Below are 44,949 nucleotides of genomic sequence, written 5' to 3' on the forward strand. Positions count from 1 at the left end.
CTCCTGCAACCCTTACTTATTCATCACTGAACTACAACATGATTGGTTGGGAAGGTGCTGGTGCAGTCAATGGTAAGAACATCGAAATCAATGGTTCAACTGTAACCTACCACAAAAATGATGGTTATAACTATGCTGATGATTACAATACGGAGGATAAGGTTGGAGTAACATGGGATACTTCTGACTCACCTTATCAATACAAGGGAGCTGCGCTGGGTGTCTTTAAAGAAGGGACAGCATTCTCGACTGATTTTACTCAATGGGATGGTTATGCAACTCCAGCAGGACAGACATACTGGTTTGCCTTAAACACTAAGGTTGTAGCGCCAGTTGTTGAAGTTCCAGCTACAGCAACCATTACTAAAACAACTGTGAAACCTGTCAAACCTGAACCTGTATCAGCTGAATTGGTCAAAGCGAAGAATCCAGTCAAGCCAACCTTGGCGCTTAAAACTCTTTCTGAAACCAAAAACCAGAAATTGTCTGCAAGCTATCACGGCTACAAGTTGCAGTATAAGCCAGTTGTCAGCAAATCTGTAGCAGATACAGATAAGACCAACACAAATGGTCAAACAGTAGTTAAAAACGCTACTCAGACCTATACATTGATCCATGACAATATCTATTCCAATGTGAAAAAGGGTGACAAGATTACCATCATCGATCCTCTTGAAGCTGGGGCTGTTCCTGATGTAACTGTGACGAAAGCAGCTGCAGAGAAAGCGGGATGGACTGTTTCATATGATGCAGGAAAGAACACTTATACCTTTACTGCAACCTACGAAGGGAAACGCTTAGAAGCTCCAGTGATTACCTGGAAGCCTGTCTATGACAAGGGCTTCTATGATAACACTTATAAAGTGTTAGTGAATAACTACGAGGTTTACTCTAATCCAGTCACAAACTACACACCACCAGCCCCAAAACCAGTTAAAGCTGTCTTGGATCGCTCTGGTAAGGATATCAATAGTGCGACAACATTTGACCGCAACGTGACCTTCCGCTTGATGACAGATTACAGCCCTTACGCTAAAACCATTGCTTCAGTGAAAGCACTTGGCAAGAAGTTTGCTATCCTGGATGATGTTCAAGACAAAGCCTTCACAGTTGACTACAGCAAGATCAAGATGACTGCTGCAGGTAAAGATGTAAAAGACTTGTTTGACATGTATCACGTCCTTTCAGACAAAGGACGTACAGATGCAATCAATAAAATCCTGAAGGAATTGAACTTGAACCCTAAAGGTGAGTTCTATCTTTGGACACCGAAGAACTCTCAGAGTTTCTACCAAAATTACGTGAAGCAAAATAAAAACGTGACGATTGATCTCCCAGCTAAGCTCCTGGTTAAAGCAGGGGAGAAAGTTGAAAATAGCTTTAAGCAAATCGACTTTGGCAATAGCTATCAATCAAACCTTGTCACTGTCTCGGTTCCCGATGTGAAGCCAGAGAAACATGCCCTGGATCAAAAGGATAATAAAAAGTATTGGATGGCCAAGAAGTACAGATTGGCCAATACATCCGCTATCTACTTGATGGCGTAACCGTGCCTACTAAACACGACAGCCTCTTCCAATATGATGGCAGTGACCAGTTGGATGTGGTTCATGATCGATTCACAGGCAAGTGGGAAGGTATTATCAAGGGGACAGAGTACACAGCTGCTAAAGACTTGGTTCTTCCTTATGACGTTATCCTGAAGGATGGTAAAGTTATCAAAGCTGGTGACAAGATTGTCAAAGGTACACCTTATGCCTTCTTGTTTAAAGTGAACCAGGATACGGATCCTAACTTCCTCAAGAAAATCGTGACCGTCAAATGGGACGAGAAAGCAGGCAAATGGTCTTACGTTATCAATCAAGACTTCCTAAACTCTCTAGGAGTTAAAGGAACCTTTGATGCAGACTTCTATCTAGAAGTCGAACGCATCGCAGCTGGGAAGGTTGAAAATACCTTTATCAATACAGTCAATTTACAGGAGATGACGGCGAAAGTGACAACCACAACGCCAGAACCTCCAAAACCAGAGCCTAAAGAACCAGGCAAGCCACAACCGCAGCCATCACTTCCAAATACAGGAACAGCAGCAAGCATGCTTCCAACTTGGGGAATGTTTTTGGGATTGTTGAGTCTTGCAGGAGCAGGGCTTCGTAAGCATAAAAAATAGAACATCTAGAAATTCCCCCTCATCTATGGTATAATGAAGCCATAAAAAAGAGGGGGAAGAGAGATGAGAAAGGACACGAAAATGGATGCACATGTGACTAGAAGTGGATATAGATACTACACTCCAACTCAAAAAAAATCAGAAGTCACTAAGCCTGAAGAAGAGAAGAAGTGGAAAAAAGGCCTCCGTTGGCTAGGAAAAGCCATCTGGTTAGGAATAAAGAATCTACCGAGTGTAATTGCGAGAGCTGCTGTTTTGATGGTTGCGACTCCACTCATGTTTCTCCTCTTTATCTTTAATCTGATTAAGAGCTTGATTGCGACAGCAATTGGTTGGTTTGTGTTTAAGGTGGTAGTTTCATTATTGGTTGTAAGCTATTGGGCGTTTTTTACAAAGGAAGGTACACTTCCAATTGAAGTAGAAACCTGGTATACTAACTGGGTCTTTCCTCAGGGTGTTCCAATCTATCACTGGTGGGAAACGACTATCATCGTTGTCTTAGCTGTAATTACAGCCCTCTCTCTAACCTTTCGTCCAACGGATGAAACATAGTATTGAATAAACAATGTAGGTGCTAAGGATTTTTTAGCACCTTTTTATAAAAAGAAAGTGAGAAAAAAATAATGGATGCAGTTGTAGATTTTATTAACAAAATTGGAAATATCGGTGGGATTATCGGTATTGGTTGGGCCGCTTGGGGTGCCTGGGACTTAGCAGTAGGAATCAAACGTGAATTGGATGACAAGAAGGATAAAGGGATCCAAAGTTTGATTTTAGGCGCTCTTCTTGGTGCCGTCCTAAAAGCACTTTTTACAGCTTTAGCAACAGGTCTTCAATCTCTTGGTTAGGATGAAGAAGAAAGAGGAGGTGGTTTTATGAACCAATCCACACTTGATCAACTAACCATGAGTCTGAAAGACTATAATGAGACAGCTTATCAGCTGATGGAGACAGTTTCAGGTTCGATGGAGAAGGTGGCAATTTTGCTTCTTCTCCTTTTTATGGGGATCAACCTCATGAATTGGCACCAACAACTTAAAAGCAATGGTGGGGAGCTGTCTTTTCAGCTTTGGATTGAAGAAATCCTCAAGTATGCTATTGCACTCTTTTTTATCCTCTATGTGGATGCGATTTTTGATGCCTTATCTTGGTTATTCAATGTTATTATCAAATTAGTGGCTAAAAATGCCACAAATCCATTCAGTTCAGAACTACCAGACTTAAAGGGGGTTAATGCCATTGCAAAAGCTATGCTCCAGTTTATTTATTGGGTTGTTGATTTTGTTGGTCAGATATCAACTAAGTTGTTGATCCTGTTACGCTCTTTTACCCTTTACACGTATAAGGGAATCGCTAAAATTATTGTCGCTTGTTACATGGTGGATAGCTTACGCCCAATCTGTCTCGGTTTCTTCAAGCTCTATGCTGCTGCTGTCCTTCAGGGATTGATTTTAGTGGTTGTGATCATGCTTTATCCAGCTATTGTAACCAATGATCTCTTGACAGTTGATAAGACTGGAGCCTGGACAAGTGCTTTAATTGCGATAGCTAAAGGAATTATATACATTGTCATGCTATTTGGCAGCCAACGCATGGCCAAGAATATCATGCAGGTGAACTAGGAAGGAATTTGCTAAAAAGGTACTGAAGAAAGGAACAGAATGACACGTTTAGGCAGTGAATTTTTAAAGGCTTTAGATAGCTACGAAAGGCCAGTTATAGGGTATATGACACTGAGACAGTTAGTGCTACTATTTGGGATAGCATTGACAGTAGTTGTCACTACCATCCTCTATTGGCTGAAGGCACCTGATATAATCCTTTATGGCGTTGATATTTTATTATTAGCGCCTTTTGTTATTTTCGGGTGTTATATTGATGAAAAAATTAAAGATGAGGTTCGTTTCCTTTTGACTAAGCAGGAACGCTCTTATCAGACAGATTATGACAGAAAGGAATATACAAGAAATGAATTTATTCGGCCGAAAGAAAACCCCGAAACTCTCTAAGGAAGAACGGGAACGGGCCAAACGTCTAAGACGTACCATGACGGCATCTACACAGAATAGCCTTAATTATCAATGGTTGATGCCTGATGGGCTCATGAAAATTACAAATGATCAATTTTCAAAGACCTATCGCCTAGGTGATACAAGCTATATTACTGCGACAGATGATGAGCGAATTGATATCATTGAAACAAGCGCTGATATTTTTAATTCGCTGGATATTGACAATGATATGCAGCTATTGATCCTAAATCGTCGGGTAGAAAGCAATAGCTTATCTTCTATCCGCTATGATTTAGTTGGAGATGGATATGACGATTATCGTAAAGAATACAATGCGATGATCAATGATCGTTTTTCTCAGGAACAAAATACCTTCAAAGTAGAAAAATATCTGACGATTACAACCCAAACAGACCAGGATCATCAAGCTAGAAGAATCCTCAATGATACAGCCAGCGTTATTGAAAGTCAATACAGTGGCTTAGGAATCTCCTTTAAGGAGTTAGAGGGATTAGATCGTCTTCTTATCTTCCGAAAAATCTTGAGGCGAGAAGGTTTTATTGATTTTAACTATGAAGACATCGCTATTTCTGGATTATCCACTAGGGACTTTGTAGCTCCAAACTATCTGAAGTTTGAAAAAGATCATATGAAAATTGATGATTGTTTCGCAAGGGTGATGTATGTTAGACAATATCCTACCTTCTTGAATGACAAACTGATTAAGAATATCCTGGATACAGGAATTGAACTGGCTATCAGTCTGCATGCGAAGCCCTATGATACTGCAGATGCCCTGAAGAAAATCAAAACAGTTAAGTCAAGTGTACGTAGGGAAATGATCAAAAGTCAGAAGGCTGCAGCAAAAGAAGGTTATGGAAGTGACCTGGCTGTTGGTGGGAAGGCTGTGGAGACATCTCGTGAAACAGAGAAATGGACTGAAGAACTCCAGGACAATGACCAAAAAATGTTTTCAGGTGTGATGACGATTTTCTTCATTGCTGACAGTCTGGAGGAGTTGAATATCTACACTGAGCAGGTTCAACGATCTGTCCGTAAGAATACGGTAGAACTGGATAAGTGTTACTTGTACCAGGAAGAATCCTTGAATACGATTCTACCGATTGGGATTCCATTTATCAACGTAAAACGCCGTTTTATGAGAGATATGACTACCAGTAACTTGGCCACACAAGTCCCATTTACCAACGTAGATCTTCGATCTAACAGTCCACGTGCAATTTATTATGGCCAGAATCAGCTATCTAAGAACGCTATCACAGTTGACCGTAAGAAAGACTTGAATACAGGTTCAGGTTGTATCTTTGGAACGTCAGGATCAGGGAAGTCTGTTCTTGCTAAAGGTGGAGAGATAATTCCTACAACTCTACGTTACCCTGAAGATAATATTATTATCGTCGATCCTGAAGATGAGTACACTGGTATTGGCCGAGAATTAGGTGCAGAAATCATCACAATCGCTCCTGGATCGCAACATCATTTTAACTTGTTGGATCTTCCTGATAAGGATAAACTGCAGGCAGAAGATAGTGACCCGATTGGCCAAAAATCAAACCTCTTATCAACCCTGTTTGAAAATATATTTTCTGAGGTATCAGACGATGAATTTGCGATGATTGACCGTGTAACGAGAAAGACCTATGAAGAATTGGAAAAACCAACATTTAAGGATTGGCAATCAGTTTTAGAACGTCAACCTGAAGATGTGGCCAAGGAGTTGGCGCTGAAGGCAGAACCTTATACTATTGGATCAAATGATATCTTTGCACACCCTACAAACGTCAATATGAATAGTCGCTTTATTATCTTCAATCTCAAGCAGTTGAGTGGTAAATTGAAGCCATTTGCCCTCCTGGTGATTCAGGACTTTATCTGGAACCAGGTAGTCAATAACCAAGGTAAAACCATTACATGGTTGTACTTTGATGAGTTGCAGCTCTACTTCAAGAATAAACTGCAAGCAACCTTCTTTACAGAGCTATACTCACGTATTCGTAAGTACGGGGCTATTCCAACAGGGATTACACAGAATCCAGAGACTGTTTTATCTACAGAAGAAGGTAGAAAGCTAGTCGCAAACTGTGAGTTTCTAGCCCTCCTGAAGTTGAAGCGGACAGACCTAGAAGCCCTGGAGCAGGTTATTCCTCTTACGCCTTCACTGGAGCGATTTGTCTTGCGGCCAAAAGCGAAAGGTACTGGTTTGATCGTGGCTGGGGATACGATTGTCCCATTTGAAAATCCTATCCCTAAAGATACCAAACTGTATCAATTGGTTGCGACAGATGGTTAAAAAAATAGAAAGAGAGGTAATTTCTTTTGTCTAAAAGTAATCGCAAACAATTAAAACAGGAACGCAAGCGGAGAATCAAAGAAGGAATAGCCCTCAATGCTGAAAAAAAACCTAAAGAAGCACGTTTAGACTCAAAAGTTGCATTTAAAGAAGCTAAGAAGAATTATCGCTTAGCGAACAAAGATTATAAACTACACAAAGGACCTCAAGCATCAGCTAGAGGTCTTTTCTTTAAGCAACAACGTGATCGAGCAAAGTTGGAAAAACAAATTGCAACAACGCTCTATAAACGAGCTAAAAAAGCTGATGACAGTTATATCCCTAACCGCCTAAAGAAACGTGCAAAACAAAGTGCTCGAATGAAAGCGAGACACGACGTTGAGAAGACAGTCAGAGATAATGAGATTCTTGGAGACTGGGTTCAGGCGAGGCAAAACATTCGTCAATTTAAGTACCAGGTAAACGCTTCTAAAAGAGCGTTAAATGCTGTAGGAAAGTTATCCAAGTATTCAATCAAGCACAGCTATGGACAGCTTAATAGAAGCTATAATTTCATCAGAGGGCGAGGGTATACTCGAACACCAAAAGAGTTCTCCTGGGAAGGAAAACTCAGCAAAAAGATGAAACAGGCCAGAAAGCGACTTGCACGTTCAAAGTTTGGGAAGGTGTCAAGAGGGACAGGAAAGGTTTTGAAGGTTGCGACAAAGCCCCTGCGTTCCATCTTATCCAATCCTTTAGCTGTCAAGTCCTATTTCTTAATGTTCCTCATCTTTGCAGTATTTGGGGCATTTATGGCCATGTTTGGAGGAAGTGGTCCTGTCCAACAAAATGAATTTGACCTGAACAAGTCCTGGCTGCAAATTAGTAAACGAGATCGAGAGAAGTCAAATGATAAGGTAGACTATTGGACAAACATCGATGACATGATCTTTTTCATGAACTTTCGCTACGGTAGTGAGTGGAAACCAGAAAGTAACTGGAATGAGGGGACTGGTGGTGAATGGGCTGGGATATTAGGTTTCAATCACTATTCGGATGCCTTGAATGATCTTTGGAATCATTTGAATGATGACCCTCACAACTTGAAAAAGATGGCTGACTTATATGGCCCCTCGTCAGATCTCAAGTGGACTAAGTTGAGTGATAGCGAGTTAGAAGAGTATAAAGATCTAGAGAATTTGACTAAAGAAGTTGGTCGATACCCCTCTTATCAAGAACTAGCTAATCCCTTTTACCAGGAAGACGACCCTTCTTATCAAGCTCCTTTAGTTATCCTGAAGCGGTTTGGTTATACCTCTAAGAGTGAAATCTATGAGAAAACACAACTAAAAGCTTCAACAGGACAAGCTCTAAGAGCTCCTATTGACGGTCAAGTCAGTGTGACAGATGATACTACTGTATCCATCAAAACAGATAAAGCCATCTTTACTTATGAAGAGGTAGGAAATATCCGTGTTTCTGACGGTGATCAGGTCAAAGCTGGAGACGAGGTTGGGAAGGTAACGGCAAATGGTTGCCAGGTCATTCAGTATCAAAAACTGGAGGAAAAAGAGACAAAGGATAAGAAAGAAAAGTGGACATCAGTCAATCCAGGCTTTTACTTTCAATCTGTCACGTACAATCAGACAACCTCAGTCATTACTACACTTGATGGTGATTTAGGACAAAAATCACGAGCGATAAAAGACTACTTGAAGCAAAAGGTACCAGGGCTGACAGATAATGGTTTGGCAGCCATGCTTGGAAACTTTGCAACTGAAAGTAATATCAATCCTAAACGTGCTGAAGGAGATTATCTTAGTCCGCCAGTAGGGGCTGATTCTTCTTCCTGGGATGATGAGTCCTGGTTAGCTATAGGAGGACCAGCGATTTATAACGGAAGATACCCAAATATTCTTCGACGAGGTTTAGGATTGGGACAGTGGACAGATACAGCGGATGGCTCCACGAGGCATACTCTATTATTGAATTATGCAAAATCAAAAGATAAAAAGTGGTACGATTTAGACCTGCAGTTAGATTTTATGTTGGAGGGGGATACTCCTTACTATATCACTGAATTGACATCGATTCTAACTAGCACAGAAGACGTGGAGACACTTACAGAGCGGTTCCTGGTTAACTGGGAAGGGAACTCTGGAGACAAGGTCCTAGAGCGCCAAAATAACGCTAAGCAGATCCACGCTTTTCTTACTCAACAAGTTCGAGGAGGTGGAGCGTTAGCGTCTTCCTGGAATTTCCCTGAAGAGTATAAGTCAAAAGTGGAACACCCTCCAACACAGGCTTCTATGACTACACAACAAGGAAGCGGTTATGAAGTGGGACAATGTACTTGGTATGCCTATAATCGTTTAGTTGAACTAGGAACGATTACAGACTTATCAGGAGCTTATGGTTACCTTGGTAATGGTCAGGATTGGGTGGCAAGCCTAGTCGCAAAAGGATGGCGGTATAGTACAACTCCAACAAAAGGAGCTGTTGTATCAGTAGTAGGTGGATTTGGTGGGACACCAGATGTATACGGCCATGTTGCGATTGTGGAAGCTGTGAATCCAGACGGTTCATTCCTCGTTTCAGAATGTAATATCCAAGGAGTACAGGATAAAGTACATTTTTCTGTCCTATATCCAGCTTACTACTATTCGTTTGCAACACCGAATTAAAAAAGAAAGAAGGTAAATCATGAAAATGATAGATATGGAGAAATTGAAACTCCTGAAAATAGGAGGAATCCTTATAGGAGTTGTGCTAGTTCTAGGATTCGTATTCTGGATTGGAGCAGCAACCTCAGCCCAAAATAAAGCTAAACAGGAAGCTGAAACAACGCAACAAGAAACTAAAGCAGAGGGAAGCGAACTAACGCAAGAATATGTAAAGGAATTTTTGACGGCTTACTTCAATAAGCAGGATCTTGGAGAAAATAGAAACCGCTATTTGCCCTATATGACAGAAGCTGCTTACAATCAGGAAGTGAACTCTGAAGAAGAACCAACGGTACAAACCTATAAGGGCTATGTAGTGGATACACAGATGAAGTCTTCTACCATCTACATCGATCAAGAAAATAATGTTGCCCTAGCTCAAGTGAGATACACTCAGACACAGTTACAGAAGAAGTATGATTATACTAACGCCCAAACAAACGTAGGATCTTCAAGAACCATACGGATTCGCTTCAGCAAGCAAGATGGGAAATACCTGGTAAATCATATTGACCCCATTTTGATTGTGGACAGCTTGAACGCCAGCGAAAAGGCGAGTATTCCATCGTTAAACAAACCAATCACTAACCAAACACAAAGTACAGAAGGGAAAAAGGAAGAATGACAAAATTAGAAACTTTGGAAAAACAAAAACAGAAAGCGGAAGACCGCTTAGCTGACTATATGGCCAAGGCCAAGAAGGAAGAAGAGAAACTGCAGCAGCTAGAAACTCAAATCATTCTGGCCAAACATGAGGAACGGTCAAACTACTTGGCCAAACATAATTTAACCTGGGCTGATATTGAAACAGCTCTTGCTGAAGGAAAATTGAAAGGAGCTGAAAAACATGTACCGTTTAACCAATCTGACACAAAACACGACCACAACGTATAAGAATCGAGACCTTGTTTATCAAGCCCTGGAGCGAGAAAATGCCAAGGCTAAGCATCAGGAGGCAGAGGCCGTTTTATTGGTAGAGGAGCTGGATAAAAAGAATGTAGTGATCTATCAAGAAGATGTCTATTTACCGTTTGAGGGAATCGCAGACAGCCTCTTCCTGAAGCCTGGTACATTGAATAAACAGGAGGCTGCACCAAAAGAAGCAAAAACCTCTTTCTTTAAGCGCCAGCCAAAAACAAAACATCAAGAGAAGACTCCTGAAGAAAAAGCTGAAGCCTCTTCCTTGGAACATGAAACTCCCAAACCTCGAACCTCTTCTAAACGCTCTTTTTGGGTGTATTTAGGAAGAGTTTTGGTGTTATTGAGTCTAGTAGGAAGTCTGACACTTGCTGGCTTATCACTTACGCTAGTTTACCATCAAGAAAAGCAACTCTCGGCCGTATCCAAGGAACTTTCAAATCTAAAAACCATTCAGTCAAAAACAGGGGAACTAGATGCCTTTTCACGTTACTTTTTGCCAGCCCTTTACTCTGATAAAGGGAAAATGGCTGATTTCGTAGCTCCTCAATTAACGATAGATAGACAAGCAGGTCAACTGCAGTCTGTGATTTTGGAATCTAGCTTGATTGTTGATGAAGCAACTTATCAGCTAACCTATGTAGTAGCCGTGAAAGACGGTGAGAACAGAAGTCAGAAACGCTTGGTAGTTACTGTAAAGGAAGAACCTTCAGCACCTTACGGATTCCAGGTTATTGCTAATCCAGAACTGTCCAATTATCCAAAATAAAGGAGGTCTTACATGGATCAAGAAAAAGTCAGTCATTCTCTGGCGTTAAAAGGAAAAGTTACTCTGGAGATGACGATACAAGCTCTGTATGCCCTCGCAAAAGCCCACTATGACAAGAAACAACATAAGGCAGCAAATCGAACTTTTGAAGGGGAGACACGTTTTAATGACTTTATGGCCACAAAATCAAAAAAAGATGTTGAGAAGTTATTAAATAGTGAAGTTCACTTGGCTAAGTTGAAGCATTACCTGGAGGAGTATAAGGTAGGTTTTACTTATCATCAAAAAGATGATACAACCTATCTCTTCTTTGAAACAAAAAATCGCACCTTGGTAGAAAAGGCTCTCAAAGAAATGTTAGCAGACATCACGAAAAGCCCAGAAAAATTGGAAGAGTTTGCGAAAAAGGTGCTGAAGAAACCACATGAAATGACTCCTGAAGAGAAAATCAACTACTATAAAACAAATAAGGTCTATAAGGGAATGATGCCTGTAGTTACGAAGGATATTGGTAAGGAGAAAGCACGATGATTAGAAAACCTATATGGCCCTATCTGGTGGTGGGGCTATTTTCATTTGTTATTTTCCAGTCCTTTTACCATTACTACCAACTTTCGACTGCAGCAGTACCTTTCATGGGAATGTTGCGACTACGTTGGTTGCTAGAACACTGGGAACGCTTCTCTTTCGGTGTTTTCTTTGATTCAGGAGCCTTATATGCAGGGTTGATTGGCTTTGGCCTCCCAATGCTTGTCTATGCTTCTATGGATAAGAATTTATATCGTCAGGGAGAAGAACAAGGTAGTGCTCGTTTTGCGACTTTGAAGGAAATGAGACGGTTTGAAGACGTTGATTTTGAGAAGAATATGATTTTTTCAAAACAGGTCAAAATGGGCCTATTTAACTTTCGCTTAGCTTACAATGTCCAGCTCAATAAAAATGTGATTGTCATTGGTCTTCCTGGAGACGGTAAAACCTTTACTTTTGTATTGCCAAATTTAATGCAGATGAACTCAAACTTTGTTGTGACAGATCCAAAAGGAAACCTGGTACACGAAGTTGGGAAGATGCTTGAAAAAGCTGGCTTTGCTGTTAAAATCTTTGATTTGATTCGGCTCATGAATTCAGATCGATTTAATCCTTTTCATTACATGAAGTCTGAGCTAGATATTGATCGTATCTCTGAAGCAATTACTGAGGGAACGAAGAATAGTGAGCATACTGGAGAAGACTTCTGGGTTAAAGCAGAGTTGATGCTTCAACGGGCATTGATTGGTTATCTCTATTTTGACTCTAAGGATCCTGAAACTGGAGTCCAGTTATATATGCCAAACCTGGGCCACGTTGCAGATCTATTAAGAAATATGTATCGAGAGGATCCAGATGTACCAAGCCCTGTCGAGCAGATGTTTGAAGAACTGAACGAACATCAACCTAACAACTATGCTTATAAACAGTGGAAATTATTCCAAAACTTCAGAGGCGAGACAAGAAACAGTGTGGTAGCGATTTTGTCTTCTCGTTATTCTATCTTCGACCACGAAGATGTCCGAAACTTGATTAGTGAGGATACCATGGAAATGGATACCTGGAATACGAAAAAGACAGCCGTTTTTATTGCTATTCCTGAAACCAATAACGCCTTTAATTTTCTTTCCTCAATCTTGTTTGCGATTGGTTTTGAGGTTCTTACACATAAGGCTGATGATATCTTGCAAGGGAAAGTACCTGGCTACAGTAGAAAAAATCTTCGCCACATTCAGTTTATCTTCGATGAGTTTGCACAAATTGGCCGTATTCCAAACTTCGCCCAGGTCCTCTCTTCTATTCGTAGTCGTGAGATGTCTATTAAGATTATCATCCAAGCTGTCAATCAGCTAGAATCACTTTATAAAAGTGATTGGAAGACCATCTTTAATAACTGTGCTACTCACCTATTTTTAGGGACAAATGACAAGGATACGATGGAATACTATTCTACAAGGTCAGGTAAGCAGACTATACGTACTAGATCCACCTCAAAATCGCATAGTTATCGTAATGGATCATCAAGTGAAAATAAACAAATTCAAGGCCGTCCCCTTCTAACTCCAGATGAAGTCGCAAGAATTGGGGTAGAAGAAGGATTGGTCTTTATTTCTAAACAAAATGTCTTCAGAGATAAAAAAGCAAGTGTCTATGATCATCCTAGAAAAGATGAGATTGCAAGTTCTCCTGAAGACAAAGAAAACTGGTACGAATACACTCGAAAAGGAACAGACATCGATGGCTTGCTTTTATATGCCAACGATTTGACACCGCAGCTAAAAGAATTATTCGTGGCCTAACATACAGAAAGGACAGTAGGATGGAAACACCAAAAATACAATTAGGATACCTGGAGAGTATCTCACAAGTTTTAGCACTCAAGCTAGAAAACTTAGCTACAGAACGTTATGCTATTTGGCAGCTATTCCAACAGGCAGATGAGGGGACTTTTTATCAGTTAGCCCCTCATCTTTTTGTGACAACGAGTCAGGAAGATCCAATAGTTGTTAGTGAACTAGATGCAACTCCTGAAGGTTATCTTTTATTCAAGGAATTGGTCGAGGAGGAAATAGGATGGTTTTAACAAAAGCACAGGCAAAATCGCTGGATATTTTAGAAGTAGCTCGTAGCCTTGGAATGGAGATGAAGCGAAAGTCGCATCGAGAGTATTATTGGGCCGAGCATGACTCATTTAAGATTGATACTGTGAAGAATACCTGGCATTGGTATTCTCAAAACCTCTTTGGCGATACTATCAATCTCGTACAGCAAATGCAAAATGTCAGCTATAAGGAAGCCATGGTATTCTTAGAGACAGGTTCCTTCCCTGAAGCAAAACCAGTAGAGGAAGAACGTAAACCTTTCAACTATACACTAGCACCTTATGAGCAACCATTTGTGGAGGCGAGAACCTATCTCAAGGAGATTAGAGGTCTCTCTGATGATACAATCGACTTCTTCCTGGAAAAGGGAGTATTAGCCCAAGCTAAACGTAAGGATAAAGATGGTGTTATAGAAGATGTCTTGGTTTTTAAATACTTGGACAGAAATCAGCAACTGGTAGGTGCAAGTCTTCAGGGGCTTGTTCCTGATCAAGAACGCCATCCAGGGAAGGGGTACTTGAAGCAAACCATGTATCAATCAGAGGGTATCAGTGGTTTAAACGTTTCTATAGGCTCTCCTAAGCGTTTAATTGTGGCAGAGGCACCCATTGACCTTATGAGCTATTATGAGCTTCATAAGGACGAATTAAACGATGTTCGACTGGTTGCGATGGAAGGATTGAAAGAGGGAGTTTTGTCTCACTATGTTCTTGAAATGTTACAGGAGCGAGGGGATATTCCTATGGATGAAAGGGATTATACCAAGTCCAGTGAGCTAACACGTACCTCAAGATTCTTATCTGTTGCAGCGGAAACTTCCACACTTTTCCAAGACCACAAATACGATGATCTTATCACGCTGGCAGTTGATCGTGATAAAGCAGGTACAGACTTTATGACGAAACTACGGGAGAAAAATATCCCAGTTGTCGATGCAAGACCACCAAAACGTGAGGGCCAGGAGAAGACGGACTGGAATGAGATCCTGAAGCAGGAAAAACAACTGGAGCAAACGGAGGAAATTCAAGCATCAAGTAACTTTCCTGATACCAGCCACCTCTCTCCTGAAGATGCAACATGGTTGAAGGAGAACTGGAATAATATTTCTTTTTCTGTTCAGTCGACTAGACCCTCTGAAACAGATCCAACCAAGGAAGAAAAACATATTCCAGGCAATCAAGAGTTTATTGCCAATACAGAGGAGAATGCTGGAAGATTGATGAGCTATGAAGAGGTAAAACGGGAAAATGAAGCATTAACAAAGAGTTTAAATAATCGGATTCAATCTGGAGAATTATCAATCGAATTTGCACCAGATTTCTATCTGTATGATGTCTTTGCAAAGTTAGGAAATAGCCATCCTACAAAATATCTCAATGATAAGCGAATGGAAGTATTGTCTCCTATTCGTTCACTTTTAAGCTCTATTGATGATCGAACGGTTGATTTATACAAGAAAAAAGGGACTCCAGAGCAGGATTCCTTGTATCAAGCATTGAAACCTCATCAGAGAGCTTTGGGAGTAGAGATCTCAACCCAGTTTATTGGTGAACTTGCTATAGCAGCCTACAATACTAACAAGCAGATAGAAAGCCTGTCAAGTGACAGTTTTGGTGTCTATTTTGGTGAAAGAACTCTTGATAATCTTTCACAATCGGTTGAGCGAATGCTGGAGTATCCATTGATTGAATCTGGGACAAGAGACTTTGCCTACGGTTTTGTGACAACACCAAATACATTGTTTCACTATCTGGATGAGCAAGAGGGAGAAGTGGTTTTAAATCGAGAATTATTGGATAACTTGATGTCACGTCTTGATACTCAGCCCATTAAGATCATGGAGACTTCAGAAGAAAAAGAAAAGTCTCTTGAGGGTGGACAAGAGACTACTAATAATTCTGAACAAAACAAAAAGGCTGAGACAAAACTCGGGGATTTTCCTGAAGAAACTCAGGGGGCAGCACCTCTACCAGAAGCGAATATATCGCAACCTTTGAATGACTTGTCACCAAGCCAAACTCGATCTCAACCTTTACTTCATTTTAGCATAAATGAGGAAAGAAAGTCAATTCATAAGGATAACTACCATCCTATTTCAGATAAAGACTTGCTAAAACTAAACAGATATGCTCCTCATCTTCAAAATGCTGCTCAATGGTACTTAGAAAATATAGCAGATTCACAAGTTACCTATTTTTACCAGGATGGTGCAGATACAAATAGCCTTGCTATCTCCTATAACAAAGAAAGTTTCATGCACTTAACAGGTATTTTTCCTTATAGAGAAGGGCAAACTGCAGGACAGACTTTATTGGATTTTGCTGCTGGAAATGGACAATTTGATAATATTTTGATTGCCAACAGAGGTGCTGCATTTGATAAGTTGAAAGTTCTCCCTGAATTACCTGCCATAGTAGATGCAGAGTCCTTTTATTTTGGAGACTTATCAGATGTAGAAAAGTTTCATAGCCTAAATTTGGATAAGGCAATTCGTTCAAATGACCAAGATGTTTTACTTGCTTTTAGGACAGTAGATGGTACAGTTCTACCAGCTAGTCTTATGCGATTAAGAAAAAGCCTTAATCTTCTACTAGATCAGACAAACCAGGAAAAGATTATTTTAGGTGTCTTTAGAGAGCGAGATGGTCACATCGAGCAGCTTTCAATCAATGAAGAATATGTTAAAGACAAAGGTGCAGAAATGCTATCAGTTTTGAAGAATAAGCAGTATGAAGAAGTTTCTAAAGAAATTGAACAATCTACTCCTGAGAACACACTGAATAGCCTACTACTTGATTCGGCTACGTTTACTCAAGTCCTAGATACTGTCTATAATTTAGGTGTGCCAGGTGATATCTCAAAAACTCCAGAAGAATTTCATCAAGCCTGGAATCAGTATCTTGACTATGCAAAACAGCACAATGATAATTTTGATCAGATTGTTGCTGCAGCTGGTGCAGATCATCTCCTAGATACAAATTCAGATTTTTATAAAGAATGGCAACAAGATCACATCTATAAGGAGAACTACCATGTACGTCTTCAATGGGCTGAGGAGCGACCAGATGGACCTAAATTGCCATTTAAAGAAACCGAGCTGATATCTTATCAAGATTTCGCTAGGGAGCTATATAAGGCCAACCAGAGCTTTTATCAGTTACATCAGGAAGGGCTAAAACAAGTGACTGGTGGTCACCCAGAAGGCTACATCTCTCCAACAAAGGTCCAGTTTAGTATCTACGCTCCTGATGGTGAACTGATCCAGGATAGCATTCGTTACAATATCGGTGAGGAGATTAACCCAATTGCTCATAAAGAAAGACTTGGAACACGAGAAATGAGGGAGCACCCAGAATTGATGAAGATAGATGGGACCATATTCACTCAGTATCATCTGGAGAGATTGGCGAGTGAGTTAGATATTTCTCAGTTTAGTTACGCTTTGGAAGATACTCCTTACGCAGAACAACTTTTATCTCAAGTACCTTATGGAGTGTTAGAAAATAGTCCGATTGGTTTTTCGGATAGTAGTCATGATAGTCGTCTAGGATTTATTTCTTTTGATGGAATGGATAGTGTTGAGGTCGAAAATCTATCTGCTTGGTTTGAGAAGTTGGGTGTCAAGGACTCACCTATGGAACAAGTGGCTCTTGTAGAAAAATGGCAAAAAGAAATTAAAGAATTATCAGAAAAAGTTGAGCAAACGATCGCCACAGTTCGAGATGAATTTGAGAAATTACAAGAGGAAGAAATCAAGCTAGAAGAACAAAGCTACAACAAGCAGGAGTTGGAACATGATGCGGATGCTGACGGTGTTTCTGATGAGGAGGAGTTGCTTCAGGGAACGAATCCGTATGATTTTAGATCGAAGCCAGGTTCTAAACCAGAGGTCGAAGAGGGTCTACAAGCGGAAGAAGTTGTTTTAGCAGCAGGCAGTCTTGCAGTTGCAGATTTTATTCAAAATAAAGATATGGCAGGATTAAGTCGTCATCTTAAAGAAGGGATTAAGGAGTTTCTGGATTCAGATAAGTACAAAGACTATCTAACGAAAATGAGCCAACTAAATAATTATTCTAATCGCAACTTGCGCTTAATTCTTGCACAAAATCCTGAAGCAAGGCAAGTAGCTTCTTTCAAACAGTGGAAAGAAAACTTTGGTCGCTATGTGAAAAAAGGTGAGAAGGCTTTACGTATTTTTAAACCTATGACGAAGATCAAAAAGGATGAGAATAACCAACCAATATTGGATAAATATGGGAAACCAGAAACAGTTACATTCTTTGGTTTGGTACCAGTTTTTGATGTTAGTCAGACAGAAGGAAGGGAGATGCCAAAAGCTGCAGAAGTGAAAGAACAGTTGACTGATTTGGACTATGCAAATCTTTACCGTGCCCTAATGGCTATTGCAAAAGAAAATGATGTATCGGTTCGATTTGAAGAGATGGAAAATAATAAACATGGATATTATTCTGTCCCAGAAAATCAAATTGTTTTACGTAGTAATGAGATGAACAAGGCTCAAATTATTAAAACTTTCTTACATGAAATGGCTCATGCAGAGTTGCATCATGCAGATAATCCTCAAAAGGAAAATCTAACTAGAAGCACCGCTGAACTCCAGGCTGAAAGTGTCGCTTATGTCGTTTCTTCATACTATGGTATTGATACGTCAGAGTATTCCTTTAACTATCTATCTGGGTGGTCTGCTGATAAGGAGACACTTGCTGATTTAGAAGCACAGTTGGATATTGTCCAACAAGAAGCTAAAAGTTTAATGGTTCGGATGGATCAAGCATTGGAACAATTAAGATTGAGTCAGGAGAAACAAACGAAGCGTAGTTTTGAACAAAAACTGGAGAAGTTTAAAGATCAGAGTAAGCAGGCTGTCGAAGATCACAAGCAGGAGTTGAAAGCAGATGCACAATCAAAAAAAGAGAAGGGTTTCTCGAAATGACCGAACGGGACACCCCAAATAAACCCAAGGTCAAATTAAAAACAAATCATCATCAAGGAGGACAACACTCATGACCAATGAACAAGAAGAACAACTGATCATCATCCTTTCAGACTTTATTCCAATCATGGATGGAGACAGAGTTCAAGGAGTATCGCCAAACGCTAAAGACTTGACTCGCCAAAAAGTTCTGGAGCAACTAGAGGAAGAACAGTCTCAACTACCTGAAGGAGATCCTGCTCTTTTGGAGTGGGAAGAAGAAAATATTGAGCTACTCAAGATGATTACAGATGAAGAATTTCAAGCTGTACTCACAGAAAAAATCTTACTGACAGAAATACAAATTGGGCAGTCGATTTTCCAGCCTCTAACTGCTCAACAACTTTCTGTCCTAGCTGAAAAGTTACAAGGTCAGAAAGAAAAAAGTGTAGAAAATAGTGATAAGCAATCATCTATTTTCAAAAACATCTTCAGTTGGTTGCGATAAATTGTTAGAGGTTGTACTCCAAAAGATATAGGAAAGGGGCTTGGGGATTCCCCCAAAACTGAGAAAATCAAGAAGGAAAACTACAAGGTTCTCCTTCTCTGATTTTTTTTAAATTTCGCAAATGGATATCCATTTGCTACGCTTGCCGGAAGGAAGTCAGGGGCTGATGCCTGGTCAGAAAATGCCAGAAATTTTGAGAGAAAGAGGATAAAAAATAATGCAGAAACGAGAAAATAGAAAACGCTATATACAAAAATTGATTCGACTAACACCAGAGGAGGATCGTCAAATTAAAAAAGCGATGTCCCAAATGGGAGTTCCATCTTTTCAATACTATGCGAAGAATCAATTGGTGCAAGGAAAGGTGGTGCAAATTGATTTTTCTGAATTGAAAGATCTTCGAGTTGCCATCAATAGGGTTGGGACGAATATCAACCAAATTGCCAAGCAGGCTAACGAAAATCAAGGCGTTACGCCAGAGGAAGTGGCACAAGTTATTGACTATCTATCTGAGTTGAAAGAGATGGTGGCTGCTAAACTTTCTAGCGCAGAAAAACAGAGTCTACAGGAACGGAAACGAACGGTAAGGAGTGATATAGAAGAATGGTAGTTATTAAATCTCCAACTCAAATTAAAACACCAGCTAATTTGAAGAGAGCTGTTAATTATATTCTGAATGAAGCGAAAACCCTTGTATCAGGAACTGCAGAAAGTGATCTTGATTTTCCTCTTGTCTATCATGATGGTGAGCTTCAAATGAAGCTAGTATCTGGCAATGGAATCTCTGATTTTAGTGTAGCAGATGAAGAAATGGTCATGACAAAATTGGCCGCAGCCTTTAAAAAAGGAGATGACGACTTGAAAGAATTATCTTCAGGAAAACAAGTATTGGCTCATCACATTATCCAGTCTTTTTCTCCAGACGATAACTTGACTCCTGAGCAGGTTCATGAAATTGGCCGTCAAACGATGTTAGAATTGACAGGTGGAAATTATGAGTTTGTGATCGCAACCCACACGGATAAAGATCATCTTCATAACCATATCATACTTAATACCACCAATACCTCAACGCTCAAGAAATTTCGCTGGGAAAAGAAAACCTTAAAAAATTTGAGAGCCATTTCGGACAAACATGCGGCACGATATGGCGCTAAAATTATTGAGCCTACTATGAAAAATTCTTATACAAAGTATTCTGCTTGGCGGAGACAAAATAATTATCGGTTTGAAATCAAGGAACGTCTTGATTTTCTTCTGAAGCACTCTTTGTCGTTAGAAGATTTCAAACAAAAGGCAGCTGCGCTTAATCTTCAGATTGATTTCTCTGGAAAATTTGTGAAGTATAAATTGCTGGATCAGCCCCAACAAAGAAATGTCCGAGATGATACATTATCGAAGAAAGGACTCTATTCTCTTGAAAAAATAAAAGAGAGAATTTCTAAGAATCAGTTAGTTTTTGATGTGGAGGAATTGAAAGAACAATATCAAAAATCAAAAGAAAAGACGGCAAATGATTTTGAATTGAAATTGGAAGTGGAAACCTGGCAAGTCGAACAAGAAAGCAAGCAAGGCATTTACGTACAGATGGATATGGGAGCTTTAAATAGTGGTACCATTTTAATACCTTCTCATAAAGTTGATAAAAATGAGGATGGAAATTACACGATCTATATCAAAGAGAAAGACTATTTTTATTTTCTCAATCCAGATCAATCACAAAAAAATCGGTACATGATGGGCTTGACTGTCGCAAGACAATTAGCCAAACAAAATGGCGAAACACTCGTAACTAAAAACGCTCAAATTTCCTCTATGCGTGAACTGATTAAGGAATATAATTTCTTAGTCGAGCACGGCGTGACAGATGGAGCACAATTTCAACATTTGGAGGAGCGCTTCAATGAAAAGATAGAGGCTACTCAGGAGGAATTAAGACAGCTATCTGCTCGACTTGGACGTTATCATAAAATTGAAGGAGCACTTTTAGCCATCCAGCAATCTCCAGAAAATAGTCTTGCGGCGGTACAACTATTGGATGATTTAGGAGTTCCAAAAGATATGGGACTGGAAGATGTCAGTCAACTGATCAAACAATTCCAAATTGAAAAAGGAGCCTTACAAGAGTTCTTTGATGATACTCTAAAACATTACACAGATTATAGAGATATTAAGGAGCATGTGCGTAGTCGTGAAGAGAAAGTTGACCGACATTTTGAAGATGAAAAAACCTTGTAAAAGTTTCTGATGTTTTCAATCTAGTCATGATTTCAGTACAATAGAGAGTATGTTTAGATTTGATGAAAAAGAATTTGTCGCAGAACTAGATCGCAAACGTGAGCAGCAATTCCTGAAGCGAGTAAGAGATTATGACGAGCAGATAGCTCCTTCCATGAGACTGAAAGGGTATAAACGAATAGACAGTACCGAGAGGACAGTTGTCTTCACATTTGGAGAGATGACCTTTTCTAGGAATCGCTGGCGAAAGGGAAAGAAAAGCTGTTATCCTGTAGATGAGTGGCTAGGTTTAGAAAAGTATATGCGTTATTCTCCAGAGTTGATTTTTCACATGGCAAAACACGCTTCTGTTTTATCCTATCGTGAAGTTTGTCGAACAGTTAAGATGGCTTATCGCCTGGAGATAACAAAGGACGCTGTTTTGAAGTCTGTAAAAATGGCAGGTAGACTCTTTTCAGAGAGGGAACGCTATCGGCTTTTTAGAGGTGATGAGCAACCGAAAAAAATCCAGGCAGATAGAATCTACCTGGAGGGAGATGGTGTGCTCGTCAAGACAACATCAAGCAATGATGAACGACACAATACAGACTTAGCCCATTTTCTGATTCATACGGGAGCGAAGAAGATTGGAAAAAATCGTTATGTACTCGAGAATAAGCATGAAATTATCCATACAAGTCATGAGCAAGCAAAGGAAGAATTGATAGACTATCTCTACAATCATTTTGAAATTACTGATCGAACTCTTCTTATCACTAACTCGGACAATGGTATAGGATATACTCGAAGAGTATTTCAAGAAATCAAGAAAGCTCTACGGATTAAACGTCATGAGCATTTCTGGGATGCCTATCATGTCAATGAAGAACTTAAACGATTCCTGAAGCCGTACCCGTCTACACTACTTGATCTTGCTTTTAAGGCTATCAAAAATCATCAGAAGAGCCTGCTTCAGACCGTACTAGATACAGTTGAATCTCTCATAGAAAGCCAGGAAGCTCTTGATAATTTTTACAATTTTCGTAAGAAATTATTAAGAAATTTCTGTGACACTAGGCCACCTAAACTTAGAGGATTGTCCTCACGTGGTATCGGGGTAATGGAGAGTCAGCACCGAAAGGTCACTTACCGCATGAAACATCGAGGGATGTATTGGTCCATCGAAGGGGCTTCTACCATGGCCAAGATGATTCTTATTGAGCGAATTGATCAGCTACACGAGCTGTTTTTTGGAGCTTGGAGACAAGAGTATGAGGAATTTAGGGATTCGGGATTAGGCGCAGGGTTTCGTATTAACCATAGGCCACACAAAGCTGTTATCAGAAAAAGAGGGCATAAATAATACAAAAAGGCAGACAAAAGCCTCTAAAAAAAGAATTTTTAGAGGTCTTTTTATCATGTTTTTATACAAAACAGTTGCTTTTTTGCCTAATGTGTGTTACAATAATAGAGTAAATATAAAAAAGAAAAAGGTGTAGAAGCAGCAACTTCTACACCACCGATTAAGACAAACCAACACTTTGCTTAATCAGCCAAACAATATTGTAGCATAAATAGTGCAATATAGTCAAGGGCTGGAGTAAAGTAAGGAACTTTTTCCAGTTTTTTTGTCTGAAAAATCTCGCTTTCTTATTGAGTTATAAGGATATTTGATTATTCCCAAAAATTTAGACACAAACAAAGTCTCCGAATTTCCTTGCCAAAATAGAGAAAGTGTGATAACATAGTACGGTATGTGGTGCTAGCACATCCGCTATATTAGATCTAATAGGAGGAAAACACAATGGCTAAAGTATGTTACTTTACAGGTCGTAAGACTGTATCAGGAAACAACCGTTCACACGCGATGAACCAAACAAAACGTGCCGTAAAACCAAACCTTCAAAAAGTTACTGTTCTTATCGATGGTAAACCTAAAAAAGTTTGGGCTTCAGCTCGTGCTTTGAAATCAGGTAAAGTTGAACGCGTTTAATAAAAATGAAAAGACCTAACTGGTCTTTTTTTTGCTCTAAGGATAAAACCATTTGAAAAATAGAGTAAATATCCGCCGATACAGCATTCTGCTTTTACACTTGGGCTGAAATATGATAAAATAGAGTATCAACAATTTGAGGTAAAAAAAATGACTGTAAAAATTAATACAAAAGATGGTCAAATCGAACTGACAGATGAAGTGATTGCAACCGTTGTAGGTGGTGCAGCAACTGAGATTTTTGGTGTGGTCGGTATGGCTAGTAAAAATGCCCTCAAAGATAATTTCCAAGCCCTTCTTGGTAAGGAAAATTATGCAAAAGGCGTCGTCGTAAAAGCAGCCGAGGATGGCAGCATTGCAGTTGATGTTTATACCGTGTTGAGCTACGGAACAAAGATTAGTGAAGTCTCAAAAAACATCCAAGAGAGCGTTCGTTTTAGTTTGGAAAACCAACTAGGAATTACTGCTCAGACTGTGAATGTCTACATTCAAAATATCAAAGTTGTAGGAGAATAATCGTGTCAAAAATTACTACCAGCTTATTTCAAGAGATGGTGCAGGCTGCATCAACTCGTTTGAATAAGCAAGCAGAATATGTCAATTCATTAAACGTCTTTCCAGTTCCAGATGGAGATACTGGGACAAACATGGGAATGACCATCGAAAATGGTGCCAAAGAAGTAGCAGACAAGCCGGCTTCTACAGTTGGAGAAGTGGCGAGCATTCTTGCTAAGGGGCTCTTGATGGGTGCGCGTGGAAACTCAGGAGTTATCACGTCTCAACTTTTCCGTGGCTTCTCTCAAGCTATCAAAGATAAAGACGAGTTAACAGGTCAAGACTTGGCTCTTGCTTTCCAATCTGGTGTCGAGGTAGCCTACAAGGCTGTTATGAAACCAGTCGAAGGAACTATTTTGACAGTTTCTCGTGGTGCTGCCATTGGTGCCAAGAAAAAAGCGGAACAGACAGATGATGCTGTTGAGGTCATGCGTGCAGCCTTGGAAGGCGCGAAAGCAGCTCTTGCCAAAACGCCAGACATGCTTCCAGTTTTGAAAGAAGTTGGTGTTGTGGACTCAGGTGGTCAAGGTTTGGTCTTCATCTATGAAGGATTCCTTTCAGCTCTTACTGGTGAATACAGTGCGTCTGAAGACTTTGTTGCTACTCCAGCGAATATGGGTGAGATGATCAATGCAGAACACCACAAATCTGTAGCCGGACATGTAGCAACTGAAGACATTACCTTTGGTTACTGTACTGAAATCATGGTTGCCCTCAAACAAGGTCCAACTTATTCTAAAGAGTTTGACTACGAAGAATTCCGTAACTACTTGAATGACCTAGGGGATTCTCTTCTTGTCGTCAACGATGATGAAATCGTCAAAGTCCACGTCCATACAGAAGATCCAGGTCTTGTTATGCAAGAAGGCCTTAAATATGGTAGCTTGGTCAAGGTTAAAGTCGATAACATGCGTAACCAACACGAAGCTCAAGTAGAAAAAGAAGCTCAAGTCAGCAAGCCAGCTGAAGAGAAGGAATACGCCCTTATCGCAGTAGTAGCAGGTCAAGGCTTGGCAGATATCTTCCGTGCCCAAGGTGTGGACTATGTCATCGAAGGTGGACAAACCATGAACCCTTCGACAGAAGACTTTATCAAGGCTGTTGAGCAAGTCAATGCTCGCAACATCATCTTCTTGCCAAACAACAAAAATATCTTCATGGCGGCCCAATCTGCTGCAGAGGTATTGGATCAACCAGCAGTAGTGGTAGAAGCTCGTACTCTTCCTCAAGGATTGACTAGCCTTCTTGCCTTTGATCCAAGCAAGTCTATCGAAGAAAACAAAGAACGTATGACTGCAGCTCTTGGTGATGTAGTCAGCGGTAGTGTAACAACAGCCGTTCGTGACACGACTATTGATGGTTTGGAAATTCATGAAAATGACAATCTTGGTATGGTCGATGGGAAAATCCTCGTGTCAAACCCGGACATGCATCAAACTTTGACTGAAACTTTGAAACACATGCTAGACGAAGATAGTGAAATCGTGACTTTCTATGTCGGTGAAGATGGAAGTGAAGAATTGGCCAATCAAATCGCCCAAGAAATCGCAGAAGAATTCGAAGACGTTGAAGTCGAAATCCACCAAGGTCAACAACCTGTTTACCCATATCTTTTCAGTGTGGAATAATCGTGAAAATTGAATGAAAATAACAGAAGGAAGCTGAACTGACAGCTTCCTTTTTCTATGCAATTTGACCTACCAATAAATTTATATTGAAACAAACCTTCTATTGGAAATTCTAATTACGATAGGTTATAATGATAAAGCTGTTATATTAGATTAAGTATGAATATAAAGGAGAAATGATGAAGAAAAAATTTTTTAATCAATCTTTTTCCCGCTTTTCGATTAGAAAGTTAAGTGTTGGGACCTGTTCGGTATTGCTAGGAACCTTTATGGTCATGGCTACTTCACTAGTGCAAGCAGATGAAGCTCAAGTCAACAATAAGGAACTGCAAACCCAGGCGGAAATTCAACAGAAGGAAAAAAGTGCTGAGAATGGACAGGAAGTCATTTCTGAACCTCAAAAAGAGGTAACACAGAACGAAGCAGTTAAGGACCAGAAGGATAAAACTGAATCGTCCAAAACAGAAGTATCTGAACCAGTCGCTCAGAGCCAACCAGTTTCACAAGTTGATAATACGAAGGAAGCGAGTCAGCCTTCTTTAGATGAGGAGAAAAAGCAATCTCTAGAATCAACTCAAACTGAGCAGAAAAGCAAGGAAGAAAGCGGACCTAGCGGAAAAACTTCTTCTAGACGCAAGAGATCGCTAGATGAAGTCAATGCTGCATTTCAAGCTCATTCGCCAATCAAAGATATCCATGCGGTAGATAGTGTCCGTGAATCCTTGGCCTTTAGTATTACTGGACACGAAGCAGACTATTCTGGTGGGTATATCAAAATTCATTTCCAAAATGGGAAAGCGATTAAATTGACCCCTTCTCCTGTCGGTGGTGTAAAGTTCAGTCAAGAAAAAATAAATGGAGACCTTGATTTAAAGATAGAACCCGTTAATCTGAGAGGTGGAGCAAACTATAACTTCGTCTATACTTTTCAGATAGATCCTTTGACTCAGAACTGGGGAGGTGCTGTCCAAGCCATTGGACCAGACCACAAGGTGACCGCAACTGCTAAGCTCTATGATAAAACTGGCAATGTCCTCAAAGAACTTGGAAGTATTGAACACACATGGAAAGTCTTAGAAAACGGGGTAGGTGGTCTGACACCAATGTCTAACCATCAGGTCATTGGCTACGATCGAAATAATGATGGTATCGTTGACGATGATTCGTCGGTTGTATCCTACTATCTATTTAATGGTGCGAAAGATCCTAAGAATAATACGGCAAGAAATGATTACTTCAACTATGGGAATGGTGTCTTTGATGGTCGTATGATCAATGGTATGGGGATTAGTGATGTCGGAGGGCATATCATTGATCCTGTCACTTCTTATACCTATAATATAGAGTTAAAAGAAGGTTATGAATTGACAGATGAAGCGAAAGCTCTGGGTTGGACTGCTGATGCGACGGGTTATCATTTGACGATTAACAGAGCTAACAATCCACTTCAAGATATTAATAACAATAAAAATAAGCTCATTCCAATTTCTTTCAAGTTAAAGAATGCCAAAGTAGCAGATATCAATAGAAAAGCGCAAAAGCTAACTGTGACGGGTATCTATACAAAAGCAGATGGGACTAGTTATCAAAATACGGCTGTTCTCCCCTATACTCTCTTTGTTCAAAAAACTGATCAGCCAGAGTCTTCTCTCTTTGAATCTAGACACTATAATCAGTCTGACTCGGAGATGATTCGTTCCTATGGTGAAACAGAATACCGTTCTTATGTTCGACTCTCATCGGTCGCTGAGGTTGAAAGAGATTATCCTATCAATGACTACACGGTCACCCATAAAATACAGGATTCACGAGAGTCTTATCGAGAAGTCAATGCGATTGAGGATCGTTATTGGAATGAATTTTTCTCCTCACCGGATGCATCCGTAGAAGTATACAATAAAGCGACAGGTGAGTTGTTAGGGACTTTTAATAGTAACACCCGTAGTCTACGATTGACGGAAGAGCAAGATGTGAAGGAGCTGGAGTACAAGTTTAAAAATATCAAGATGAGGAAGTCCTCAACCAATGATACTTCGGCATTTTTTTTCCAGACAAAAACACGCTTTAATAATTGGGAAAGTCTCTATAAAGACTCGACGATTAGTAAGTTGGATTCTAGAACGGATTTCACTTTTAACAATACTCGTAACACTGTTTCTTTCTCTCAAACGGCTTCAGCCGAATTGACGCGTGTTATCCAGCAAATTTCAATGGTTGGACGCCGTCGGACAGATGTCTTCAATCGACACACAGATGCTTCTGGTTTTAAAGAAGATTTTATCACAACGACTGCTGGTAGAAATACACCTACCCAGAATTTCGCAAATTTGACGGGAGTTTACCATCTGGCTTATTTGGCTGATCCACAATTAAACTTTAGTGGAAACCTTAATTTTAAGGTCTATTATAATTACAAAGATACTGGAAAAACTCTCTACTATGCTCAAGTAAAGGGAACCCCAGACTCCCCTATGCCCCCAACGCTTTTGAAGTTGGAAAACAAGACGATTCCGAATGGGACCTATACCTATAAAGCAATTGCTTTCTGGGATGAGGAACTTCCAGATGTTCAAGCTCAGAATGGTTTTGACTTAGGAGAACTAGATGGTATTACTGTTACTTCGAAAAATTCGACCTCTCATGACTTCAATGTGATCGTACAGGCTTCAGAAGCGAGCGGTGTCTACTCTGAAGTGAAGAGAGCTACAAATCAACACTTTGCCTATAATACTCAAGAACATTATCCTGGTGATGAGATTGATTTCAGAGTGACCTATAGAAACGCAGCGAAACAGCCTGTTTCAGACGTTTATGTTTTATCATCCTTGCCGATGAAAGGTGATAAACAGCTAGAATCCAGAAATCGTGGTTCTGAATTTACAGTGAGTCTGACAAGAGCTCTAACACCACCTTCAGGCTGGGAGGTTCAGTATAGTCGCACGGCGGGTACTGCTGCAGAAATTAATGCTTCACAATGGCTCACAGCAGAACAGGTGTCGGATTGGTCGGAGATTCGTGCAGTTCGTTGGCATTCGACTGCACCGGTTGCTGCTGGAAGTAGGGTTCAGTTTCCTATCGATGGAGCAGTTATTGGGCAAGATACTGTTTCAGGTGCTACGGCTTATCTTTCTTCGGCTCTGGCAAATGGCAGTTCCAGGTACACTGAGTCCAATAATGTTTCAATTCAAATGTCCACCAAACTGTCATCTGCAAGCTTTACTTTTGTGGATGTAAACGATCCGTCTAAGGAAGTGCAGCTAGGACAGGTAGACACAGTTGTAGGCAAACCCAACGGACCAATTTCTTATGACCCTGCTCGTCGAATTAAGGAATTAGAAGATGCGGGGTATGAACTGATCAGTAATGATTTTACAGATCATACCTTTGGTGACTCGGCTAGTCCAAAACAATTCAAGTTTCAGTTTAGACATAAGGTTATAGAAGCAATCGAAACTGTCCGTGGGACTCGCGAAATTAACTATGAGTATTACAGAAAGGCAAAAAATCCTGATTTATCGCTTCTTCCTCCCAGACATGTAGAATCCCATTCGTTTACCCGAACGAAGAGAATCGATCAGGTTTTGGCAAAACTGCATCCAAATGATGCGACAGCAGGTGTGACTTACTCAGACTGGTCTGCAGACCAAACTTGGTCTCAGGTGATTTCGCCTGAAATTCCTGGCTATTATCCAGGTGAAGATATTGACGCAAATACAATGTCGGGAGATGAGGCTCTTGATCAATATTCGATTAGTGCGATAAATCCGAGCGATGAAGATTTGGAAAAAGAATTCTCTTGGGATAGGTTGGTGTATTATGTTCCCCTTCCAGTTGTCCCTTCAGCAAGTGCAGCGAAATCTAAAGGCCTTCAAGGGCAGAAGCAGCTAGCAACGATTCACTTTGATGACGATAGAGCAAGCGAGAGCGAGGTTCACTTTACAAAAGGGACAACAACCATTAATGGAGCAAAGAAATCCGTCGAACTAGTCCAAAGTAGTGTTTTTCTTTATGATGAAAATGGGCAAAAGGTAACTTCGCTAACCATTGCCGACCAAGGGACGTACAATTTAGATCTTGTAAATAAAACAATTGTCTTTACTCCACTGAAAACCTTCTATGGTCCGGCAACTCCAGTTCAAGTTGGAGTGGTTGATAAAAATGGAGAGTCAGCTCTAACGACCTATACCCCAGTTGTTGAGAAAGTAACTCCGACTGGTACTGGTGATAAGACAGAGGGTCTGCAAGGCCAAGTCCAAGAAGGTAAAGTGACTTTCACCCCAGGCCATGACTCAGTTCCATTCCCAGTAGATTCGACTCCACTATTTGACAATGGTACAGCTGTGAAAGAAGTGGTAAGTGTTGGTAAGTTCGAAGTGACTGCGGACGGCAAGGTGACCTTCACGCCAGATAAGCAGTTCAAGGGTGAAACGCCAGAGCTTGAATTGACTCGAGTGGATGCCAACGGCACTCCTGTTACAGTCAAGTACCAAGCTGTGGTGAAAGAAGTCACTCCAACCAGCACTAACGCAACAAGTACAGGTCCTCAAGGACTTCCACAAACAGGTACCCCAACCTTCACAGAAGGTAATCCATTGGTTCCAATTGATGATACGAAACCAATGACTTTCGAAGATGGACAGTCAACGAAAACCGTTTCAGGTGTAGGTGAATACAGCATCAATCCAGATGGCTCTATCACCTTTACGCCAGAAAAACAATATGTTGGTACTCCAGCTCCAGTCACAGTCAAACGTGTAGATAAGAACGGTACAGAGGTTACTGCGACTTATACACCAACAGTGACTAAGGTCACTCCTACAGGAACTGGCGCAACCAGCACAGGTCCTCAGGGTGTTCCACAAACCGGGACTCCAACGTTTGCTGGTGGTGATCCACTGGTTCCAATTGATGAAACAGTTGAGCCAACCTTCGCAGATGGAAGCAAAGAGAAATCTATTCCAGGTCAAGGGACTTACACGATTGCGCCAGACGGAACAGTAACCTTCACTCCAGACAAGCAGTTTGTCGACAAACCAGCTCCAGTCACAGTCAAACGTGTAGATAAGAACGGTACAGAGGTTACTGCGACTTATACACCAACAGTGACTAAGATCACTCCTACAGGAACTGGCGCAACCAGCACAGGTCCTCAGGGTGTTCCACAAACTGGTACCCCAACCTTCCAAGGTGGTGACCCACTTGTTCCGATCGATGAAACAGTAGAGCCAACCTTCGCAGATGGCAGCAAAGAGAAATCTATTCCAGGTCAAGGAACTTACACGATTGCATCAGATGGTACAGTGACCTTCACTCCAGATAAGCAGTTTGTAGGTAGTCCAGATCCAATAACGGTTAAACGTGTGGATAAGAACGGTACTCCAGTTACTGCGACTTACAGTCCAGAGTTTACGAAAGTAACACCAACTGGTACTGGTGATAAGACAGAAGGCCTTCAAGGTCAGGTCCAAGAAGGTAAAGTCAGCTTCACCCCAGGTCATGATTCTGTTCCATTCCCAGCTGATTCAACTCCACTATTTGACAATGGTACAACTGTGAAAGAAGTGCCAAATGTTGGTAAGTTCGAAGTGGACGCAGACGGTAAAGTGACCTTCACCCCAGATAAGCAGTTCAAGGGTGAAACACCAGAGCTTGAATTGACTCGTGTGGATGCCAACGGCACTCCTGTTACTGTCAAGTACCAAGCGGTGGTGAAAGAAGTAATCCCTACAGGAACCGGTGCAACCAGCACAGGTCCTCAGGGTGTTCCACAAATGGGCACTCCAAGCTTCCAAGGTGGCGACCCACTTGTTCCAATTGATGAAACAGTAGAGCCAACCTTCGACGATGGAAGCAAAGAGAAATCTATTCCAGGTCAAGGAACTTACACGATTGCACCAGACGGAACTGTAACTTTCACTCCAGATAAACAGTTTGTTGGAAACCCAACTCCAGTCACAGTGAAACGTGTAGATAAGAATGGCACTCCAGTTACTGCGACTTACAGTCCAGAGTTTACTAAGGTGACTCCAACTGGAACTGGTGCAACCAGCTCAGGTCCTCAAGGTGTCCCACAAACAGGCACTCCAAGCTTCCAAGGTGGTGATCCACTGGTTCCAATTGATGAAACAGTAGAGCCAACCTTCGCAGATGGCAGCAAAGAGAAATCTATTCCAGGTCAAGGAACTTACACGATTGCATCAGATGGTACAGTGACCTTCACTCCAGAAGCTAATTTTGTAGGAAAAGGAACAGGCGTAACGATTCTCCGCAAGGATAAGAACGGTACCCCAGTCACTGCAAGCTATCGTCCAACAGTTGTAGATCCATCTATTGGTCATGACACAGCTTCTACAGGAGCAAAAGGCCAACCTCAAGTGGCAACACCAACGTTTGAAGGACATATCAATCCGACTGTACCACCAACATTTGAGGATGGTAGCACGACTATGGTCGTTCCAGGTGAAGGAAGCTACACAATTGATAAAGATGGTAAGATTACCTTTACTCCAAAACCAGATTTTGTTGGTAGAGCCAAAGGATTGGTTGTGAAACGTTTGGATATGTATGGAAATGTAGTTACTGCTCGCTACACACCAACTGTCCTTGGACAAACACAAGTGAGTGATGCGACATCAGAAGGTCTTAAAGGTCAAACTCAGACTGGTAAACCAAACTTTACAGGTGATGTCGATCTGACAGTTCCGCCAACCTTTGAAGATGGAACAACTGAAAAAGTCGTTCCAGGTCAAGGAACTTATGTAATCTCACCAGATGGCACCGTCACCTTTACTCCTGAGGCAGACTTTATAGGACAAGCAAAAAGTGTGAAAGTGATCCGTAAAGATCGCAATGGAAATATCCTTTCAGGATTCTATACTCCAACAGTAGTAGAACTTCCAGAGCAAGTGAAGCTGTCTGATAAAAAAGAACTTTCAGTACCTGATTCGAAACCAGATCAATTGACGCAAAACATCTCTGTAGAAAAAAATCAACTTCCAAATACCGGAAGTCAAGAAGATGGTTTGAAAAATCTAGGAATTCTGACAGCCCTAACAGGTGCCATGACACTTGGATTGCTAGCTAAAAAGAAACGAAATGATGGATCAGACTAATCATTTTTAAGAACCGAGAAATCGGTTCTTTTTTTATGACATTTGTCATATTTCCTAGTGACAGAAGCATCTAGCTACGCTAACTTCAAAAGATTATAATTGAAGTATGAAATGGGGGAAGAAATGAAAAATAAAATGATTGTCACAGTGAGTTTAGTAGTAGCAGGAGTTATGACCTATCTCATGTTTTCAGGATTGGACGAGGGTTTCTACCATTTTCCTTGGGAGCTCTTTGCTGGCTTTGGAATGATGTCTTGGCTTGTCAGAGAAGGTTTGAAATTAGTCAGAGATGTGAAAAAGGAGTTTGAGGAATGAAAAAAGCAATCATCTATTTCTTTATCGGCCTGTCACTCTTGCTATGGTTAGTGGAAATGTTTACTGGTTGGTTTGACCAAACCGTGCTTCGCCAAATTATTCGTGGTGCTTGGGGTTTTGGATTTATGATTTTCGTCGTTTTCCCTATGGGAATGGAGTGGTTGAAAGGAGAATCTCATGACTGTGATTAAAGTTGAGAAATTAAGTAAGAAAATAAAAGACAAGGAAATCCTGCGGAACATTTCTTTTGAAATCAACGATGGTGAATGTGTTGCCTTGATCGGGCCTAACGGAGCAGGAAAAACAACCTTGATTGATTGCCTCTTGGGCGACAAGTTCATGAGCTTAGGTCAGATAGCCATTCAAGGGTTTGCACCAACAGATCCTCGATTAAAACAGCTTATTTCTATCTTACCTCAAGAAAATACGGTGGTTCAAGACTTGAAAGTGAAAGAACTCTTATCCTTCTTTCAATCAATCTATCCAAACAGTCTCTCCAATCAAGAAATTGATGACTTGCTGAGATTTTCGGACAAACAGAAGAATCAGCTAGCGGGCAAGTTGTCTGGTGGGCAAAAACGTTTGTTCTCTTTCGTGTTGGCACTAATAGGTCGTCCGAAAATTCTATTTTTGGACGAACCAACTGCTGCCATGGATACCTCGACACGTCAGCATTTTTGGGAAATTGTCAATCAGTTAAAGAAAAATGGTGTCACCATTGTCTACTCTTCTCACTATATCGAAGAGGTAGAACATACGGCTGACCGCATTTTGGTTCTCCACAAGGGTGAATTGATTCGCGATACGACACCTTATGCCATGCGTGGTGAAGAACAAGAAAAGCACTTTACGGTGCCTCTAACCTATCAGGATTTTGTTAGTACCTTGACTATGGTTCAAGAGATTGAAATCAAGCAAAATGCTCTTTCCTTCACCACCAAAGAAGCCAGCCAGGTATGGGAAGCCTTGCAAGAACAGGGCTGCACGATCGAAGAAATTGAAGTTCGCAACCGAACTCTCTTAGATAGTATCTTTGAAACGACTCAAGACTAAAGGAGATTGACGATGAAAAATATGACAAGTCTCATGAAAGTGGAAATCATTCTGATGAAACGGCAAGCCGTCTACTACTTGCTGTCCATCGGACTCCCAAGTGTGTTTTACCTTATCTTTTCTGGTATGATGTCAGGGTCAGATATTCCGGAAATTGTTCTTCAAGCCTATCTTTTTGCCATGACGCTCTTTAGTATCATGTCAAGTGCCTTTTTCAGTATCCCTAGTACACTCGAATCTGACAAGACGAACAACTGGCAAAAATTGATTCAACATTCTCCAGTTTCTATGGTAGAATATTATGTATCAAAGCTGTTCAGTACTTTGCTGACTTTCTTGTTATCAATTATAGTTGTCTTTTCAGTTGGTCATTTTGTCCGTGGAGTGACTCTACCTTGGCTTGACTGGTTGGTGATTGGAGTTATGTTGCTGGTCGGAAGCGTGGTCTTTATCAGTATGGGGGTCTTGGTGAGCTTGCTACCCAGTGCTCAACTGATGACGGTTGTTGGAAATATTGCCTATATTGCTTTGGCTGTCCTAGGTGGACTGTGGTTCCCCTTGGATTCCTTCCCAGAATGGCTTCAATCTATTGGAAAGCTGACTCCAACCTATCAACTGATGCAGGTCATCTCTACTTATTTGGAACACCATGAATTTAACATTCTTGCTGCCTTGGTTGTACTAGGTTATACAGTTTTCTTCGGTGTATTGGTCATTCAACTGAAAAAACGGATCGAGGTAAAATAAATCTATGTTGGAAAAATTTAAAAACATTCATTATATGTTTCATATTTCAATAGTGTTTATCATCTTTCCTATAGCGGGTGTCATCGTTGGAGAGTACCCGCTTTTAACCTTGCTATGGACCCTACTATTTGTCCTTGCCTTCTACTCGGTTTTAATCAGTCAGAATCGCACCGTGCAGTGGCTGGCCTGGTGGATCATGCTTGCCTACATTTTTTACAGTTCCATCTGGCTAAATGCGAGCTTCGCTTGGTTTATCTTTTATTTATCTAATCTCCTTATTTATGAGCTGGATGAGGTTTCTTTTCACTCTTGGCGTTTTGTCAGTTTTGTTGTCTTACAACCGCTGATTTTGACAGGGATTTACATGGTCGATCAAGTTAGTCCCTGGCACCTCCTCTTTTTCTTGGTGACCTTTATCGTTTCTGATGCCTTGACCTTCGGTCTTTATCGGATTCAGGTATCTGAACAGATAAAAGAAGAAAAGATGAAACAAAATGCCAAGCTCAGTCTTTTCTTGGCTGAAAATGAACGCAGTCGTATTGGTCAGGATCTCCATGACAGTCTGGGGCATACCTTTGCTATGTTGAGTGTGAAGACGGACCTTGCCCTCCAGCTTCTTCAAATGCAGGCCTATCCTCAAGTGGACAAAGAATTAAAAGAAATTCATCAGATCAGTAAAGAATCCATGAATGAAGTTCGTACAATTATCGAAAATCTTAAAACAAGAACCCTTGCCTCCGAATTTACGACTGTGAAAAAAATGCTGGAAATTGCAGGGATTGAAGTCCAAATCGAACACCAATTAGATACTGCTAGCCTAACTCAGGATTTGGAGTCAACGGCTTCCATGATTTTGCTTGAGTTAGTGACCAATATCATCAAACATGCTAAAGCGTCTAAAGCTTTTTTAAAAGTAGAACGAACAGAGAAAGCACTCGTTTTAACAGTGAGAGATGATGGCTGTGGCTTTCCTTCTCTAAAGGGGGATGAACTCCATACAGTCCGAGATCGTGTCCTTCCATTTTCGGGAGAGGTAAAGGTGATCAGTCAGAAACATCCGACTGAAGTGCAGGTTCGGCTACCTTATAAGGAGAGAAATTAAGATGAAATTACTTGTTGCAGAAGATCAAAGTATGTTGCGAGATGCCATGTGCCAGTTGCTCATGTTTCAACCAGATGTAGAGACTGTCCTACAAGCCAAGGATGGCCAAGAGGCAATCCAACTCTTAGAAAAAGAGTCTGTGGATATCGCCATTCTTGATGTAGAGATGCCTGTTAAGACTGGCCTTGAAGTCTTGGAGTGGATACGAGCAGAAAAGTTAGAAACAAAGGTAGTTGTGGTGACAACCTTCAAGCGCCCTGGCTATTTTGAACGCGCGATTAAGGCTGGAGTGGATGCCTATGTTTTGAAAGAAAGAAGCATTGCAGACCTCATGCAAACCTTGCACACTGTCCTAGAAGGACGCAAGGAGTATTCGCCTGAATTGATGGAGGTGGTGATGACGCATCCCAATCCATTAACAGAGCAAGAAATCGCAGTTTTAAAGGGAGTCGCTCAAGGATTGTCTAATCAAGAAATTGCAGATCAGCTTTATCTATCAAATGGAACCGTCCGAAACTATGTCACCAATATTCTTTCCAAGTTAGATGCTGGTAATCGAACAGAGGCAGCCAACATTGCAAAAGAATCTGGTTGGTTTTGATAAGAAAGGTAAAAATATCTCAAACGAACGCTTAATTGAATGAAATCAATAACTGAATTTAGGAGGCCAATGAGCTTCCTTTTCTTTGTGAAAAAAGCGGTGAAAGCTAGTGTCAAAGAGTTAAAAGATCAGAATAAAAATAAAAATATCTTGACAATGAAGGAAAAATTGTGTTACAATAATAGACGGTACTTTTTACTTTTGGTCTCTCAAAAGTGTACAGGGACGTGCTGACAAATGTTGCAAAAGTACACACAGATGGTAGCTGTCACCAAGTGTATCATCACCAAAAATAAAAAAACACAGGAGAATGTAGATGCCTACAATTAACCAATTGGTTCGCAAACCGCGTAAATCAAAAGTAGAAAAATCTAAATCACCAGCTTTGAACGTTGGTTACAACAGTCATAAAAAAGTTCAAACAAACGTTTCTTCACCACAAAAACGTGGTGTAGCAACTCGTGTTGGAACAATGACACCTAAAAAACCTAACTCTGCCCTTCGTAAATTCGCTCGTGTACGTTTGAGCAACCTTATCGAAGTTACTGCCTACATCCCAGGTATCGGACACAACTTGCAAGAGCACAGCGTGGTGCTTCTTCGCGGTGGACGTGTAAAAGACCTTCCAGGGGTACGTTACCATATCGTCCGTGGTGCACTTGATACTGCAGGTGTTAACGATCGTAAACAAGGCCGTTCTAAATACGGTACTAAACGTCCGAAAAAAGCATAAGGAAAGGGGATAAAGAGAAATGAGTCGTAAAAATAGAGCTCCAAAACGTGATGTATTGCCAGATCCGCTTTACAATTCACAACTAGTTACTCGTCTTATCAACCGCGTTATGCTTGACGGTAAACGTGGTACAGCTGCTTCAATCGTTTACGGTGCTTTTGAGCAAATCAAAGAAGCTACTGGTAACGATGCACTTGAAGTATTTGAAACAGCTATGGAAAACATCATGCCTGTACTTGAAGTACGTGCACGTCGTGTTGGTGGATCTAACTACCAAGTCCCTGTTGAAGTTCGTCCAGAACGTCGTACAACACTTGGACTTCGTTGGTTGGTAACAATCGCTCGCCTTCGTGGTGAGCACACAATGCAAGACCGTCTTGCAAAAGAAATCTTGGATGCTGCGAACAACACTGGTGCAGCTGTTAAGAAACGTGAAGACACTCACCGTATGGCTGAAGCTAACCGTGCCTTCGCACACTTCCGTTGGTAAAATAGGATGCGAAAGCGTTAAGAAAGTCCCAGAGAAAATAGGGAATCGAAGCAGGTTGCGATTGCAACCAATGAGATTCATCTTTTTCTCCAGACTTTTAGCTTGAGCTCAACTAGATCATGATACTAAGAGCGGCAAAGGCCCAAGGCAAAAATAGGAAACTGATGCAGTGTTCCGTGAACACAAAGCAGTTTATCTTTTTTGTACCGGGCCTCGCTCGGGGTCAAATCAGTTAACTTGAGCTTCTAGCCCGAGTTCAATTCAACTTGTATACAAGTTGAAACCAACAAAAACAAGATAAACATTGAGAACGGGTAGGTCCTGCCTATCCGTTTTTATTAAAATCGTGTTATAATAGAATAGAAATTAAAATAAATAGGAGAAACAAACCTCATGGCACGCGAATTTTCACTTGAAAAAACTCGTAATATCGGTATCATGGCTCACGTCGATGCCGGTAAAACAACAACTACTGAGCGTATTCTTTACTACACTGGTAAAATCCACAAAATCGGTGAAACTCACGAAGGTGCGTCACAAATGGACTGGATGGAGCAAGAGCAAGAACGTGGTATCACTATCACATCTGCTGCGACAACCGCTCAATGGAACAACCACCGCGTAAACATCATCGACACACCAGGACACGTGGACTTCACAATCGAAGTACAACGTTCTCTTCGTGTATTGGACGGTGCGGTTACTGTTCTTGACTCACAATCAGGTGTTGAGCCTCAAACTGAAACAGTTTGGCGTCAAGCAACTGAGTACGGAGTTCCACGTATCGTATTTGCTAACAAAATGGACAAAATCGGTGCTGACTTCCTTTATTCAGTAAGCACACTTCATGACCGTCTTCAAGCAAACGCACACCCAATCCAATTGCCAATCGGTGCTGAAGATGACTTCCGCGGTATCATCGACTTGATCAAGATGAAAGCTGAAATCTATACCAATGACCTTGGTACAGATATCCTTGAAGAAGACATCCCAGCTGAATACCTTGACCAAGCTCAAGAATACCGTGAAAAATTGGTTGAAGCAGTCGCTGAAACTGATGAAGACTTGATGATGAAATACCTTGAAGGTGAAGAAATCACTAACGAAGAATTGAAAGCTGCTATCCGTAAAGCGACTATCAATGTTGAATTCTTCCCAGTATTGTGTGGTTCTGCCTTCAAGAACAAGGGTGTTCAATTGATGCTTGATGCGGTTATCGACTACCTTCCAAGTCCACTTGATATCCCAGCGATCAAAGGTATCAACCCAGATACAGATGAAGAAGAAACTCGTCCAGCATCTGACGAAGAGCCATTTGCAGCTCTTGCCTTCAAGATCATGACGGACCCATTCGTAGGTCGTTTGACATTCTTCCGTGTATACTCAGGTGTTCTTCAATCAGGTTCATACGTATTGAACACTTCTAAAGGTAAACGTGAACGTATCGGACGTATCCTTCAAATGCACGCTAACAGCCGTCAAGAAATTGACACTGTTTACTCAGGTGATATCGCTGCTGCCGTTGGTTTGAAAGATACTACAACTGGTGACTCATTGACAGATGAAAAAGCTAAAATCATCCTTGAGTCAATCAACGTTCCAGAACCAGTTATCCAATTGATGGTTGAGCCAAAATCTAAAGCTGACCAAGATAAGATGGGTATCGCCCTTCAAAAATTGGCTGAAGAAGATCCAACATTCCGTGTTGAAACTAACGTTGAAACTGGTGAAACAGTTATCTCTGGTATGGGTGAACTTCACCTTGATGTCCTTGTTGACCGTATGCGTCGTGAGTTCAAAGTTGAAGCGAACGTAGGTGCTCCTCAAGTATCTTACCGTGAAACATTCCGCGCTTCTACTCAAGCACGTGGATTCTTCAAACGTCAGTCTGGTGGTAAAGGTCAATTCGGTGATGTTTGGATTGAATTTACTCCAAACGAAGAAGGAAAAGGATTCGAATTCGAAAACGCAATCGTCGGTGGTGTGGTTCCTCGTGAATTTATCCCAGCGGTTGAAAAAGGTTTGGTAGAATCTATGGCTAACGGTGTTCTTGCAGGTTACCCAATGGTTGACGTTAAAGCTAAGCTTTACGATGGTTCATACCACGATGTCGACTCATCTGAAACTGCCTTCAAGATCGCGGCTTCACTTGCCCTTAAAGAAGCTGCTAAATCAGCACAACCAGCTATCCTTGAGCCAATGATGCTTGTAACCATCACTGTTCCTGAAGAAAACCTTGGTGATGTTATGGGTCACGTAACTGCTCGTCGTGGACGTGTAGATGGTATGGAAGCTCACGGTAACAGCCAAATCGTTCGTGCTTACGTTCCACTTGCTGAAATGTTCGGTTACGCAACTGTACTTCGTTCAGCATCACAAGGACGTGGTACTTTCATGATGGTATTTGACCACTACGAAGATGTACCTAAGTCAGTACAAGAAGAAATCATTAAGAAAAACAAAGGTGAAGACTAATCAGTCCTCGCTCTAGAAGGAAGTCACTTGCTGGCTTCCTTTTTTATGCCTTTCTCAAGCATCTTGTATGTCTATATTTGCAAAATGAAAGAAATCTAGTAAGGATTTTAGAAAGTCTATTTACTAAGAAAATAGAGAAAGTTAATAAATGAAAGTTAATAAAGAATCCGATTTTGTTTAAATTGTTAATAAAAATTAGAAAAACATTCATAAATACACTCTTAGATAGAAAATTCAGAAAATTGATACTTTTGTCTTGAAAATATTTGAAAAAATGGTATGATAGTAACAAGCTATTTTTTTAAGAGAAGAGAAAGGGGAACAATGGAGAAAATCAGTTTAGAATCTCCTAAGACGGGGTCGGACCTGGTTTTGGAAACACTTCGAGACTTAGGGATTGATACCATTTTTGGTTATCCTGGTGGTGCAGTCTTACCTTTATATGATGCGATTTATAATTTCAAAGGTATTCGTCACATTTTGGGTCGTCATGAGCAAGGCTGTTTGCACGAAGCTGAAGGCTATGCCAAATCAACTGGAAAGTTGGGTGTCGCAGTCGTCACAAGTGGGCCAGGAGCAACAAATGCTATTACAGGGATTGCGGATGCCATGAGCGATAGCGTTCCCCTTTTGGTCTTTACTGGACAAGTCGCTCGAGCGGGAATTGGGAAGGATGCCTTTCAGGAGGCGGATATTGTCGGTATTACTATGCCCATTACCAAGTACAATTACCAAGTTCGTGAGACGGCTGACATTCCTCGTATCATTACGGAAGCTGTTCATATCGCGACCACAGGTCGTCCAGGTCCAGTCGTGATTGACTTGCCTAAGGATGTATCGGCTCTTGAAACAGACTTCATCTATTCGCCCGAAGTGCATTTACCAAGTTATCAACCGACGATAGAACCAAATGACATGCAAATCAAGAAAATCTTGAAACAATTGTCTAAGGCTAAGAAACCTGTTTTGTTGGCAGGTGGCGGTATCAGCTATGCAGAAGCTTCTAAAGAACTGAATGAATTTGCTGAACGCTATCAAATTCCAGTTGTTACCAGTCTTTTGGGACAAGGTACAATTGCAACAAGTCATCCACTCTTCCTCGGAATGGGAGGCATGCATGGTTCTTTCGCAGCTAATATTGCCATGACCGAGGCAGATTTTATGATTAGTATTGGTTGCCGTTTCGATGACCGCCTGACTGGAAATCCTAAGACCTTTGCTAAAAATGCCAAGGTTGCTCATATCGATATTGATCCAGCAGAGATTGGTAAGATTATTAGTGCAGACATTCCAGTGGTTGGGGACGCAAAGAAAGCCTTGCAGATGCTACTAGCAGAACCAACTGTTCATAACAATACTGAAAAGTGGATTGACAAAGTTACTAAGGACAAGAACCGTGTTCGTTCTTATGATAAGAAAGAACGTGTGGTTCAACCGCAGGCAGTCATTGAACGCATCGGTGAGTTGACGAATGGAGATGCCATTGTTGTCACAGACGTAGGGCAACACCAAATGTGGACAGCTCAGTATTATCCTTACCAAAATGAGCGTCAGTTAGTCACTTCAGGTGGTTTGGGTACCATGGGGTTCGGAGTTCCTGCAGCTATCGGAGCCAAGATTGCCAATCCAGAAAAAGAAGTTATCCTTTTTGTTGGTGATGGTGGCTATCAAATGACAAACCAAGAGATGGCTATTCTCAATATCTATAAGATTCCGATTAAAGTTATCATGCTAAACAATCATTCACTAGGAATGGTGCGCCAGTGGCAGGAATCCTTCTATGAGGGTAGAACTTCCGAGTCAGTCTTTGATACACTTCCTGACTTCCAGCTGATGGCACAGGCTTACGGCATCAAAAACTATAAATTTGATAATCCAGAGACGATAGAGAAGGATCTAGAAGTCATTCTAGAGGATGTGCCCATGTTTATCGAGGTGGATATTTCTCGTAAGGAACAGGTCTTACCGATGGTACCAGCTGGTAAGAGTAATCATGAGATGTTGGGGGTGAAGTTCCATGCGTAGAATGTTAACAGCTAGATTGCAAAACCGTTCAGGAGTTTTGAATCGTTTTACAGGTGTCCTTTCTCGTCGTCAAGTCAATATTGAGAGTATCTCAGTTGGTGCGACAGAGAACCCCAATGTATCTCGCATCACCATCATTATTGATGTGGCTTCTCATGATGAAGTAGAGCAAATCATTAAACAGCTCAATCGTCAGATTGATGTGATTCGCATTCGAGATATCACAGATAAACCACACTTGGAAAGAGAAGTTATCTTGGTGAAGGTATCTGCTCCTGCTGAAAAGCGTGCAGAAATCTTGGCCATTATCCAACCTTTCCGTGCAACGGTAGTAGATGTGGCTCCAAGCTCAATCACCATCCAGATGACAGGAAATGCTGAAAAGAGTGAAGCTTTATTGCGAGTGATTCGACCATATGGTATTAAAAATATCGCTCGTACGGGTGCAACTGGATTTACCCGCGACTAATACTCTTAGTATAAAATCCAGCATAAATTTGTTAAACCAGCCTATAAGGCAATAAAAATAGAAAAGAGAGAAAAACTATGGCAGTTCAAATGGAATACGAAAAAGATGTTAAAGTAGCAGCGCTTGATGGTAAAAAAATCGCCGTAATCGGTTATGGTTCACAAGGACATGCGCATGCGCAAAACTTGCGTGACTCAGGTCGTGATGTCATCATCGGTGTGCGTCCAGGTAAATCTTTTGACAAAGCAAAAGAAGATGGATTTGACACTTACACAGTAGCAGAAGCAACTAAATTGGCTGACGTTATCATGATCTTGGCACCAGACGAAATCCAACAAGAATTGTACGAAGCAGAAATCGCTCCAAACTTGGAAGCTGGAAATGCAGTTGGATTTGCTCATGGTTTCAATATCCACTTTGAATTTATCAAAGTTCCTGCAGATGTAGATGTCTTCATGTGTGCTCCTAAAGGACCAGGACACTTGGTACGTCGTACTTACGAAGAAGGATTTGGTGTACCAGCTCTTTACGCAGTTTACCAAGATGCAACAGGAAATGCTAAAAACATTGCTATGGACTGGTGTAAAGGTGTTGGGGCAGCTCGTGTTGGTTTGCTTGAAACAACTTACAAAGAAGAAACTGAAGAAGATTTGTTTGGTGAACAAGCTGTACTTTGTGGTGGTTTGACTGCCCTTATCGAAGCAGGTTTTGAAGTCTTGACAGAAGCAGGCTATGCCCCAGAATTGGCTTACTTTGAAGTTCTTCATGAAATGAAATTGATCGTTGACTTGATTTATGAAGGTGGATTCAAGAAAATGCGTCAATCTATTTCAAACACTGCTGAATACGGTGACTATGTATCAGGTCCACGTGTGATTACTGAGCAAGTGAAAGAAAACATGAAAGCTGTTTTGGCAGATATCCAAAATGGTAAATTTGCAAATGACTTTGTGAATGACTACAAGGCTGGTCGTCCAAAATTAACTGCTTACCGTGAACAAGCAGCTAACCTTGAAATTGAAAAAGTTGGTGCAGAATTGCGTAAAGCAATGCCCTTCGTTGGTAAAAACGACGACGACGCATTCAAAATCTACAATTAATTCTTGTAAAGAAAGACAGAAGGCGAGTTGGGGGTACCTAACTCGTTTTTTATCTTGAAAAGTATTTGAGGAGGAGACAATGCTAAGTGCAAAAGATGTGGTGAAAGCCCACAAAGTTTTGAGTGGTGTAGTAGTTGATACACCACTAGAATATGATCATTATTTATCAGAAAAATACCAAGCAAAAATTTATCTCAAAAAGGAGAATGCGCAACGAGTTCGCTCTTTTAAAATTCGTGGAGCCTATTATGCCATTTCTCAACTATCAAAAGAAGAACGTGAGCGTGGTGTAGTCTGTGCCTCTGCGGGAAATCACGCTCAAGGTGTCGCCTATACTTGTAACGAGATGAAGATTCCTGCAACGATCTTTATGCCCATCACAACACCGCAACAAAAGATTGGGCAGGTTCGCTTTTTTGGTGGAGAGTTCGTGACAATCAAGTTGGTTGGGGATACATTTGATGCTTCTGCTAAGGCAGCACAAGAATTTACATTGACAGAAAACCGCACCTTCATCGATCCTTTTGATGATGCGCATGTTCAGGCTGGTCAAGGGACTGTAGCCTATGAAATTCTTGAAGAAGCCCGTAAAGAGTCTATTGATTTTGATACAGTACTTGTACCAGTAGGTGGTGGTGGATTGATTGCCGGTGTTTCAACTTACATCAAGAAAACCAATCCGACCATTGAAGTGATTGGGGTAGAAGCTAATGGTGCTCGCTCTATGAAAGCTGCCTTTGAAGCTGGGGGACCAGTTAAGCTCAAAGAAATTGATAAGTTTGCTGATGGGATAGCCGTACAAAAGGTTGGACAATTAACCTATGAAGCGACTCGTAAGAATGTTGAAACGCTGATTGGGGTGGACGAGGGATTGATTTCTGAAACCTTGATTGATCTTTATTCCAAACAAGGTATTGTTGCAGAACCAGCCGGAGCTGCCAGCGTTGCAGCCTTGGAAGTTTTATCAGACTATATCAAAGGCAAGACGATTTGTTGTATCATTTCTGGAGGAAATAACGATATCAACCGCATGCCAGAGATGGAAGAACGTGCCTTGATTTACGATGGAATCAAGCATTACTTTGTAGTGAATTTCCCACAACGTCCAGGAGCTCTACGAGAGTTTGTAAATGATATTTTAGGGCCAAATGATGACATCACTCGTTTTGAATATATCAAACGAGCAAGCAAGGGGACGGGCCCTGTCTTGATCGGGGTAGCTCTTGCCAATAAGCATGATTATGCTGGATTGATTCATCGAATGGAAAAGTTTGACCCATCTTATATTAATTTGAATGGGAACGAAACGTTGTATAATATGTTAGTTTAAGCTAAAATAAAATTCTTATCATATTATTTGCGTAATAATGATGATGGTGCT

General features: G+C 40.9%; 34 protein-coding genes and 1 pseudogene. All 35 read left to right on the forward strand.

Translation table 11 applies throughout. The annotated features are described in order from the left end of the window. Window positions 1-2,170, forward strand: a pseudogene (locus tag SORDD24_RS04370) (SspB-related isopeptide-forming adhesin); the annotation flags it as partial. Between the two features lie 63 nt (window positions 2,171-2,233). After that, window positions 2,234-2,722: a hypothetical protein gene (locus tag SORDD24_RS04375; protein ID WP_061407917.1), complete on the forward strand. Its 489-nt coding sequence runs from the start codon at window positions 2,234-2,236 to the stop codon at window positions 2,720-2,722. Between the two features lie 71 nt (window positions 2,723-2,793). Beyond that, window positions 2,794-3,018 (forward strand): hypothetical protein, encoded by a 225-nt coding sequence (locus tag SORDD24_RS04380; RefSeq protein ID WP_000340303.1) that lies wholly within the window; start codon window positions 2,794-2,796, stop codon window positions 3,016-3,018. 27 nt (window positions 3,019-3,045) lie between these two features. Then, the gene (locus SORDD24_RS04385) at window positions 3,046-3,792 is read left to right on the forward strand and encodes a hypothetical protein (RefSeq protein ID WP_061407920.1); all 747 of its coding nucleotides are present in this window, start codon (window positions 3,046-3,048) and stop codon (window positions 3,790-3,792) included. A 39-nt stretch (window positions 3,793-3,831) separates the two neighbouring features. Further along, a complete protein-coding gene (locus SORDD24_RS04390; protein ID WP_000197454.1) occupies window positions 3,832-4,179 on the forward strand; it encodes a PrgI family mobile element protein in 348 nt (115 codons plus the stop codon). Further along, window positions 4,139-6,493, forward strand: a complete 2,355-nt coding sequence (locus tag SORDD24_RS04395) for a VirB4-like conjugal transfer ATPase, CD1110 family (protein ID WP_061407923.1) — start codon at window positions 4,139-4,141, stop codon at window positions 6,491-6,493. The genes SORDD24_RS04390 and SORDD24_RS04395 overlap by 41 nt, the downstream gene beginning before the upstream one ends. Before the next feature lie 26 nt (window positions 6,494-6,519). Then, entirely contained in the window at window positions 6,520-9,156 is a 2,637-nt protein-coding gene (locus tag SORDD24_RS04400; protein WP_061407925.1) for a phage tail tip lysozyme, read from the forward strand. Window positions 9,157-9,175: 19 nt separating this feature from the next. Continuing rightward, entirely contained in the window at window positions 9,176-9,820 is a 645-nt protein-coding gene (locus SORDD24_RS04405; RefSeq protein ID WP_061407928.1) for a hypothetical protein, read from the forward strand. Continuing rightward, on the forward strand, window positions 9,817-10,089 hold the full coding sequence (locus SORDD24_RS04410; RefSeq protein ID WP_061407931.1) for a hypothetical protein: 273 nt from the start codon (window positions 9,817-9,819) through the stop codon (window positions 10,087-10,089). Before SORDD24_RS04405 ends, SORDD24_RS04410 begins: the two co-directional genes overlap by 4 nt. Continuing rightward, window positions 10,043-10,882, forward strand: coding sequence for a hypothetical protein (locus tag SORDD24_RS04415; protein WP_061407934.1), 840 nt, complete (start codon window positions 10,043-10,045; stop codon window positions 10,880-10,882). Before SORDD24_RS04410 ends, SORDD24_RS04415 begins: the two co-directional genes overlap by 47 nt. A gap of 12 nt (window positions 10,883-10,894) precedes the next feature. Then, window positions 10,895-11,413 (forward strand): hypothetical protein, encoded by a 519-nt coding sequence (locus SORDD24_RS04420; protein WP_061407937.1) that lies wholly within the window; start codon window positions 10,895-10,897, stop codon window positions 11,411-11,413. Then, complete coding sequence (locus SORDD24_RS04425) at window positions 11,410-13,209, forward strand: VirD4-like conjugal transfer protein, CD1115 family (protein ID WP_061407939.1); 1,800 nt, start codon at window positions 11,410-11,412, stop codon at window positions 13,207-13,209. Before SORDD24_RS04420 ends, SORDD24_RS04425 begins: the two co-directional genes overlap by 4 nt. Before the next feature lie 20 nt (window positions 13,210-13,229). Continuing rightward, window positions 13,230-13,493 (forward strand): hypothetical protein, encoded by a 264-nt coding sequence (locus SORDD24_RS04430; RefSeq protein ID WP_061407942.1) that lies wholly within the window; start codon window positions 13,230-13,232, stop codon window positions 13,491-13,493. Continuing rightward, window positions 13,484-18,466, forward strand: coding sequence for a PBECR4 domain-containing protein (locus SORDD24_RS04435; protein WP_061407945.1), 4,983 nt, complete (start codon window positions 13,484-13,486; stop codon window positions 18,464-18,466). The genes SORDD24_RS04430 and SORDD24_RS04435 overlap by 10 nt, the downstream gene beginning before the upstream one ends. 70 nt (window positions 18,467-18,536) lie before the next feature. Beyond that, window positions 18,537-18,953 (forward strand): hypothetical protein, encoded by a 417-nt coding sequence (locus tag SORDD24_RS04440; RefSeq protein ID WP_042768467.1) that lies wholly within the window; start codon window positions 18,537-18,539, stop codon window positions 18,951-18,953. A 217-nt stretch (window positions 18,954-19,170) separates the two neighbouring features. Next, window positions 19,171-19,563 carry a plasmid mobilization relaxosome protein MobC gene (gene mobC / locus SORDD24_RS04445; protein WP_196757270.1) on the forward strand — a complete coding sequence of 131 codons (393 nt, stop codon included), beginning with the start codon at window positions 19,171-19,173 and terminating at the stop codon, window positions 19,561-19,563. Then, the gene (locus tag SORDD24_RS04450; RefSeq protein WP_061407951.1) at window positions 19,557-21,191 is read left to right on the forward strand and encodes a relaxase/mobilization nuclease domain-containing protein; all 1,635 of its coding nucleotides are present in this window, start codon (window positions 19,557-19,559) and stop codon (window positions 21,189-21,191) included. The genes mobC and SORDD24_RS04450 overlap by 7 nt, the downstream gene beginning before the upstream one ends. Before the next feature lie 49 nt (window positions 21,192-21,240). Continuing rightward, the gene (locus tag SORDD24_RS04455; RefSeq protein ID WP_061407954.1) at window positions 21,241-22,533 is read left to right on the forward strand and encodes an ISLre2 family transposase; all 1,293 of its coding nucleotides are present in this window, start codon (window positions 21,241-21,243) and stop codon (window positions 22,531-22,533) included. 441 nt (window positions 22,534-22,974) lie between these two features. Next, window positions 22,975-23,163 carry a 50S ribosomal protein L28 gene (rpmB, locus tag SORDD24_RS04460; RefSeq protein ID WP_001140948.1) on the forward strand — a complete coding sequence of 63 codons (189 nt, stop codon included), beginning with the start codon at window positions 22,975-22,977 and terminating at the stop codon, window positions 23,161-23,163. Between the two features lie 150 nt (window positions 23,164-23,313). After that, window positions 23,314-23,679: an Asp23/Gls24 family envelope stress response protein gene (locus SORDD24_RS04465; protein WP_000216432.1), complete on the forward strand. Its 366-nt coding sequence runs from the start codon at window positions 23,314-23,316 to the stop codon at window positions 23,677-23,679. A gap of 2 nt (window positions 23,680-23,681) precedes the next feature. Beyond that, window positions 23,682-25,346, forward strand: a complete 1,665-nt coding sequence (locus tag SORDD24_RS04470) for a DAK2 domain-containing protein (RefSeq protein WP_061407957.1) — start codon at window positions 23,682-23,684, stop codon at window positions 25,344-25,346. A 176-nt stretch (window positions 25,347-25,522) separates the two neighbouring features. After that, the gene (locus tag SORDD24_RS04475) at window positions 25,523-32,458 is read left to right on the forward strand and encodes a YSIRK-type signal peptide-containing protein (RefSeq protein ID WP_061407960.1); all 6,936 of its coding nucleotides are present in this window, start codon (window positions 25,523-25,525) and stop codon (window positions 32,456-32,458) included. Window positions 32,459-32,569: 111 nt separating this feature from the next. Further along, on the forward strand, window positions 32,570-32,773 hold the full coding sequence (locus tag SORDD24_RS04480; protein ID WP_061407964.1) for a hypothetical protein: 204 nt from the start codon (window positions 32,570-32,572) through the stop codon (window positions 32,771-32,773). Next, on the forward strand, window positions 32,770-32,964 hold the full coding sequence (locus tag SORDD24_RS04485) for a hypothetical protein (RefSeq protein WP_061407968.1): 195 nt from the start codon (window positions 32,770-32,772) through the stop codon (window positions 32,962-32,964). Before SORDD24_RS04480 ends, SORDD24_RS04485 begins: the two co-directional genes overlap by 4 nt. Further along, window positions 32,951-33,826, forward strand: coding sequence for an ABC transporter ATP-binding protein (locus SORDD24_RS04490; RefSeq protein WP_061407971.1), 876 nt, complete (start codon window positions 32,951-32,953; stop codon window positions 33,824-33,826). Before SORDD24_RS04485 ends, SORDD24_RS04490 begins: the two co-directional genes overlap by 14 nt. Before the next feature lie 12 nt (window positions 33,827-33,838). Continuing rightward, window positions 33,839-34,573, forward strand: coding sequence for an ABC transporter permease (locus tag SORDD24_RS04495; RefSeq protein WP_061407973.1), 735 nt, complete (start codon window positions 33,839-33,841; stop codon window positions 34,571-34,573). A 4-nt stretch (window positions 34,574-34,577) separates the two neighbouring features. Then, window positions 34,578-35,675, forward strand: coding sequence for a sensor histidine kinase (locus SORDD24_RS04500; RefSeq protein WP_061407975.1), 1,098 nt, complete (start codon window positions 34,578-34,580; stop codon window positions 35,673-35,675). 1 nt (window position 35,676) lies between these two features. Beyond that, entirely contained in the window at window positions 35,677-36,276 is a 600-nt protein-coding gene (locus SORDD24_RS04505) for a response regulator transcription factor (protein WP_061407978.1), read from the forward strand. A 316-nt stretch (window positions 36,277-36,592) separates the two neighbouring features. Continuing rightward, a complete protein-coding gene (rpsL, locus tag SORDD24_RS04510; protein ID WP_001142333.1) occupies window positions 36,593-37,009 on the forward strand; it encodes a 30S ribosomal protein S12 in 417 nt (138 codons plus the stop codon). A 19-nt stretch (window positions 37,010-37,028) separates the two neighbouring features. Next, a complete protein-coding gene (rpsG, locus tag SORDD24_RS04515; protein ID WP_000087873.1) occupies window positions 37,029-37,499 on the forward strand; it encodes a 30S ribosomal protein S7 in 471 nt (156 codons plus the stop codon). 393 nt (window positions 37,500-37,892) lie between these two features. After that, window positions 37,893-39,974 carry an elongation factor G gene (fusA, locus tag SORDD24_RS04520; RefSeq protein ID WP_000090339.1) on the forward strand — a complete coding sequence of 694 codons (2,082 nt, stop codon included), beginning with the start codon at window positions 37,893-37,895 and terminating at the stop codon, window positions 39,972-39,974. A 324-nt stretch (window positions 39,975-40,298) separates the two neighbouring features. Next, window positions 40,299-41,999, forward strand: coding sequence for an acetolactate synthase large subunit (locus SORDD24_RS04525; protein WP_061407981.1), 1,701 nt, complete (start codon window positions 40,299-40,301; stop codon window positions 41,997-41,999). Further along, a complete protein-coding gene (ilvN, locus tag SORDD24_RS04530) occupies window positions 41,992-42,468 on the forward strand; it encodes an acetolactate synthase small subunit (protein WP_001253813.1) in 477 nt (158 codons plus the stop codon). Before SORDD24_RS04525 ends, ilvN begins: the two co-directional genes overlap by 8 nt. Before the next feature lie 77 nt (window positions 42,469-42,545). Further along, window positions 42,546-43,568, forward strand: coding sequence for a ketol-acid reductoisomerase (ilvC, locus tag SORDD24_RS04535; RefSeq protein WP_000290683.1), 1,023 nt, complete (start codon window positions 42,546-42,548; stop codon window positions 43,566-43,568). A 79-nt stretch (window positions 43,569-43,647) separates the two neighbouring features. Then, window positions 43,648-44,898 (forward strand): threonine ammonia-lyase IlvA, encoded by a 1,251-nt coding sequence (gene ilvA / locus SORDD24_RS04540; protein ID WP_061407984.1) that lies wholly within the window; start codon window positions 43,648-43,650, stop codon window positions 44,896-44,898. Window positions 44,899-44,949 lie beyond the last annotated feature (51 nt).

This window comes from Streptococcus oralis, from assembly GCF_001579175.1.
Classification (GTDB): domain Bacteria; phylum Bacillota; class Bacilli; order Lactobacillales; family Streptococcaceae; genus Streptococcus; species Streptococcus oralis_O.

Excerpts from the sequence above, each read along its gene's own strand:
- SORDD24_RS04375 (WP_061407917.1), top strand. The coding sequence starts at position 2,234 with ATGAGAAAGGACACGAAAATGGATGCACATGTGACTAGAAGTGGATAT.
- SORDD24_RS04380 (WP_000340303.1), top strand. The coding sequence starts at position 2,794 with ATGGATGCAGTTGTAGATTTTATTAACAAAATTGGAAATATCGGTGGG.
- SORDD24_RS04385 (WP_061407920.1), top strand. The coding sequence starts at position 3,046 with ATGAACCAATCCACACTTGATCAACTAACCATGAGTCTGAAAGACTAT.
- SORDD24_RS04390 (WP_000197454.1), top strand. The coding sequence starts at position 3,832 with ATGACACGTTTAGGCAGTGAATTTTTAAAGGCTTTAGATAGCTACGAA.
- SORDD24_RS04395 (WP_061407923.1), top strand. The coding sequence starts at position 4,139 with ATGAATTTATTCGGCCGAAAGAAAACCCCGAAACTCTCTAAGGAAGAA.
- SORDD24_RS04405 (WP_061407928.1), top strand. The coding sequence starts at position 9,176 with ATGAAAATGATAGATATGGAGAAATTGAAACTCCTGAAAATAGGAGGA.
- SORDD24_RS04410 (WP_061407931.1), top strand. The coding sequence starts at position 9,817 with ATGACAAAATTAGAAACTTTGGAAAAACAAAAACAGAAAGCGGAAGAC.
- SORDD24_RS04415 (WP_061407934.1), top strand. The coding sequence starts at position 10,043 with ATGTACCGTTTAACCAATCTGACACAAAACACGACCACAACGTATAAG.
- SORDD24_RS04420 (WP_061407937.1), top strand. The coding sequence starts at position 10,895 with ATGGATCAAGAAAAAGTCAGTCATTCTCTGGCGTTAAAAGGAAAAGTT.
- SORDD24_RS04425 (WP_061407939.1), top strand. The coding sequence starts at position 11,410 with ATGATTAGAAAACCTATATGGCCCTATCTGGTGGTGGGGCTATTTTCA.
- SORDD24_RS04430 (WP_061407942.1), top strand. The coding sequence starts at position 13,230 with ATGGAAACACCAAAAATACAATTAGGATACCTGGAGAGTATCTCACAA.
- SORDD24_RS04435 (WP_061407945.1), top strand. The coding sequence starts at position 13,484 with ATGGTTTTAACAAAAGCACAGGCAAAATCGCTGGATATTTTAGAAGTA.
- SORDD24_RS04440 (WP_042768467.1), top strand. The coding sequence starts at position 18,537 with ATGACCAATGAACAAGAAGAACAACTGATCATCATCCTTTCAGACTTT.
- mobC (WP_196757270.1), top strand. The coding sequence starts at position 19,171 with ATGCAGAAACGAGAAAATAGAAAACGCTATATACAAAAATTGATTCGA.
- SORDD24_RS04450 (WP_061407951.1), top strand. The coding sequence starts at position 19,557 with ATGGTAGTTATTAAATCTCCAACTCAAATTAAAACACCAGCTAATTTG.
- SORDD24_RS04455 (WP_061407954.1), top strand. The coding sequence starts at position 21,241 with ATGTTTAGATTTGATGAAAAAGAATTTGTCGCAGAACTAGATCGCAAA.
- rpmB (WP_001140948.1), top strand. The coding sequence starts at position 22,975 with ATGGCTAAAGTATGTTACTTTACAGGTCGTAAGACTGTATCAGGAAAC.
- SORDD24_RS04465 (WP_000216432.1), top strand. The coding sequence starts at position 23,314 with ATGACTGTAAAAATTAATACAAAAGATGGTCAAATCGAACTGACAGAT.
- SORDD24_RS04475 (WP_061407960.1), top strand. The coding sequence starts at position 25,523 with ATGATGAAGAAAAAATTTTTTAATCAATCTTTTTCCCGCTTTTCGATT.
- SORDD24_RS04480 (WP_061407964.1), top strand. The coding sequence starts at position 32,570 with ATGGGGGAAGAAATGAAAAATAAAATGATTGTCACAGTGAGTTTAGTA.
- SORDD24_RS04485 (WP_061407968.1), top strand. The coding sequence starts at position 32,770 with ATGAAAAAAGCAATCATCTATTTCTTTATCGGCCTGTCACTCTTGCTA.
- SORDD24_RS04490 (WP_061407971.1), top strand. The coding sequence starts at position 32,951 with ATGACTGTGATTAAAGTTGAGAAATTAAGTAAGAAAATAAAAGACAAG.
- SORDD24_RS04495 (WP_061407973.1), top strand. The coding sequence starts at position 33,839 with ATGAAAAATATGACAAGTCTCATGAAAGTGGAAATCATTCTGATGAAA.
- SORDD24_RS04500 (WP_061407975.1), top strand. The coding sequence starts at position 34,578 with ATGTTGGAAAAATTTAAAAACATTCATTATATGTTTCATATTTCAATA.
- SORDD24_RS04505 (WP_061407978.1), top strand. The coding sequence starts at position 35,677 with ATGAAATTACTTGTTGCAGAAGATCAAAGTATGTTGCGAGATGCCATG.
- rpsL (WP_001142333.1), top strand. The coding sequence starts at position 36,593 with ATGCCTACAATTAACCAATTGGTTCGCAAACCGCGTAAATCAAAAGTA.
- rpsG (WP_000087873.1), top strand. The coding sequence starts at position 37,029 with ATGAGTCGTAAAAATAGAGCTCCAAAACGTGATGTATTGCCAGATCCG.
- fusA (WP_000090339.1), top strand. The coding sequence starts at position 37,893 with ATGGCACGCGAATTTTCACTTGAAAAAACTCGTAATATCGGTATCATG.
- SORDD24_RS04525 (WP_061407981.1), top strand. The coding sequence starts at position 40,299 with ATGGAGAAAATCAGTTTAGAATCTCCTAAGACGGGGTCGGACCTGGTT.
- ilvN (WP_001253813.1), top strand. The coding sequence starts at position 41,992 with ATGCGTAGAATGTTAACAGCTAGATTGCAAAACCGTTCAGGAGTTTTG.
- ilvC (WP_000290683.1), top strand. The coding sequence starts at position 42,546 with ATGGCAGTTCAAATGGAATACGAAAAAGATGTTAAAGTAGCAGCGCTT.
- ilvA (WP_061407984.1), top strand. The coding sequence starts at position 43,648 with ATGCTAAGTGCAAAAGATGTGGTGAAAGCCCACAAAGTTTTGAGTGGT.